Source organism: Phenylobacterium sp. Root700, from assembly GCF_001429025.1.
In the GTDB taxonomy this organism is placed as follows: Bacteria; Pseudomonadota; Alphaproteobacteria; order Caulobacterales; family Caulobacteraceae; genus Phenylobacterium.
Window position 1 is genome coordinate 1 of the sequence record NZ_LMHT01000031.1, and the last position, 42,641, is coordinate 42,641.

The 42,641-nt window shown below is 68.6% G+C and carries 50 protein-coding genes; 26 read left to right on the plus strand and 24 right to left on the minus strand.

The features are described 5' to 3' along the window. Positions 1–180 precede the first annotated feature (180 nt). Together ASE02_RS15595 and ASE02_RS15600 are read right to left on the minus strand one after the other, a co-directional pair. Positions 181–672: a hypothetical protein gene (locus tag ASE02_RS15595; protein ID WP_056735468.1), complete on the minus strand. Its 492-nt coding sequence runs from the start codon at positions 670–672 to the stop codon at positions 181–183. 45 nt (positions 673–717) lie between these two features. After that, entirely contained in the window at positions 718–1,617 is a 900-nt protein-coding gene (locus tag ASE02_RS15600) for a hydrogen peroxide-inducible genes activator (protein ID WP_056735469.1), read from the minus strand. Between the two features lie 121 nt (positions 1,618–1,738). On the opposite strand from ASE02_RS15600, the gene ASE02_RS15605 reads away from it, so the two are divergent. Next, entirely contained in the window at positions 1,739–2,293 is a 555-nt protein-coding gene (locus ASE02_RS15605; protein WP_056735470.1) for a peroxiredoxin, read from the plus strand. Positions 2,294–2,416: 123 nt separating this feature from the next. Then, the gene (locus ASE02_RS15610; protein WP_056735471.1) at positions 2,417–2,953 is read left to right on the plus strand and encodes a carboxymuconolactone decarboxylase family protein; all 537 of its coding nucleotides are present in this window, start codon (positions 2,417–2,419) and stop codon (positions 2,951–2,953) included. A gap of 9 nt (positions 2,954–2,962) precedes the next feature. Here the strand turns inward: ASE02_RS15610 and ASE02_RS15615 are convergent, their stop codons facing one another. Next, positions 2,963–4,414, minus strand: a complete 1,452-nt coding sequence (locus ASE02_RS15615; RefSeq protein ID WP_056735472.1) for a PLP-dependent aminotransferase family protein — start codon at positions 4,412–4,414, stop codon at positions 2,963–2,965. 98 nt (positions 4,415–4,512) lie between these two features. Here ASE02_RS15615 and ASE02_RS15620 point away from each other — a divergent pair, with 98 nt between their 5' ends. Beyond that, positions 4,513–5,208, plus strand: coding sequence for a pyridoxamine 5'-phosphate oxidase family protein (locus tag ASE02_RS15620; protein ID WP_056735473.1), 696 nt, complete (start codon positions 4,513–4,515; stop codon positions 5,206–5,208). A gap of 144 nt (positions 5,209–5,352) precedes the next feature. Here ASE02_RS15620 and ASE02_RS15625 read toward each other — a convergent pair whose 3' ends face one another. Together ASE02_RS15625 and ASE02_RS15630 are read right to left on the minus strand one after the other, a co-directional pair. After that, positions 5,353–5,874: a hypothetical protein gene (locus ASE02_RS15625; RefSeq protein ID WP_056735474.1), complete on the minus strand. Its 522-nt coding sequence runs from the start codon at positions 5,872–5,874 to the stop codon at positions 5,353–5,355. A gap of 12 nt (positions 5,875–5,886) precedes the next feature. Continuing rightward, complete coding sequence (locus ASE02_RS15630) at positions 5,887–6,738, minus strand: glutamate racemase (protein ID WP_056735475.1); 852 nt, start codon at positions 6,736–6,738, stop codon at positions 5,887–5,889. A 212-nt stretch (positions 6,739–6,950) separates the two neighbouring features. Here ASE02_RS15630 and ASE02_RS15635 point away from each other — a divergent pair, with 212 nt between their 5' ends. The 4 genes from ASE02_RS15635 (at position 6,951) to ASE02_RS15650 (ending at position 11,089) form a co-directional block, all read left to right on the plus strand. Beyond that, positions 6,951–7,214: a hypothetical protein gene (locus tag ASE02_RS15635; RefSeq protein WP_056735476.1), complete on the plus strand. Its 264-nt coding sequence runs from the start codon at positions 6,951–6,953 to the stop codon at positions 7,212–7,214. 14 nt (positions 7,215–7,228) lie between these two features. Continuing rightward, positions 7,229–7,894: a TetR/AcrR family transcriptional regulator gene (locus ASE02_RS15640; RefSeq protein WP_056735477.1), complete on the plus strand. Its 666-nt coding sequence runs from the start codon at positions 7,229–7,231 to the stop codon at positions 7,892–7,894. An 84-nt stretch (positions 7,895–7,978) separates the two neighbouring features. Then, positions 7,979–10,099: a M3 family metallopeptidase gene (locus tag ASE02_RS15645; protein ID WP_056735478.1), complete on the plus strand. Its 2,121-nt coding sequence runs from the start codon at positions 7,979–7,981 to the stop codon at positions 10,097–10,099. 186 nt (positions 10,100–10,285) lie between these two features. Then, positions 10,286–11,089, plus strand: a complete 804-nt coding sequence (locus ASE02_RS15650; protein WP_056735479.1) for an SH3 domain-containing protein — start codon at positions 10,286–10,288, stop codon at positions 11,087–11,089. Between the two features lie 6 nt (positions 11,090–11,095). Here the strand turns inward: ASE02_RS15650 and ASE02_RS15655 are convergent, their stop codons facing one another. From ASE02_RS15655 to ASE02_RS15665, 3 genes are read right to left on the minus strand one after another with little or no spacing between them, the layout of a single operon-like run. Beyond that, positions 11,096–11,563, minus strand: coding sequence for an SRPBCC family protein (locus ASE02_RS15655; protein WP_056735480.1), 468 nt, complete (start codon positions 11,561–11,563; stop codon positions 11,096–11,098). Between the two features lie 21 nt (positions 11,564–11,584). Then, entirely contained in the window at positions 11,585–12,040 is a 456-nt protein-coding gene (locus tag ASE02_RS15660; protein ID WP_056735481.1) for an SRPBCC family protein, read from the minus strand. Further along, the gene (locus tag ASE02_RS15665; protein WP_056735482.1) at positions 12,033–12,362 is read right to left on the minus strand and encodes a helix-turn-helix transcriptional regulator; all 330 of its coding nucleotides are present in this window, start codon (positions 12,360–12,362) and stop codon (positions 12,033–12,035) included. The genes ASE02_RS15660 and ASE02_RS15665 overlap by 8 nt, the downstream gene beginning before the upstream one ends. A 281-nt stretch (positions 12,363–12,643) precedes the next feature. Between ASE02_RS15665 and ffh the strand changes: the two genes are divergently transcribed. The 3 genes from ffh to rimM are packed head-to-tail and all read left to right on the plus strand — an operon-like array spanning position 12,644 to position 15,335. Further along, a complete protein-coding gene (gene ffh, locus ASE02_RS15670) occupies positions 12,644–14,170 on the plus strand; it encodes a signal recognition particle protein (protein WP_056735483.1) in 1,527 nt (508 codons plus the stop codon). Positions 14,171–14,190: 20 nt separating this feature from the next. Further along, complete coding sequence (gene rpsP, locus ASE02_RS15675; RefSeq protein WP_056735484.1) at positions 14,191–14,769, plus strand: 30S ribosomal protein S16; 579 nt, start codon at positions 14,191–14,193, stop codon at positions 14,767–14,769. 29 nt (positions 14,770–14,798) lie between these two features. Beyond that, positions 14,799–15,335 carry a ribosome maturation factor RimM gene (rimM, locus tag ASE02_RS15680; protein WP_056735485.1) on the plus strand — a complete coding sequence of 179 codons (537 nt, stop codon included), beginning with the start codon at positions 14,799–14,801 and terminating at the stop codon, positions 15,333–15,335. Positions 15,336–15,345: 10 nt separating this feature from the next. Here rimM and ASE02_RS15685 read toward each other — a convergent pair whose 3' ends face one another. Together ASE02_RS15685 and ASE02_RS15690 are read right to left on the minus strand one after the other, a co-directional pair. Further along, positions 15,346–15,540, minus strand: coding sequence for a hypothetical protein (locus tag ASE02_RS15685; RefSeq protein ID WP_056735486.1), 195 nt, complete (start codon positions 15,538–15,540; stop codon positions 15,346–15,348). A 60-nt stretch (positions 15,541–15,600) separates the two neighbouring features. Next, on the minus strand, positions 15,601–16,461 hold the full coding sequence (locus ASE02_RS15690) for an acyl-CoA thioesterase (protein WP_369818577.1): 861 nt from the start codon (positions 16,459–16,461) through the stop codon (positions 15,601–15,603). Between the two features lie 135 nt (positions 16,462–16,596). Here ASE02_RS15690 and trmD point away from each other — a divergent pair, with 135 nt between their 5' ends. The 5 genes from trmD to ASE02_RS15715 all read left to right on the plus strand — a co-directional run bounded on the left by trmD (position 16,597) and on the right by ASE02_RS15715 (position 19,635). Then, a complete protein-coding gene (trmD, locus tag ASE02_RS15695) occupies positions 16,597–17,289 on the plus strand; it encodes a tRNA (guanosine(37)-N1)-methyltransferase TrmD (RefSeq protein ID WP_056735488.1) in 693 nt (230 codons plus the stop codon). A gap of 45 nt (positions 17,290–17,334) precedes the next feature. Then, positions 17,335–17,724 carry a 50S ribosomal protein L19 gene (rplS, locus tag ASE02_RS15700; protein WP_056735489.1) on the plus strand — a complete coding sequence of 130 codons (390 nt, stop codon included), beginning with the start codon at positions 17,335–17,337 and terminating at the stop codon, positions 17,722–17,724. Positions 17,725–17,861: 137 nt separating this feature from the next. Further along, complete coding sequence (locus ASE02_RS15705) at positions 17,862–18,371, plus strand: helix-turn-helix domain-containing protein (RefSeq protein ID WP_056735490.1); 510 nt, start codon at positions 17,862–17,864, stop codon at positions 18,369–18,371. Beyond that, positions 18,368–18,940 (plus strand): 2-hydroxychromene-2-carboxylate isomerase, encoded by a 573-nt coding sequence (locus ASE02_RS15710; protein WP_056735491.1) that lies wholly within the window; start codon positions 18,368–18,370, stop codon positions 18,938–18,940. Before ASE02_RS15705 ends, ASE02_RS15710 begins: the two co-directional genes overlap by 4 nt. After that, positions 18,937–19,635: an SDR family NAD(P)-dependent oxidoreductase gene (locus ASE02_RS15715; RefSeq protein ID WP_056735492.1), complete on the plus strand. Its 699-nt coding sequence runs from the start codon at positions 18,937–18,939 to the stop codon at positions 19,633–19,635. The genes ASE02_RS15710 and ASE02_RS15715 overlap by 4 nt, the downstream gene beginning before the upstream one ends. Positions 19,636–19,660: 25 nt before the next feature. Here the strand turns inward: ASE02_RS15715 and ASE02_RS15720 are convergent, their stop codons facing one another. Beyond that, positions 19,661–20,059 (minus strand): GFA family protein, encoded by a 399-nt coding sequence (locus tag ASE02_RS15720; protein WP_056735493.1) that lies wholly within the window; start codon positions 20,057–20,059, stop codon positions 19,661–19,663. Positions 20,060–20,221: 162 nt separating this feature from the next. Here ASE02_RS15720 and ASE02_RS15725 point away from each other — a divergent pair, with 162 nt between their 5' ends. Next, complete coding sequence (locus ASE02_RS15725) at positions 20,222–21,043, plus strand: acyl-CoA thioesterase II (RefSeq protein ID WP_056735494.1); 822 nt, start codon at positions 20,222–20,224, stop codon at positions 21,041–21,043. Positions 21,044–21,068: 25 nt separating this feature from the next. Here ASE02_RS15725 and ASE02_RS15730 read toward each other — a convergent pair whose 3' ends face one another. Next, complete coding sequence (locus ASE02_RS15730) at positions 21,069–21,611, minus strand: AAA family ATPase (RefSeq protein ID WP_056735495.1); 543 nt, start codon at positions 21,609–21,611, stop codon at positions 21,069–21,071. A gap of 3 nt (positions 21,612–21,614) precedes the next feature. After that, positions 21,615–22,517: a LysR family transcriptional regulator gene (locus ASE02_RS15735; RefSeq protein WP_056735496.1), complete on the minus strand. Its 903-nt coding sequence runs from the start codon at positions 22,515–22,517 to the stop codon at positions 21,615–21,617. A gap of 84 nt (positions 22,518–22,601) precedes the next feature. On the opposite strand from ASE02_RS15735, the gene leuC reads away from it, so the two are divergent. From leuC to ASE02_RS15760, 5 genes are read left to right on the plus strand one after another with little or no spacing between them, the layout of a single operon-like run. Next, complete coding sequence (gene leuC / locus ASE02_RS15740; protein WP_056735497.1) at positions 22,602–24,026, plus strand: 3-isopropylmalate dehydratase large subunit; 1,425 nt, start codon at positions 22,602–22,604, stop codon at positions 24,024–24,026. Then, positions 24,026–24,721: a hypothetical protein gene (locus ASE02_RS22560; protein WP_056735498.1), complete on the plus strand. Its 696-nt coding sequence runs from the start codon at positions 24,026–24,028 to the stop codon at positions 24,719–24,721. The genes leuC and ASE02_RS22560 overlap by 1 nt, the downstream gene beginning before the upstream one ends. Continuing rightward, positions 24,718–25,575, plus strand: a complete 858-nt coding sequence (locus ASE02_RS15750) for a VOC family protein (RefSeq protein WP_056735499.1) — start codon at positions 24,718–24,720, stop codon at positions 25,573–25,575. Before ASE02_RS22560 ends, ASE02_RS15750 begins: the two co-directional genes overlap by 4 nt. A 56-nt stretch (positions 25,576–25,631) precedes the next feature. After that, on the plus strand, positions 25,632–26,243 hold the full coding sequence (gene leuD / locus ASE02_RS15755; protein WP_056735500.1) for a 3-isopropylmalate dehydratase small subunit: 612 nt from the start codon (positions 25,632–25,634) through the stop codon (positions 26,241–26,243). After that, entirely contained in the window at positions 26,240–26,542 is a 303-nt protein-coding gene (locus ASE02_RS15760) for a putative quinol monooxygenase (RefSeq protein WP_200957701.1), read from the plus strand. The genes leuD and ASE02_RS15760 overlap by 4 nt, the downstream gene beginning before the upstream one ends. A 3-nt stretch (positions 26,543–26,545) precedes the next feature. On the opposite strand, the gene mdoH is transcribed toward ASE02_RS15760, so the two are convergent. Both mdoH and ASE02_RS15770 read right to left on the minus strand, forming a co-directional pair. Further along, the gene (gene mdoH, locus ASE02_RS15765; protein WP_082602141.1) at positions 26,546–28,504 is read right to left on the minus strand and encodes a glucans biosynthesis glucosyltransferase MdoH; all 1,959 of its coding nucleotides are present in this window, start codon (positions 28,502–28,504) and stop codon (positions 26,546–26,548) included. Next, the gene (locus ASE02_RS15770) at positions 28,492–30,009 is read right to left on the minus strand and encodes a glucan biosynthesis protein (protein WP_200957702.1); all 1,518 of its coding nucleotides are present in this window, start codon (positions 30,007–30,009) and stop codon (positions 28,492–28,494) included. The genes mdoH and ASE02_RS15770 overlap by 13 nt, the downstream gene beginning before the upstream one ends. Before the next feature lie 260 nt (positions 30,010–30,269). Between ASE02_RS15770 and leuB the strand changes: the two genes are divergently transcribed. Together leuB and ASE02_RS15780 are read left to right on the plus strand one after the other, a co-directional pair. Then, entirely contained in the window at positions 30,270–31,322 is a 1,053-nt protein-coding gene (gene leuB / locus ASE02_RS15775; RefSeq protein WP_056735502.1) for a 3-isopropylmalate dehydrogenase, read from the plus strand. 140 nt (positions 31,323–31,462) lie between these two features. Beyond that, on the plus strand, positions 31,463–31,792 hold the full coding sequence (locus ASE02_RS15780; RefSeq protein WP_056735503.1) for a DUF6481 family protein: 330 nt from the start codon (positions 31,463–31,465) through the stop codon (positions 31,790–31,792). A gap of 7 nt (positions 31,793–31,799) precedes the next feature. Here ASE02_RS15780 and ASE02_RS15785 read toward each other — a convergent pair whose 3' ends face one another. From ASE02_RS15785 to ASE02_RS15795, 3 genes are all read right to left on the minus strand, one after another. Then, on the minus strand, positions 31,800–33,068 hold the full coding sequence (locus ASE02_RS15785; protein WP_056735504.1) for a sulfatase: 1,269 nt from the start codon (positions 33,066–33,068) through the stop codon (positions 31,800–31,802). A 77-nt stretch (positions 33,069–33,145) separates the two neighbouring features. Then, positions 33,146–34,066, minus strand: coding sequence for a bifunctional helix-turn-helix transcriptional regulator/GNAT family N-acetyltransferase (locus ASE02_RS15790; protein ID WP_056735505.1), 921 nt, complete (start codon positions 34,064–34,066; stop codon positions 33,146–33,148). A gap of 46 nt (positions 34,067–34,112) precedes the next feature. Continuing rightward, positions 34,113–34,565, minus strand: a complete 453-nt coding sequence (locus ASE02_RS15795; RefSeq protein WP_056735506.1) for a MarR family winged helix-turn-helix transcriptional regulator — start codon at positions 34,563–34,565, stop codon at positions 34,113–34,115. Positions 34,566–34,647: 82 nt separating this feature from the next. Between ASE02_RS15795 and ASE02_RS15800 the strand changes: the two genes are divergently transcribed. Further along, positions 34,648–35,634: a D-2-hydroxyacid dehydrogenase gene (locus tag ASE02_RS15800; RefSeq protein WP_056735507.1), complete on the plus strand. Its 987-nt coding sequence runs from the start codon at positions 34,648–34,650 to the stop codon at positions 35,632–35,634. Here the strand turns inward: ASE02_RS15800 and ASE02_RS15805 are convergent. The 3 genes from ASE02_RS15805 to ASE02_RS15815 all read right to left on the minus strand — a co-directional run bounded on the left by ASE02_RS15805 (position 35,631) and on the right by ASE02_RS15815 (position 37,413). Then, positions 35,631–36,236, minus strand: a complete 606-nt coding sequence (locus tag ASE02_RS15805) for a tetratricopeptide repeat protein (protein WP_056735508.1) — start codon at positions 36,234–36,236, stop codon at positions 35,631–35,633. The genes ASE02_RS15800 and ASE02_RS15805 overlap by 4 nt on opposite strands. A 110-nt stretch (positions 36,237–36,346) precedes the next feature. Further along, entirely contained in the window at positions 36,347–36,748 is a 402-nt protein-coding gene (locus tag ASE02_RS15810) for a PaaI family thioesterase (RefSeq protein ID WP_200957703.1), read from the minus strand. A gap of 20 nt (positions 36,749–36,768) precedes the next feature. Continuing rightward, positions 36,769–37,413: an EF-hand domain-containing protein gene (locus ASE02_RS15815; RefSeq protein ID WP_056735509.1), complete on the minus strand. Its 645-nt coding sequence runs from the start codon at positions 37,411–37,413 to the stop codon at positions 36,769–36,771. Between the two features lie 135 nt (positions 37,414–37,548). Here ASE02_RS15815 and ASE02_RS15820 point away from each other — a divergent pair, with 135 nt between their 5' ends. Next, on the plus strand, positions 37,549–38,580 hold the full coding sequence (locus ASE02_RS15820; protein WP_056735510.1) for an aspartate-semialdehyde dehydrogenase: 1,032 nt from the start codon (positions 37,549–37,551) through the stop codon (positions 38,578–38,580). Between the two features lie 32 nt (positions 38,581–38,612). Here ASE02_RS15820 and ASE02_RS15825 read toward each other — a convergent pair whose 3' ends face one another. Beyond that, positions 38,613–39,374, minus strand: coding sequence for a ZIP family metal transporter (locus ASE02_RS15825; protein ID WP_056735511.1), 762 nt, complete (start codon positions 39,372–39,374; stop codon positions 38,613–38,615). Between the two features lie 142 nt (positions 39,375–39,516). Between ASE02_RS15825 and rarD the strand changes: the two genes are divergently transcribed. Then, on the plus strand, positions 39,517–40,425 hold the full coding sequence (gene rarD, locus ASE02_RS15830; RefSeq protein ID WP_235536718.1) for an EamA family transporter RarD: 909 nt from the start codon (positions 39,517–39,519) through the stop codon (positions 40,423–40,425). A gap of 106 nt (positions 40,426–40,531) precedes the next feature. Here the strand turns inward: rarD and ASE02_RS15835 are convergent, their stop codons facing one another. Further along, positions 40,532–41,665: a serine hydrolase domain-containing protein gene (locus ASE02_RS15835; RefSeq protein WP_056735512.1), complete on the minus strand. Its 1,134-nt coding sequence runs from the start codon at positions 41,663–41,665 to the stop codon at positions 40,532–40,534. Then, complete coding sequence (locus ASE02_RS15840) at positions 41,662–42,519, minus strand: pyridoxal kinase (protein ID WP_056735513.1); 858 nt, start codon at positions 42,517–42,519, stop codon at positions 41,662–41,664. The genes ASE02_RS15835 and ASE02_RS15840 overlap by 4 nt, the downstream gene beginning before the upstream one ends. Positions 42,520–42,641: the final 122 nt, after the last annotated feature.

The window sequence follows — 42,641 nt, forward strand, 5'->3', positions numbered from 1 at the left end:
GATCATCCTCAACCTGTCACGGATGTCTCCGAACACCCGTCACCGATGTCTCCGGTCTGAACAAGAGGTCGGGTGAGGCGGCGGCGCGTAAGCGGCGCTCTGCTGAAGAACGATCAATGGCGCACAGAGGCCCGAGCCCCTCACCCAACCTCTCCCCGGCGGGAGAAGCGGTCGCGCTCCCTACTTCTTCGCGGGAAAGGCCTGCTGGCAGAGCTGGTCGCCGTAGGCGTCCGACAACTGCTCCTCGGCCTCGGCCATCACGAAGACCGCGACGCGGCTGCCGACGATGGTCTCGCCGACATTGTAGGTGGCGACCGCCTGGCCGGTGGCGATGTCGATCAGCCGCGCCTCGCCGCGCAGGACGTTGGCCCCGCCGATCACCGCGGTCATCACCACATTGGCCTTGTCGAGCCGCGAGACGCTGGCCTCCAGCCGCAGGGGACGAACGCCCGTGGCGCACGCGTCCAGCTTGGCTTTCACCCGAGCCTTGAAGGTCTCGTCGAACTGCGGGCTGACCTTGATGTCGCCCCGGGTGACCTGGATCTCGTCGATCCGGGCGTTGGAGGCCCAGTCGTCGGGCAGGGCCTGGACCGGCGAACTCCTCGACATGCTGACGCAACCGGAAAGGCAGGCTGCGCAGATGACGAGCGCGAAAAGGGCGAACCTGGTCATGGCGTAGCTCCCTGATGGGATTGGCTCTAACGCACTCTAAGGCACTCAGGCTCCGCGCAGGGTCGCCGCCAGCAGCTGGCCTTCCGCCGCACGGCTCGACCCCGCCCGCCAGGCGACCACGATCTCGCGGCTGGGATGGTCGGCCTTCAGCGGCATGACGGCCACATCGGCGCTGTCGGTCAAGCCCGCCGCCACCGCCATGGCCGGCAGGAAGGTCACGCCGAGCCCCGAGCCCACCATCTGCACCAAGGTCGGCAGGGAGGTGGCGGCGAAGGCCTCCTCCTCGCCCGTCGCCCGCGGCGGCCGCAGGCCGCAGGCGGCCAGGGCGTGGTCACGCAGGCAGTGGCCGTCCTCCAGCAGGATCAGGTCATCGCTCTCCAGGGCCGAGGGCGGGGCCTCGGTCTCGTGGGCCAGCGGATGGGTGCTGGGCAGGGCGGCCAGCAGTTCGTCGTTGGAGACATGCGCATGGGCCAGGCCCGCCATGTCGTAGGGCAGAGCGATCAGCGCGGCGTCCAGCTGGCCGGCCTTGAGCAGCGCGATCAGCCGGTGCGTCAGGTCCTCGCGCAGATAGAGTCGCAGCTTCGGGAACCGCGTGCGCAGCAGCGGCAGGGCCTTGGGCAACAGATAGGGCGCGACGGTCGGGATCACGCCCAGGCGGAAGCGTCCGGTCAGCGGCTGGCCGGCGTTGCGCGCCGACTGCACCATCTCCTCGGCCTCGTTGAGAATGGTGGTGGCCCGCGCCAGGGCGACCTCGCCGACGGCGGTCAGGATCACGCCGGAGCGGGCGCGGTCCACGACCGGACCGCCGAGGATCTTTTCCAGCTCCTGAACCCCGGCCGAAAGCGTCGGCTGGGTCACGTGCGCGGCCTCCGCCGCACGCCCGAAGGAGCCGTGCTCGGCGAGGAGCTTCAGATACTGGAGCTGGCGAAGGGTCGGCAGGCTCATGACGCCAATATAGGAAATTTCTATCCGAAATCCAGAAACAATCGATTGGCTATTTGGCGGCCGGGTCCCTATCTCAGCGTCACGGCTTCGGCCGATCAGTTCAAATCATACGGAGAGACACATGCTGGGCGTTGGCGAAAAGCTGCCGGAATTCAAGGTTGTCGGCGTGAAGCCGAAGTTCAACCGTCACGAGGAAAACGGCGAAAGCGCCTTCGAGACCCTCAACAACGAATCCTTCCCCGGCAAGTGGAAGGTCATCTTCTTCTACCCGAAGGATTTCACCTTCGTCTGCCCGACCGAGATCGCCGAATTCGCGCGCCTGAACAGCCAGTTCGCCGAGCGTGACGCGGTCGTCCTGGGTGGCTCGACCGACAACGAGCACTCCAAGCTCGGCTGGCGCCGGGAGCACCCGGACCTCAACAGCCTGGCCATCTGGAACTTCGCCGACAACTCCGGCAAGTTCGCCCGTGCGCTCGGCGTCCTGAACGAAGACGAGGGCGTAGCCCTGCGCGCCACCTTCGTGGTCGACCCGGACAACACCGTTCAGCACGTCTACGTGACCAACCTGAACGTGGGCCGTAACCCGGCCGACACCCTGCGGGTCCTCGACGCCCTGCAGACCGACGAACTGTGCCCGTGCAACCGTGCGGTTGGCGGCGAAACCCTGGCGGCGTAAGGGTCCTCCAGCCCCTTAGGGAGCAGCTCGCACGAGCTTGAGCTGCTCCTACGTCGCCTCGTCCGGGAGCGCGCGATCTCCCCGCGCCTCCCGGACCCCCATTTTACGAACTAGGAGTCCGCCATGTCGCTCGACGCCCTGCGTGAGTCGCTGCCCGCCTATGCCAAGGACCTGAGCCTCAACCTGTCGAGCCTGGCCTCGGAAACCCTCCTGACCGACCAGCAGAAGTGGGGCACGTTCGTCGCCTCGGCCTATGCGATCGGGACGCCCGCCGTGATCAAGGCGATCGACGCCGCCGCGCGAGACGCCGGCCTGTCCGAAGAGGCCGCCACTGCGGCCAAGGCCGCGGCCGCGATCATGGGCATGAACAACGTCTATTACCGCACGCTGCACCTGCTCTCGAACCCGGAATACAAGACCCTGCCGGCCAAGCTGCGGATGAACATCCTGGCCAATCCGGGCGTCGACAAGATCGACTTCGAACTGTGGTCCACGGCGGTCTCGGCCATCAACGGCTGCGGCATGTGCCTGGACGCTCACGAGTCCGAGCTGAAGAAGCACAGCGTCCCCAACACCTCGATCCAGGCCGCCCTGCGCATCGGCGCGGTGGTCAATGCGGTCAGCCGCGTCGTCGCGGCCGAAGCCGCCGCGGCCTCCTAGAGCTGCGCTTTACGCGAGCGCCTTTTCTAGCCGTGCGACCCCGCCCGCCATTGCGCGGGCGGGGAAGCCGGTAAAGCCCAGCATCAGGCCCGAACGCGGCGCGACCTGGCGATAGAGCCGGCTGATCGCCCGCACCGACACCCCCGCCGCCTCGGCTCGCGCCTCGACCTCCAGGTCCGATCGGCCGCCCTTCAGATAGGCGATCAGGTGCATGCCGCCGTCGGGAACATCGACCTCCATCACATCGCCCAGGCGCGCTGACAGCTCGGCGACGAGCACGTCGCGCTGCGCCTTGTAGGCCACCCGCCGCCGCCGGATATGGCCGGCGAACTGCCCCTCGCGCATGAAGTCTAGGACGATGGCCTGGGTCAGGGTTGGCGGCTGCCGGTCCATCAACTGGCGGGCGTTGGCGAAGGCCCCAGCCAGGGCGGTTGGAACCACGACATAGCCAAGTCGCAGGCCGGGGAAGAGCGCCTTGTTCAGCGTCCCCACATAGATCACCCGCTCGCCGCCATCGAGACCCTGGAGCGAGGCCAGCGGCGGGCCGTCGTAGCGAAACTCCGAGGCGTAATCGTCCTCGATGATCCAGGCGTCGGCCTCGCGCGCCCAGGCTAGCAGCTCCAGCCTGCGCCCCATCGAGAGCGTGACGCCCAGCGGATACTGGTGCGAGGCCGTGACATAGGCCACCCGCGCCGCCGGCGCGGCGGCGATCCCCTCGGCGACCACCATCCCTGACCTGTCGACCGGCACATAGGCGACCTCGGCGCCGGCCGAGACCAGGGCGTGGCGCGTGGCCAGGTAGCCGGGGTCCTCCATCCAGACCTGATCGCCCGGCTTCAGCAGCACCCGCACGGCGATGTCGACCGCGTGCTGGGCGCCGGCGGTGACGATCACCTGGTCGGCGCTGCAGGTCACGCCGCGCGCCGCGCGCAGATAGTCGGCGATGGCGGCCCGCAGCCCGACGTCGCCGCGCGGATCGGAATAGCCGAAATGCACCGGCCCCAGGGTGCGCAACGCGCGCCGCGTGGAGCGCGACCAGGCGTCGAAGGCGCGGGCGTCCAGCAGGGTGCGGCCGGTGGCGAACAGCTGCGCCTCGGACTGCGGCGCCGGCAGGGCCAGCTCGTCGAGATCGCGCACGCGGGCCGGGATGCTGGGCGGGGCGCTGCGCGGCTCCACCACCGCCGGGCGCAGTTCGGCGACGCCCGAAAGATCGCCGGAGACATAGGTGCCCGAGCCGCCGCGGGCGGCGGCGTAGCCCTCGGCCAGCAGCTGCTCATAGGCCGCCACCACCGAGGCCCGCGCCACGCCCAGCCTGGCCGCGAAATCCCGGCTGGAGGGCAGGCGGCCGCCGGGCTTCAGGGCGCCGCTCATGATCGCGCCGCGCACCTGGTCATAGACCTGGCGGATGACCGGCGCGCCGGCCTGCGGCGAGCGCCAGGGGTAGACCTCGGCCCAGCTCATCTGCGTCCTTCCTCGACAAGTGGTTCGATCCACCGACGCCAACTGGACCTATTGAGCAGACCGCATGCCGGTTAGGCAAGTGGCCGAAAGGAACCGCCATGACCGACGCCTTCGCTCCCACCGCCAGGTCGAAAGCCCGCCGCAAGCCAGGCCGCGCCACCTATGACGAGGCGCAGGTGTTCGCCATCCTGGACGCTGGCGTGCTGTGCCACGTCGGCTATGTGCTGGACGGCCAGCCCTTCGTGACCCCGACCACCTATTGGCGGGAGGGCCGCAAGCTCTACTGGCATGGCTCGGCCGCCAGCCGGATGATCAAGGCCCAGGCCAGCGGGCTGCCGGTCTGCCTGACCGTCAGCCACGTGGACGGACTGGTGCTGGCGCGCTCGGGCATCGCGCACTCGATGAACTATCGCTCGGTGATGGTGTTCGGCCGCGCGCGGCAGGTGGAGGGGCTGGAGGCCAAGCGCCTGGCGATGAACGCCTTCATCGACCGGCTCTATCCCGGCCGTTCGGCGGAGTTGCCGCCGGTCCGCGACAACGAGATCAAGCAGATCGGCCTGGTCGAGATGACCATCGAGGAGGCTTCGGCCAAGCGCCGCGACGGCGGCTCGAACCATGGTCCTGATCCGACGCAGGGCGCGCTGTGGAGCGGGGTGATCCCGATCACCACCCAGATCGGCCGCCGCATGGCCGACGCCGACATGAGCGCAGGCCTGCAACCCTCGGCGAGCATGGCCCCCTATGTCGAGGGCGCGCGGTTCGACGACGTGCTGGCCGCGCTGGCCAGCGTCTGACCGCCCCCCCAGATGCTCCCCACTGGGGGAGCTCCCGGCCTCTTCGGCCGGGTGAGGGGGACTTTAACTTCTGCGGCAGAGCCCCCTCCGTCGCGCTGCGCGCGCCACCTCCCCCAGCGGGGGAGGATCTGGGACGGCGGAGCCTTAGTCGGGCTTGCCGGTCTCGGCGTAGGTCTTCAGCCGCGCCACCTGGGCGCCCAGCACGAAGTCGACGGGCTTGGCCCAGGTTTCAGCCAGCCCGCCCTTGGCGTAGCCGCCGACGTCATAGGTGACCGTGAGGACAGTCTTGGCCGGGTCGGAACCCTTCGCGAGGTCGAAGCTCAGATGGCCCGCCGCGCCCGTGGTCTGGAGCGGCCCCAGCCCGCCGAACATCTTCAGCGCCCCGGCGTCCGAATAGACCACGCTCATGTGCCGCACGAAGCCGCCGGGCAGCTTCTCGCAGAAGCAGCCAGCCGCATCGATCGACAGGTTGGCGGCCTTGCCCGAATAGGTGTGGTCGTCGCTCCACCATCGGCCGACGTCCTGAACCGCGGCCCGCACCTTGGCCTGCGGCGCGGCGATAGTGACCACGTGGCGGATCTCGAAACCGGCGGCGGTCTGATCGACCACCTCGGCCTGCGCGGCGAGCGGCGTCATCGCCAGCGCCGCGACCAGTAGGACTCGCATGGTCCCGTCTCCCTAAGCCCTTTCGAAGCTTAGCGGAGCGCCCCAGAAAGTCTCCACCAAGGTGGACTGAGCGCCCGGCTTGCCGGTGGTCAGGAACCGGCGCGCGCCGCCCTCGCCCGCCCGATATTCCGGATGCTTGGCGAGATAGGCCTCCAGCGCGTCGGCGGTCGCGCCGGGCTGGTGGATCAGCGGGGTGCCGGGCTTCAGCGCCGCGCGGAAGATGTCGGCGACGATCTCATAGTGGGTGCAGCCCAGGATCGCCCGATCCGGCGCGCGGCCGATCCGGCTGCTGATCGCCGCCACATGGCCCTCGATGGCGGTGGCCAATTCGACGGCCCCGGCGTCGGTCTCGATCATCAGGGCCAGAGTCGGGCAGGGCTCGGCGAACACCGCCACGTCCTGCCGGCGCTTGTCGATCTCGATCTCATAGACCCGCGAGCGGGCGGTGGCCGGGGTGCAGAACACCGCCAGGATATCGAGCTTCTCGACCTTCTCGCCGCGCCGCTCGGCCTCGTGCTCCCACGGCACGCCGGTCGCCGCCTCGATGGTGGGGACAATGATGCCGAGGATGTTCACCGGCCGCCCGATTTGCTTGCGATAGCCCGGCAGCCAGGTCTGCTGCAGCCGCCGCAGCGCGATGCCCGAGGCGGTGTTGCAGGCCAGGACCACCAGGTCGCAGCCCTGGTCGAACAGGGTCTCGCAACCGCGCCGCGTCAGGTCGACGATCTCCTCGCCTTCGCGCCCGCCATAGGGGGCGTTGGCCTGGTCGGCCAGATAGACGAAGTCCGCGTTCGGCATCCGCTGAACGAGCGCACGGTGCACGGACAGGCCGCCCACGCCGGAATCGAAAACGCCAATAGCCATGTCAGCCGGTTTAGCCGCCACACGGTTCGGCGTCCATGCGGCCCCGCCCGCCCCGGTTCGCCGAACTCGGGAATTTCGGATTGACGATCATGTCAGTCTGACATATACGTCAGTTCGAGCTTAGCAGTGTGGTGCGTATCTCCAGCGGACGGCCTTCGACGCAGGCCCTTCGCGTTTCCTTGCGTCGCCCAACCCGGACCGAGACCCGACCCATGGCCCTCCCCGCCCGCGCCCTCGACAATCTCCGCCCTGAAGACCCCGCCTCCACCTGGGTGGTCGGCGTCGAGGTGGATCTGGCCACCGCCCTGGCCCTGGCGCGCGCCTCGACCAAGGCTCTGCTGGAGCTTTCGCCCCTGGCCCACCGCGAGATCACCGCGGCGCTGGAGCATGAGATCCAGGTCCTGGAACAACAGAGCGACCCGCTCTCCCTCGCCGCGGCCAATGCGGTGAAACAGTACCTGCCTGAGGCGGCCTGACCCCCCGACGTCCCATGCGGGTCAATCTTGAGGCCAGGGCCGCGGCTGCCGAGAACCGCAAGGCGCAGACCCGTGAGCGCTTGCTGGACGCCGCCGTCGCGGTGATCGGCGAGAAGGGCCCGGACGCGGCCTCGATCGAGGACTTCGTGGCCGCCGCCAACGTGTCGCGCGGCACCTTCTACAACTACTTCCCGACGACAGAGGACCTGCTGCGGGCTGTCCGGCGCAAGCTGATAGACGCCCTGACGATCGTCCTCGACGCCCATCTCCCGTCCTCCATTCCAGCCGCCGAGCGGCTCGCCACCCGCCTGCACAGCCACTACGCCCTGGTCAGCAGCGATCCGGCCTGGGGCTGGGTGGTCATGCGGCTGGAGGCGACACGGCTCGGCCGGACCAACGCAATGGAGGTGAGCCTCGACCGCATGTATCAGGAGGGCGTCGCCACCGGCGTGTTCCGCGACCTCGACCCCGTCGCCGTCCGCAGCGTGATCTTCGGAACCAGCCGAATGGTGCAGCGGGACATCCTGATGGGTCTGGCGCCCCCCGGACACCAGGAGCGCGTCGTCGCCATCCTGCTCACCACCTTCGGCCTGCCGCCGCAGGAGGCCGAGCGCATCAGCGCCGAGTCCGCGCGCCGCGCCGCCGAGATCCAGGCCAAGAGCCGCCAGCGCGCAGCCTGACGTCACATTACAAGCCCGTCATGTGACGCCGGGAAGACTTGCCCCTAAGGTCCGCCGACCTCGATCAAGCTTCCTGGAGATCCCATGCAACGGCGCACGTTCCTTGCCGCCTCCGGCGCCCTCGCCGCCGCCTCCGCGCTGCCCGTCGGCGCGCTCGCCCAGGCCGCGGCGCTGGCCATGACCGCGCAATGGACCGGCCCCTATGGCGGCGTCCCGGCCTTCGACAAGGTCCAGACCGCCGACTTCGTCCCGGCCCTCGACGCCGGCATGAAGGCCGAGCGCGGCGAGATCGACGCCATCGCGGGCGCCTCGGCCAAGCCGACCTTCGACAACACCATCGCCGCGCTTGAACGGTCGGCCGGGATGATCGACCGGGTCAGCACCTTCTACGGCGTCTGGAGCGGCACCCTGTCGACGCCCGAGATGCGCGCCGTCGAGAAGGAGATGTCGCCCAAGCTCTCGGCCCACAGCGACGAAACCCTGCAGAACGCCAAGCTCTTCAAGCGCATCGAGGCGGTCTACAATGACCGCGCCAAGCTGACGCCCGAGCAGCAGCGCCTGACCTGGGTCTACTGGAACCGCTTCGTGCGGGCCGGCGCCAAGCTGTCGACCGCCGACAAGGCGCGCGTCGCCCAGATCAACCAGGAGCTGGCCGGCCTCTTCACCAACTTCAGCCAGAACCTGCTGGCCGACGAGACCGACTACGTCCTCTACCTGCGCACCGAGAGCGAACTGGCCGGCCTGCCCGACGACGTCCGGGCTGCGGCGGCGACCGCCGCCGAGGAGCGCGGCCGCAAGGGCGAGCACGCCTTCCTGAACACCCGGTCCTCGATGGACCCGTTCCTGACCTATTCGGGCCGCCGCGACCTGCGCGAGAAGGTCTGGCGCACCTACTACAGCCGCGGCGACAACGGCGACGCCAAGGACAACAACGCCAACATCAAGAAGATCCTGAAGCTGCGCTACGAACGCGCCCGGCTGCTGGGCTTCCCGACCCACGCCCATTGGCGGCTCGACAACGCCATGGCCAAGACCCCGGACGCGGCCATGGAGCTGATGCTGCGGGTCTGGCCCTCGGCCGTCGCGCGGGTGAAGGAAGAGGTCGCCGAGATGCAGGCGATCGCTGACAAGGAGAAGTCGGGCGTCAAGATCGAGCCGTGGGACTACCGCTTCTACGCCGAGAAGGTGCGCAGCGCCCGCTACGACCTCGATATGAACCAGATCAAGCCGTACATGCAGATGGAGAAGCTGCGCGAGGGCATGTTCTGGGCCGCGGGCCAGGTCTACGGCTTCAGCTTCGCGCAGGTCTCGGGCCTGCCCGTCGCCCATCCCGACATCCGCGTCTGGGAGGTGAAGGGCCGCGAGGGCCAGCACATCGGCCTCTGGTACTTCGACCCCTATGCGCGGACCGGCAAGCGCTCCGGCGCCTGGATGAACGCCTATCGTAACCAGGAGAAGTTCGACCGGCCGATCACCACGATCGTCTCGAACAACTCCAACTTCGTGAAGGGCTCCCCCGGCGAGCCGGTGCTGATCTCCTGGGACGACGCCGAGACCATGTTCCACGAGTTCGGCCACGCCATTCACGGCCTGAACTCCAACGTGAACTACCCCACCGTTTCGGGCACCAACGTCGCCCGCGACTATGTGGAGTTCCCCAGCCAGATCAACGAGCACTGGCTGCCGACCCAGCAGGTGCTCTCGCAATTCGCCCTGCACCATAAGACCGGCGAACCGATCCCCCAGGCCCTGGTCGACAAGCTGGAAAAGGCCAAGGCCTTCCGCCAGGGCTTCGACGTCACCGAGTACCTGTCCTCGGCGCTGATCGACATGAAGCTGCACCTGGCCGGCGGCGCCGACATCGATCCCGACGCCTTCGAGCGGGACGAACTGACCAAGCTGGGCATGCCGGCCGAACTGGTCATGCGTCACCGCACGCCGCAGTTCGCCCACGTCTTCGCCTCCGACGGCTATTCGGCCGGCTACTACAGCTATCTGTGGTCGGAGACCCTGGCCCTGGACGTGGTCGACGCCTTCAAGGCTGCGCCGGGCGGCATGTACGACAAGGCCATGGCGGGAAAGCTGCACGACAACGTCATGAGCGTCGGCAACTCCATCGACCCGGCGATCGCCTATCGCAGCCTGATGGGCCGCGACGTCGACGTGAAGGCCTACCTCCGCGACAAGGGCTTCCCGACCGCCTGACCGCAAAGCGCCATCCCGGATACTGCTTTGCGCTTTCCGGGATGGCGGCGCCCTGGGACGATACACAAGGTGATCGGCGCAATCCTCGCGCCGCCCTGGAACGAAACAGCGCCCAGGCGCATTTTCCTGCAAAGCTTGTTGCGCCCCACTCCGGGGTGGCGACGTCATGCGTCAGGAATTTCGATCATGCGCCCCTCGCACATCACCGCGGCCCTCCTGGCCGTCACGCTCGCCCTCCCGGTCTCGGCCGGCGCCCAGCCGACCATGCGCCAGGGCAACCCGCTGTCCTCGATCTTCGGCTGTGACGCCGGCGGCAACAAACAGGCTGGCGGCGCGGCGATCGGCGGCGTGCTGGGCGGCGTGCTCGGCAACAACCTGGCCAAGAACGAGCGCGGCCTGGGCACCGTGCTTGGCGCGGCGGCCGGCGCGGCGGCGGGCTCCTACATCGGCTGCCGGATGCAGCGCAGCGACCAGCAGAAGGCCCAGTACGCGACCCAGAACGCGCTCGATCGCGGCGGCTACCAGACCTGGAACAACCCCGAGACCGGCGCCTCCGGCGACGTCCGGGTGGTCAATAACAACAGCTCCTATGGCGGCCCGGTCTCGATGAGCGGCATGCGCTTCGCCCCCGGCGTCGAACCGGCGGCCAGCTACGCCTCAGCGGGCGGCAGCTATCGGTCCAGCAGCACGGTCAATCTACGCGGCGGCCCGTCGACCTCCGCGCCGGTCGTCGGCAAGCTGCGCGCTGGCGAGAACATCGAGGCCCTGGCCCGCGTCACCGGCGGCAACTGGCTGCTGGCCGGCCGCAACGGCACTGCGATCGGCTATGTCGCCGAGAGCGTCGTGCGTCCGGTGGGCGGATCCTACGCCGGCGGCAATTCCAACTGCCGCACCTTCGACCAGACCATCCGCACCCAGGGCGGCTCCCCGGAAACCCAGCGCTACACGGCCTGCAAGGGCTCCAACGGCGAGTGGGTCGTCCAGAGCTAAGGCGCTCTACCGCTCCACCAGGGCGTCAGGGTGACGGTCGGGCACGAGGTTCAGTTGGACCCCGTGCTCCAGATACGCCTTGGCGCCCGCGAGCAGCAGGCTGAAGCCCTCCATCGCATCCAGCGCCTGGGCCACCTGCTCGTCGCCAGTTCCGGCGAAGCCGGAATTGGTGATCGTGACCATGGTCTGGTCCTCGCCTCGCGCCTCGAAGATCCACTCAATGGTGGTGGGCGGTTCGCCCCACTGAACGAGGATCCGGCGGCCGAGATCGACCGCCGTCACGCTCACCTGCGCCGAGGCGCCGTACATCTCCCAGTCCCAGCGGACCTTGGCGCCCGGCGTCAACCGGCTGCTGCCCTTCGAGAACCAGAATTTCGACGTGACGGCCGGGTCGGCGAAGGCTTCGAACACTTCGCCAGACGGCCTGCGGATCAACATGCCGGTCTTGGCCGCCGGCGCGATCTGAATATCCACGAACACCTCCTAGGCGGCCGCTCAGGCCCAGATATTACCTTCGAGCGGCCGGCCGGTCTCCAGCAGGGTCTTGAGATTGGACAGCACCCCCGGCCAGCCCCTGGCGATGCCGCTGGCCATCCCCGACCCGGCTTCCAGGTCGCTGTGGGTCACGGTCAGCCTAGCGTTGGGGCCCACGGGCTGGATATCGAAGGTCACCTTCGAGTGCCGGGACTCGTCCTGCGGGTCGGTCGGCGTGCCCCAGGTGATGACCATACGGCTCGGCGGATCGATCTCGACCACCGTGCCGATCAGATCGACCGTGCCGTCCTCGTCCAGACGCACATGCCGCCAGGGCGAGCCCTGCTTCCAGTCGGAGACATTGTAGTGTTCCCAATAGGCCTTGGTCAGGTCGCGCTCGATTAGGGCGTTCCAGACGGTGTCCGGGCTGGCGGCGATGTAGACGACATAGACAAAGTTCGGGGCGAGTTCAGGCACGACGCTTCTCCTGCGCAGCTTTTTCGATCTGGTCTTTGAAATCGGTGAGGGCGTCCAACCGGGCGTCCTCGAACTTGCCAACCCAGCGGCGGACGATCTCGCCGATCGGCACGGGGTTCAGATAGTGCAGCTTCTCGCGGCCGCGCCGCACGACGCTGACCAGGTTGGCCGCTTCCAGGATGCCCAGGTGCTTGGCCACCGCCTGCCGCGACATCGGCAGGCCCGCCGTCAACTCGGCCAGGGTCTGGCCGTTGCGGGCGAACAGCGCATCGAGCAAAGCGCGGCGGCTTTCATCGGCAAGGGCGCGGAAGACGTCATCCATGACGAGAACAATAGGCAACCATTTAGTTGCATGTCAATCACCCCATTCGTCATCCTCCGGGCTCGCGGAAGCGAGATCCGGGGGACCCAAGCTGAGGTGCCTGGAACGCTCGTCTTGACCTAAACCGTCCACAGGCGCATAAGCGCGCCCTTCTGGCGCATAGCATTCGCGCCCTCCACCGCCACGACCCCCACGACTGATGTGGGACGAGGGCGGAGAGGCCCCCCGTCGACGTGATCGTCCACGGGGGTCGATTGCGTTTGGGCCGATAGGAGTTCCGCGTGTTCGACGCACTTACAGATCGGCTTTCCGGGGTATTCGACCGCCTCTCGGGGCGTGGCGTACTTTCGGAAAAGGACATCGACGAAGCCCTGCGCGAGGTGCGTGTCGCCTTGCTCGAGGCCGACGTCGCCCTGCCGGTCGTTCGTGAGTTCATCGCCAAGGCCAAGGAACGGGCCACCGGCGAAGAGGTGATCCGCTCGATCCGCCCCGCCGACCAGGTGGTCAAGATCACCTATGACGGCCTGATCGAGATGCTGGGCGGCGAGGAGCCCGAGGGCCTGAACCTCGCGCTGAACCCGCCGACCGTGATCCTGATGGCCGGCCTGCAAGGCTCGGGTAAGACCACCACCGCCGGCAAGCTGGCGCTGAAGCTGGCCAAGGACCGCAAGAAGGTCCTGCTGGCTTCGCTTGACACCCGCCGGCCCGCCGCCATGGAGCAGCTCGCCCTGCTGGCGACCCAGGCCGGCGTCGAGAGCCTGCCGATCGTCGCCGGACAAGCGGCCACCGACATCGCCAAGCGCGCCATGTCGGCCGCGCGCCTGCAGGGCTACGACGTCCTGATCCTCGACACCGCCGGGCGCACGACGCTCGACGAGGCGATGATGAGCGAGGCGGCCGAGATCGCTCGGATTTCCAGCCCCGCCGAAACCCTGCTGGTCGCCGACAGCCTGACCGGCCAGGACGCGGTTCGCACCGCCAAGGCCTTCCACGAACGCCTGCCGCTGACCGGCCTGGTCCTGACCCGGGCCGACGGCGACGGCCGCGGCGGCGCGGCGCTGTCGATGCGCGCGGTCACCGGCCTGCCGATCAAGTTCCTCGGCGTCTCGGAAAAGATCGACGGCCTGGACGTGTTCGACGCCCGCCGGGTCGCGGGCCGGATCCTGGGTCAAGGCGACGTCGTCGCCCTGGTCGAGAAGGCCGCCCAGGACCTGGACGTGGCCAAGACCGAGGCCATGGCCAAGAAGCTGGCCAAGGGCCAGTTCGACCTCGACATGATGTCCGAGCAGTTCGCCCAGATGAAGAAGATGGGCGGCATGGAAGGCCTGATGGGCATGCTGCCTGGCGTCCAGAAGGCCAAGAAGCAGCTCGCCGAAGCCAACATCTCCGACAAGACCCTCGACCGCCAGCAGGCGATCATCTCCTCGATGACCAAGCTGGAGCGGAAGAAGCCCGACATCCTGCAGGCCTCGCGCAAGCGCCGCATCGCCAAGGGCGCGGGCGTCGACGTGGCCGAGGTCAACCGCCTGCTCAAGCAGCATCGCCAGATGGCCGACGCCTTCAAGATGATGAGCCGTGACGGCGGCAAGGGCTTCGCCCGTATGGCCGGCATGATGGGCGGCGGCGGCGGTATGGACCGTTTGAAAGCCTTGGGCGGCGGCAAGATGCCGGCGCCCGATACGAAACAACTGGAAGAACTCGGCAAGCTCGCCGGTCAGCCGGGCGGCCTGCCCGGTCTCGGCTCGGGCCTCCCGAAGCTTCCGGGCCTCGGCGGTCTGCCGGGCCTCAACCCCTTCAAGAAATCCTAGAGCTTACAAAGGACTAACCCATGCTCAAGATTCGTCTCGCCCGTGGCGGCGCCAAGAAGCGCCCCTACTACTCGATCGTCGTCGCCGACAGCCACTCGCCCCGCGACGGCCGTTTCATCGAGAAGGTCGGCGCCTACAACCCGATGCTGAAGAAGGAAGATCCGACGCGCGTCGTGCTGAAGATCGAACGCATCCAAGAGTGGATCGGCAAGGGCGCCCAGCCGACCGACCGCGTCGCTCGCTTCCTGGCCCAAGCTGGCCTGGTGAAGTGGGAACACGGCAACAACCCGAAGAAGGCCGAGCCGGGCCAAAAGGCCAAGGAACGTGCTGAAGAGCGCGCTCAACGCGAAGCCGACCGCGCCGCGGCCGCCGCCGAAGCCGCCGCTCAGCCGGCTCCGGAACCGGAACCCGTCGTCGAAGAAGCCCCGGCCGTCGAGGCGCCCGCCGCCGAAGCCCCGGTTGCTGAAGAAGCTCCCGCTGCTGAAGAAGCCCCCGCTGCTGAAGCTGCTCCGGCCGCTGAAGAAGCTCCGGCCGCTGAAGAAGCTCCGGCCGCTGCTGAAGAAGCCGCTCCGGCCGACGCCGAAAAGACCGAAGGCTAAGCCTTCATGCTGCGAGGAGAAGTTTACGCGTGAGCGAGTCGACGCTTCTCCTCGTGGCTCAGGTCGGGGGCGCCCATGGCGTCCGCGGCGAACTGAAGATCACCACCTTCACCGCCGATCCGATGGCGCTCGCGAGCTACCGCAACCTGCTGCGGCAGGACGGAACGCCCGCCGTCGTCATCGCCTCGGCTCGGCCGGTGAAGGGCGGTCTCGTTGCGCGCCTGAAGGGCGTCGACGACCGCAACGCCGCCGAAGCCATGCGCGGCCTGAAACTCTTTATCACCCGTGACGTGCTGCCCGAGCCCGAGGAAGACGAGTTCTATCTCGCCGACTTGATCGGCCTGACCGTGGAAACTGAGGCCGGCGAACTGCTGGGCAAGGTGAAGCTCGTCCAGGATTTCGGCGCGGGCGACCTGCTGGAAATTCAGCCGAAGGTCGGCGCCAGCTGGTGGCTGCCCTTCACCCGCGAGGCCGTGCCGCAGGTGCGGATCGCCGAGGGCAAGATCATCGCCGCCCCGCCGGTCGTCATCGAAGACGAGCCGGAAATGCCGGAAGACGCCGAGTAGCGATCAGGCTCTAGCCCGCCGCCAGGCGCGCCAGCAGCGCCGCGCCCGCCGCGGTGATGTTCCACCCTTCCCGACTACGCTCGGCCAGCCCCAGCTCGGTCAGGGCCCGCGCGTCGGCGATATTGACGAACGGCACCGGCTCGCCCGCGCGTTTGCGCGACAGATCCTGCAAGGCTTCGAGCTGGCGGTCGGTCAGATCATCCATGCCGGGACGCTACACCCTGCGGCCAGGTTCGCCCCCAGAGTTTCCGGGGGCGTGGCGCGCCTATTTGCGCAGCCGGATCAGGCCTTCCTGAGCCACGGAGGCCACCAGCTCGCCCTTGGCGTCATAGATCGAACCGCGCACGAAACCGCGGCCGCCCGTCGCCGAGGGGCTGTCCTGCGTATAGAGGTGCCAGTCATTGAAGTCCGACGGCTTGTGGAACCACATCGCGTGGTCGAGGCTGGCCGACTGGAAGCCCGGCGTCTGCCACTGCACGCCGTGCGGCCGCATGGCGGTCGACAGCATGTTCATGTCCGAGGCGTAGGCCATGATCACCTGATGCATGCGCGGGTCCGAGCCGATCGGCGCGCGCGCCCGGAACCAGACGTCCTGGGTCGCGGGCTTGGGGCCCTTGCCGCCGCCGAACAGATTGCCGTCCACCGCGCGCATCTCGATGGGCCGAGGGCGCGACATCATCTTGCGCATCTCCTCGGGCAGCTTCTCCAGGTTCTTCTTCTGCTGCTCGGCCTCGTCGGGCAGTTCGTCGACGCTCGGCACGGCCGGCATCGGCGTCTGGTGCTCGAAGCCTTCCTCGGCCACCTGGAACGAGGCGGCGAGGTTGAAGATCTGCTTGCCGTTCTGGATCGCCACCACCCGGCGGGTGGTGAAGCTGCCGCCGTCGCGCGAACGGTCGACGTCAAAGACGATCGGCACCCGCGGATCGCCCGGCCGGATGAAGTAGCAGTGCAGCGAGTGGCAGATCCGATCCTCGACCGTCTCATAGGCGGCGAGCAGGGACTGGGCGATCACCTGGCCCCCGAAGATGCGCGGCGGCCCGAATTCCGGGCTCACACCCCGGAACAGGTTCACTTCCAACCGTTCCAGCGACAGGGTTTCGGGCAGGCTCTCGGGGGTGTCCATAATCGGTCTCGAAATAATGCTGCGGTGCGAAAGACCTTGGCTTAAGCCCTAGCTTACCGAGGGGCAAGGCGCGGCATAGTCGCGTTCGGCCACGGCTTACGGTGGAAAACCTGCGTCACTTCGTCCAAAAGCCGACCCATGAGCTTCGACGCCACCGTCCTTACCATGTTTCCAGAGGCCTTTCCGGGCCCGCTCGGCGTGTCTTTGATCGGCACAGCCTGGCGCGAGCACGGGCTCTGGACCTTGGAAACAGTGGACATTCGGGGATTTTCCAAGGATAAGCGCGGCTTCCTCGACGACACCCCTGCAGGTGGCGGCCCGGGACAAGTGATGCGAGCGGACGTCATCGCGGCTGCGCTGGATAGCGTGGACCGTCGGGGCCGGCCGCTTTTGTACATGAGCGCACGGGGCCGACCCCTGACCCAGGCGCGCGTTAAAGAGTGGGCTGACGGGCCTGGACTGATCGTCCTGGCCGGCCGGTTCGAAGGGGTGGACCAGCGGGTGCTCGACAGCCGCGGGTTCGAGGAGATCGCCGTCGGCGATGCGGTGCTCGCCGGTGGCGAGGCTGCGGCCCTGGTGACGATTGAAGCGTGCGTAAGGCTCGTGCCCGGCGTCCTCGGCCAGGCTGCGAGCTTGAGTGAAGAGAGTTTCGAGGACGGGCTTCTGGAGCATCCGCAGTACACGCGACCGCGGGAGTTCGAGGGGCTTGAGATTCCCGAGGTGCTGCTCAGCGGCCACCATGCCCAAGTGCGGAAGTGGCGAGAAGCGCAGCGGGAAGTCACGACGCGGGAGCGACGGCCAGACCTCTGGGCGCAGCGATCCGCCAAATAACAGGCAAAGGGCGCGTAAAGCCCAGTGAACAAGGACTAGACGACCATGAACATCATTCAGCAGCTCGAAAAAGAAGAAGCCGATCGCCTGATCGCCACCCGCGCGATCCCTGACTTCCAGCCGGGCGACACGCTCCGCGTCAACGTGAAGATCAAGGAAGGCGAGCGCGAGCGCGTCCAGGCTTACGAAGGCGTCTGCATCGCCCGTCAAGGCGGCGGCATCAACGAGAGCTTCACCGTCCGCAAGATTTCGTTCGGCGAAGGCGTGGAACGCGTGTTCCCGATCCACTCCCCGAACATCGACTCCATCGAAGTGAAGCGTCGCGGCGTCGTCCGTCGCGCCAAGCTGTACTATCTGCGCGACCGTCGCGGGAAGTCGGCCCGGATCGCCGAGCGTCAGCAGACCCAGGGTTCCAAGACGACGACCGAAGCCTAAGGCTTCCAAGCAGACTGAAATTCAAGCGGCGGCCGTGGCGACACGGCCGCCGTTTTTCGTTTCCGGGGCTTGAACCCGGCTCGCCGCGCACTAACTCTAATCATAAGAGTTACTCGTGACGAGCTGGAGGTCGCCCCGTGCGCACCAAATCCTTTTCAGCAATGACCTGTTCGATCGCCGGCGCCCTGGAGGCGATCGGCGACCGTTGGGCGATCCTGCTGCTGCGCGACCTGGCCATGGGTCTCACGCGCTATGACGACCTGCAGGCCTCGACCGGCATGCCGACCACGACGCTGGCCGGGCGGCTGAAGCACCTGGAGGCCACCGGCCTCATCGAAAAGCGCCCCTATCAGGAGCGCCCGCCGCGTTTCGAATACGTCCTGACGCCCAAGGGCCGCGATCTGTGGAAGGTGACCACCGCCCTGCGCGAGTGGGGCGACCGCTGGGACGCCTCGGGCCTGGGCGCGCCGACCGTCGAACTGATCGACGGCGAGAGCGGGCGCCAGATCGAGCTGGCCCTGGTCGATGTCGAGACCGGCGCCGTCGTGCCACGATCACGCGCGCGCCTGCGGCCCGGCCCCGGCGCCGACGACCTGGTCCGCGCGCGCTTCGCCAAACACCTTAGCCAACAACGGAGCCCGGCATGAATCCCGTCGCCTTCTTCTTCGATTTCCGCAGCCCCTACAGCTATCTGGCCCAGAGCCAGCTCACCGATCTGCCAGCGTCATTCGACTACCGGCCGATGGACGTCCTGGCGCTGATGAAGGAGGTCGGCAACGTTCCGACCTCGGTGATCTGCCCGCCGAAGCAACGCTATGCGCGGACCGATCTGGGCCGCTGGGCGGCGCGCTACGGCCTAGCCTTCGCGCCCAATCCGGGCATGGCGCAGATCGACGGCCTGCGCCTGCTGCGCGCGGCCTTGGCCGGCGTCGCCCTCGGCCAGGGAGACGAGGCGAGCGCCCTGATCTTCAGCGCGATGTGGGCCGGCGACGCGCCCCTCAACACCGCCGAGGACCTGGCCCTGCTGCTCGCCCCGCTCGGCGTCACCGCCGCCATGATCGAAGACCCCGCCCGCACCACCGAGCTCGCGGCCAACACCGCCGAAGCCGCCCAACGCGGGGTGTTCGGCGCCCCCACCTTCATCGCCGGGGACGAGATGTTCTTCGGCAACGACCGCCTCGATTTCCTCCGTCAGAACCTGGAAGCCGCCATATGAAACCGCTCGCCATCATCACCGGGGTCGGCCCCGGCACTGGATCCTCCCTCGCCCGCCGCTTCGCCCAGGACGGCTACCGCGTCGCCATGCTGGCCCGCGACGCCGCGCGCCTGGCCGATCTCGAACGCGAGCTGGAGGACAGCCTGGCGGTTCCCTGCGACGTCGCCGACGCCGCGGCCCTGACCGCCGCGGTCGAGGACCTGATCGCCCGGTTCGGCGCGCCGAAAGCCGTGGTCCACAACGCCGTGGGCGGGGCCTTCGGCAGCTTCCAGGACATCCAGCCCGAGGTGCTGGAGCGGAACTTCCAGGTCAATGTCATGGCCCTGTTCCACCTGGCGCGGCTGACCACGCCCGGCATGATCGCCGCCGGCGGCGGGTCGCTGATCGTCACCGGCAACACCTCGGCCCTGCGCGGCCGGGCGAACTTCGCGGGCTTTGCGCCCACCAAGGCCGCCCAGCGCATCCTGGCGGAATCGCTGGCCCGCGATCTTGGTCCCAAGGGCGTGCACGTCGCCTATCTGGTCATCGACGCGGTGATCGACGTGCCGTGGACGCGCGAGCGCTATCCGACCGCCCCCGACGACTTCTTCATCCGCCCGGCCGACATCGCCGACGAGGTGTTTCGCCTGGCCCATCAGCCCCGGAGCGCCTGGTCGTTCCTGGCCGAGGTCCGGCCCTACGCCGAAACCTGGTGACCTAGCGACCTAGTTGGCCGCCGGCTCAGGTCGGCGGGCCTTCCTGATACTGCGGCAGGCCGTCGTCGAGCTTCAGCCAGGCCTGTTTGCTGGAGACCCAGATGTGGTCGGTCGGAGCGAAATCGTCAGGCTGGTCCAGGCTGCCAAAGGTCAGGCCCATGATCCCGAGCTTCTCGCGCATCGAAAAGATCGTCGTGCCGCACCGCGGGCAGAACCCTCGTTTCAGCCCCTCGGAGGAATGAGCGCTCGCCACCTCGCCCTCGATCGCCACCTTGGCGACGGCGTAGAGCGCGCGAACATTGAACGCCGCCCCGATCGCCCGCTGGCAGAGCCGACAATGGCAAACCCGCACATTGATCGCCGGGCCCTGCGCCACGTAACGAACCGCGCCGCACAGGCAGCCGCCGGAATGGGTCTCGATCATGGGCCTTCTCGCCTCCTGAACGCCGTTCACTGTGCGGCGAGCGCAACACCCGCCGTCAACAACGCCAGATAGTGCGTTCGCCGAACCACGTGTGCCCGCCGCGCCCTACCCGCGCCTGGCAAGCTTGGCCTATGGCAGGCGTCCGCCACAAGGGGAACACGCATGGGCCAGCTGCAGATCGACACCGCCATCCACCAGGACGGCGAGCGCCTCACCTGCGTCCTGCATAAGGACTGGAACATCTGGGGACCGAACGGCGGCTATGTCGCCTCGGTGGCCCTGCGCGCGGCCGGGGCGGTCGCGCCGAGCGACCACCGCCCGGCGACCATCTCGGTCCAGTACCTGTCGGTCGCCGAGTTCGACGAGGTCGAATGCCAGGTCACGCCGATGAAGAAGGGCCGTAACGCCTGGCTGCTGAACGTCGCCCTGGTGCAGAAGGGCCGCACCTTCCTGCAGGCCCAGGTCTGGACCACCAACAAGGCAGACGGCCCGCAAACCCGCGAAGCCGCCATGCCGCACGTGCCGCATCCAGACGGACTGAAGACCCTCGCCGAGCACCTTGGCCCAGGCGCCGACCAGATCAACGGGTTCTGGCGGAACATCGACTTCAAGCCGGTGGTGTTCGTGCCCTGGGACCAGCCGCGTCCGCCGGCCCCCGCGACCCTGCAGGAGTGGTACAGCTTCGTCGGCTACGCGCCGGGCGACGCCTTTCTGGATGCTTGCCGCCCGTTGATCCTGATCGACACCCTGCTCTGGCCCACCCACCATCGGGGCCTGGCCGAGCGGCCGACCTACATCGCCCCCAGCCTCGACGTGACACTCTGGTTCCATAACCCCGCGGGCGCGGCCGAGTGGTTGCTGGTCGATGCGCAATCGGACCAATCGGGGGATGGCCTGATCCATGGGCGGGCGCGGGTCTGGACGCCGGAAGGCGTCCTGGTCGCCAGCGGCGGCTCGAACATGCTGCACGTGGCGCGGAGCTGACCCCACGAGAACGCGAGCGCCGAGGTCAACCGGCGCTCGCCAGCACCCTTTCGACGCTCTCGTCCAGGCGGGGCGTCCCATCGATCTCCAGCACCGGGCAAGTCAGGTTCGCGAGCCAATCGCGATGCCGCTCAAGGCTGCGGCCCGGGAAGCCAGCCTGGTCGTAGCCGCGCGCCCATTGGATGAAGGCCAGATGGGCCTCATGCATGACGCCGCCCGGCTCGATGGCGGCGCCGTAACGCTCACGCTCGCGACGCATCAGTCGCTCCAGCCGAACCTCCGGCGGGACGTGCAGGAAGACCACCAGGTCAAAGCGCGGGATGAAGACGTCGCCCCAGGATATCAGCGACCCGGAGATCACCCACGACCTCCGCCCCGCCATCTGCGCCTCCATCAGGTCGATGCGTTCCTCGACCGGCCGCTTGGTCGTGAACGGCGGGTCGGTCGCCTCCCAGAAGAAGGTGTCGGTATCCAGATGGAGACAGGCCAGGCGCTCGGCCAGCGCCCCGCCCAAGGTGGTCGTGCCTGATGACGACGCGCCGACGACATGGATGCGAGCGTCCCTCACGCCCTACTCCCGCCGCCCCTCGGCGATGAAGGCCTGGAAGCCGGCCACCAGGTGGTCGAACATCAACCGCATGCGGCGATGGCCCTTCAGGTTCTCGTGCATGGCGATCCACAGATCGAGCTCGAAGTGGAAGGCGTTGGCCAGGACCGGGGTCAGGCCATAGCGGCGGGCCAGCTGGTGCTGGCAGGCGCCGACGCCCACCCCGGCGCGGATCGCCGCGATCTGGGCCAGATCGTTGTCGGACCGGAACGCGAAGCGCTCGCGGGTGACCTCCCACGGCAGATCCAGCTCGGCGAGGGCGGCCAGGGCCGGCGGCTCGCGATCGAAGCCGACCACCGTGTGATCGTCCATGTCCGCCAAGGACTGGGGCGCGCCGAAGCAGGCGATATAGTCCGGCGAGGCGTAGAACCCGACGCCGACGACGCCGACCTTGCGGGCCACCAGCGCCCCCTGGGTCGGGCGCATCATCCGCACGGCGATGTCGGCGTCGCGGCGCGACAGGTCCTCGGCCTTGTTGGACAGCACCAGCTCGATGTCGATCTCAGGATGCAGACGCCGGAAGGCGCCCAGGATGGGCGGCAGGACCTCGGTCCCCATGATCTGGCTGGCTGTGATGCGGATCGCGCCCTTCAGCGAGTCCGCCGCACCGGAGGCGTCGCGCAGGGCCGCGGCGGCGGCGGCGTACATCTCGGCCAGATGCGGCTCAAGTTGGTGAGCCAGGTCCGTCGGGGTCAGGCCGCGCGGCGAGCGCAGGAACAGCGGCCCGCCCAATTTCTGCTCAAGCGCCTCGATGTGGCGCCCCAAGGTGGGCTGGGTCAGGCCCCGCGACTTCGCGGCCGCCGACAGGCTTCCGGCCTGGAGCACGGCGTGCAGACTCTGGAACAGATCCCAATCGGCGTTCGCCATGCGCCTATGAATAACTGATCCAGCGTCATCGGCAATTACGCCTGATACTGGACTTTAGGGCCGCGCCGGAACTAGATGCCGCCCATGGTTGGCAAGACACTTTACGATAAGATCTGGGACGCCCACATCGTCGACGAAACCGACGGCGAGGCGATCCTCTACATTGACCTGCACCTCATCCATGAGGTCACCACGCCGCAGGCCTTCGCAGGCCTTCGCGCGGCGCATCGGCCCGTGCGCCGTCCGGACCGGACGCTCGCGGTCGCCGACCACAACATCCCCACCGAAGGCCAGGCGCTCGGCGTCGGCGCGGTGGCCGATGAAGAGGCGCGCCTGCAGCTCCAGACCCTGGAGCGCAACGTCAAGGACAACGGCATCGAGTTCTTCCCGATGGGCGACATCCGCAACGGGATCGTCCACGTGGTCGGCCCCGAGCAGGGCCGCACCCAGCCGGGCATGACCATCGTCTGCGGCGACAGCCACACCTCGACCCACGGCGCCTTCGGGGCGCTGGCCCAGGGCATCGGGACCTCCGAGGTCGAGCACGTCCTGGCGACCCAGACCCTTCGGCAGAAGAAGTCGAAGAACATGCGCGTCACCATCGACGGCGCGCCCGCGCCGGGCGTCGGCGCCAAGGACTTCGCGCTCGCCGTCATCGGCGAGATCGGCACCGCCGGCGGCACCGGCTACGTCATTGAATTCGCCGGCGAGGCCATCCGCGGACTGTCAATGGAAGGGCGGATGACGCTCTGCAACCTGACCATCGAGGGCGGCGCCCGCGCGGGTCTCGTCGCCCCCGACCAGACCACCTACGACTACATGATGGGCCGTCCCGCCGCGCCGAAGGCCGGCGCCTGGGAAGTCGCCCTGTCCTATTGGAAGACGCTCTATTCCGACGACGACGCGGTGTTCGACCGCGAGGTCCGGCTGGACGCCGCCAAGATCGCGCCGCTGGTCACCTGGGGCACCAGCCCCGAGGACGTCATCGCCATCAGCGACACCGTCCCGACCCCAGGCGCCTTCGCCAGCACCGACAAGCGCGCCTCGGTCGAGCGCGCGCTGGCCTATATGGGCCTGGAGGCCGGCCAGCCGATCACCGACGCCAAGATCGACGTGGTGTTCATCGGCTCCTGCACCAACAGCCGCATCGAGGATCTGCGCTCGGCGGCCCAGGTCGTCCAGCACGCTTTCCTGCACGGCAAGCTCGTCGCGCCGCACGTGCGGGCCATGGTCGTGCCGGGCTCGGGCCTGGTGAAGGCCCAGGCCGAAGACGAAGGCCTGGACGCCATCTTCAAGGCCGCCGGCTTCGATTGGCGCGAACCGGGCTGTTCGATGTGCCTAGGCATGAACCCCGACCGCCTGGCGCCGGGCGAGCGCTGCGCCTCGACCTCCAACCGCAACTTCGAAGGCCGTCAGGGCCGCGGAGGCCGCACCCACCTCATGAGTCCAGCCATGGCCGCCGCGGCCGCCATCGCCGGCCATATCGCCGATGTGAGAGACTTCATCTGATGATGAGCGCCCGCACCAGTTTCCTTGTCTGGTGGGGGCTTCCCATCCTGTGCGCCGGCTTTGGCGCACTGGTCGCGAACTATGTCGGCATGGACACCAACGTCGGTCCGGGCGGCTTGGGGCAAGGCCCCCTGCTGCTGATCGGCGGTTATTTCGCGGCGGTCGGCCTGCTGGCGGTGATCTTCCGCGCCCGGCAGAGCCAGGTGCTGTTCGACGACCGCGCCCGCTTCGACAAGCCGGTCGAGGCCGCGATGGTCGCCCTGTGCGCGCCGGTCCTGGTCGCCGGCCTATGGGTCTTCACGACCGGCTTCCTCGCCGACTTCGGCCCCAGCCAGACCGTTCGCGGGCGCCTGCAGGCGGTCGATGAGATCGGCGCCTTCGGGCGAAGCTACGCCATCGATCTCGACAACGCCGCCTATCCGCTGCTGCTGCAGTGCCGGCTGCAGCGCAATTGCGGCAGCCCCACCCCGCTGCTCCGCCTCAAGGCCGGATCGCCCGTCGAGGCCGAGGTTCTGAACAAGCGGATGCTCGGGCTCAAGGTCGCCGGCCAGGAACTGGTCAGCCCCGTCCGGCAGCGGACGATCAGGTTGGCGTTCGGCGGCGGCCTGCTGGCGGCGCTGCTGCTCTACACCGCCGCCTTCGTGCTGGTCTCGACGCGCCTGCTGCTTGGCCACGATGGCGAGGCCGACAGGTGATCACCGGCCTCGACCACGTCGCCCTGGCGGTGAGCGACCTGGGCGCCGCCGTGGCCGGCTACACCGCCCTGCTGGGCCGCGAGCCCAACTGGATCGGCGGCGACGGCGGAGCGCGGCACGCCTGGTTCCAACTGCCGAACATGGCGCTCGACGTGATCGCGCCGCACGGCGAGGGCGCCTTCGGCGACACCATCCGCAAACACCTGGCCGAGCACGGCGAAGGCATCTGGGCCTTGGCCTTCACGACCCCCGACATTGAGGCGGCCGCCAAGCTGCTCGGCCGGCGCGGGATCGGCGGCCGGACGCCCGGACCCGTCCGCTCCACCCATGACGACGGTCGCAAGCGCTACTGGACCAGCTCGGGCCTCGATCCCGCCGACACCGGCGGCCTCAACATCCTGCTGATCGCCCCGCCGCGCGACGGCGTGGCCTGGCCGCTCTCGCCGCCCTCGCAGGGCGAGGCCGCGGCGGTCACCCAGCTCGACCACGTGGTGATCCACACCAGCAATCCGGACCGCGCCCTGGCGATCTACGGGGCCAAGCTCGGCCTCGACCTGCGGCTCGACCGATCCAACGCCGACTGGGGCGTGCGCCAGCTGTTCTTCCGCTGCGGCGACGCCGTGGTGGAGATGGGCGCCAGCCTGAAGACCCCGGCCTCCGACGCCCCCGACCGCTTCGGCGGCCTGGCCTGGCGGGTCGCTGACCCGGACGCCGTGCAGGCCCGCATCGCCGCGGCCGGCTTCGACGTCTCCGACGTCCGCGTCGGCCGCAAGCCCGGCACCAAGGTCTTCACCGTCCGCTCCGGCGTGCCCGCCGCCCCGGCCCTGATGATCCAGCAAGACGCCGAAGCGTGATAAACTGACGCCTGCCTTAGGTCCCCACAGTCCCGAACCTCTGTTAAGACGAACCGATGCAAGCCTTCACCAAGCTCGACGCCAAGATCGCTCCCCTGCCCCTGGCCAATGTCGACACCGACCAGATCATCCCCAAGCAGTTCCTGAAGACCGTGGAACGTGAAGGGCTGTCCAAGGGGCTGTTCTACGACTTCCGCTTCGACGAGGAGGGGAAGGTGAAGCCCGACTTCATCCTCAACCGCCCCGAATATAAGGGCGTGGGCGTGCTGGTGGCCGGCGACAATTTCGGCTGCGGATCCTCGCGCGAGCATGCGCCCTGGGCGCTGATGGACTTCGGGATCAGCTGCGTGATCTCCACCAGTTTCGCGGACATCTTCTACAACAACTGCTTCCAGAACGGCCTGCTGCCCGTGGTGCTGGCGCCCGATCAGGTGCAGGCGCTGATGGAGGAGGCCAAGGGCGGCAACCACATGGTCACCGTCGACCTGGAGAGCCAGACCGTCGTCTCGCCGTCGGGCCAGAAGTTCGCCTTCCAGATCGACCCCCAACGCAAGGAAAAGATGCTGAAGGGCCTGGACGCCATCGGCGAGACCCTGCAGGCCGTCGCCGCGATCGACGTCTACGAAGGCAAGCGCGCCATCAGCCAGCCCTGGCTGGAACGGGCGTGACCCTGATCATCGCCGGCACGGTCCGCGTTCCGCGCGAGACCCTGGCGGCGTTCCGTCCGCACATGCTGGCGATGCTGGAGGCCAGCCGCGCCGAGGACGGCTGCATCACCTATTCCTACGCCGAGGACGTGGCCGAGCCTGGCCTGATCCGGGTGTTCGAGGCCTGGCGCGACCAGGCCGCGCTGGATGCGCATTTCCAGACGCCGCACATGGCGACCTGGCGCAGCCATTGGCCGGCCTTCGGCGTGTCCGACCGCCGGCTCAGCGCCTACGACATCGCCGCCGAGCGACCGCTCTAGTCGTCAGGCCGCCTGCAGGTAGACCGTGGAGCCCTGCACCTCAGGCCGATAGACCTGCGCGGGCGCACGGAACAGCCGGTCGATCTCGGCCCGGATCGGGGCCTCGGCGTCGTACTGGGCGCGCAGGCCGGCCGCACGCAGCATCACCGCCGGCGGCTCGGCTTCCTCCGGGGTGAGGAAGAGGCCGAGATTTCGGCTGCCGACGCCGGCGTCGGCCCTGGACGTCGCCATCGAGAGCGGGATGGCCAGGACGAGGCCGAGCGCCACCGGACTAGTCCAGACCAGCAGCACGGGATCCAGAGCAAAGGCGGCGCCCGCCCAGGCCAGACCGAGCGCGGTGTGGAGCCAGTGGCTCCGCCAGGCCTGCTTGAATTTCAGCCGGCCCTCGTCGCGCTGCTGGGCCGCCCAGCCTGAGTGGCGGCCGCGCAGGACCTCGACCACGGCGCGGCTGTGCATCAGCATGAAGACCGGCGCCATCAGGGCCGAGATCGCGATCTCGGCGAGCACGCTGAGCGCCAGGCTGATGGTCCCGCCGCAGGCCAGGCGCGAGGCGCGGCGACGCGCGACCAGCACAGCGCCCATGATCTTGGGGATGAGCAGCAGGGCCATGGTCGCGGCGAACAGGGCGCCGGCGGTGGCGGCGTCGACCGCCTGGCCGGCGTCACGCTGCTGGGCCCAGACCACGCCGCCGACGACCAGGAAGGCCAGCCAAAGCGGCGCGGTGAGATAGGCCAGCACGCCACGGGCCAGGTGCAGCCGGCTGACCCAGTGCAGGCCCTTGGCGCCCAGCACAGCGCTGTGCTGCAGGTTGCCCTGGCACCAGCGGCGGTCGCGCACGGCCATGTCCAGCAGGGACGGCGGGGCCTCTTCGAAACTGCCAGTCAGGTCCGGCGCCATTCGCACAGCCCAACCGCCGCGCCGCAACAGCGCGGCCTCGACGAAGTCATGGCTCATGATGTGGCCGCCGAACGGCTTGCCGCCCTTGATGTGGGGCAAGCCCGCGCAGTCGGCGAAGGCCCGGGTGCGGATGATGGCGTTGTGGCCCCAATAGTTGCCCTCGGCCCCCGACCACCAGGCTTGGCCCTGGGCGATCACCGGGCCGTAGATGCGCGCGGCGAACTGCTGCAGGCGGGCGAACAGGGTCGAGGCGCCGATGATCGACGGCAGGGTCTGGATCAGGCCGACCCGGCGGTCGCGCTCCATCGCGGCGGTCAGGCGCAGGATGGTGTCGCCGGTCATCAGGCTGTCGGCGTCGAGGATGATCATCGACTCATAGCCGGCCCCGGACCGCATGACCCAATCGGCGATGTTGCCGGCCTTACGGTCCAGGTTCAGCGCCCGGCGGCGATAGAAGATGCGATCGGGCGCGTCGAGCTTCAGGCGCAGCCGCAGCACGCCGGTCGCCTCGGCCTGGGCGATCGCCGCGTCGCGCGTGTCGGACAGGACGAAGATGTCGTAGAGCTCGGCCACGCCCAGGGCCTCGAGCTCCTCGTAGATGGCCTGCACCCCCGACAGGATCCGGCCCGGATCCTCGTTGTAGGTCGGCATCAGCAGGGCGGTGCGAGTGAAGATGATCGGTTGGGGCCGCCAGGGCTCCAGATCACGCGCCCGCCACATCAGGACGAACCCCGCCACCGCGCTGATGAAGGCGAAGGCGACCCAGGAAAACAGCAAGGCGAACAGGGCCAGCATCAGGCCATCAGCGATCGCGAAGCCCTTCGGCGCCAGCAGCCGCGCCATGACGCCCGTGGCGCCCAGCGTCGAAACCGCCGTAAGGCCGACGACCAGCGTGCGGCGCCAGGCGCGGCTGTCGGTGAAACCGAGGCAGGCCTGGCCCATGGTGTCCCGCTCCAGGTCCTGGACGGGCATGGCCAACGGCCGGCGCGGCGGCAGGCTGCGCAGGGCGGGGCCGGTCCTTGGTTTCCAAGGCCGAGCCGGCGAACGGGCGGTTACGCGATCCATCGGTACAGCCACACCTCCGAGCAGGGTTTTCCAGCCCGCAGCAATTGCGCGCGCAGGTCGGCGCCGCGCGCCTGGGCCGGGTCAAACTCGAAGCTCAACCGCACCCCGCGGGTCTCTGGGTTAGGTGACAAATGGGTGTCCAGCACCGCACCGGCCGATGTCGTGACTTGGGCCGTCACGCCGTCGGCGCTCGGCAGGTCGAAGTCGACCACGAAGCGCCGGCGCGGCTTGGCGGCCGCGGCGCCGGACCGGGTCTGCGCGACACGGGCGAGGCCGGCGGGGGGCCGCTCCGGCCCCCAATGCAGACGATAAGCGAAGCTCGCCGGGACGCCGGCGCGCAGCGGCGCGGCCGGGGTCCAGAAGGCGGCGATATTGTCCTCGTACTCGGTGCGGGTCGGCAGCTCGACCAACCGCACCTGGCCCGGCCCCCAAGCGCCCTTCGGCTCGACCCACAGACTGGGACGCAGGTCGTAGCGCGCCTCCAGGTCCTGGTAGGCGTCCAGCCGCCGCTCGCGCTGCATGAGGCCGTAGCCCTTCGGGTTCTTGTCCTGGAAGGCGCTGGTCTGCACGAGGCTGGGATTGACCAGCGGCCGCCACAGCCGCTCGCCCTGGCCGTTGACCACCGACAGGCCGTCGGAGTCGTGCACACGGGGCCGGAAATCATCGAACCGCCGGGCCGCGTCGCCGGAGAACAGGAACATGCTGGTCAGCGGCGCGATCCCGACATTGGCGATCGGCCGACGCGGAAAGATCCTGGCGCTCACGTCGAAGATCGTCGCGTCCCCCGGCGTCACCACGAACCGGAAAGCCCCGGCGCAGCTGACGCTGTCCAGCAGGGCCAGGATCGTCAGGCTGCGCGCGCCGGGCGAGGGCCGCTCGATCCAGAACGAGCGGAAGATCGGGAACTCCTCCGGGCCGCCCGTGCCGATGGCCAGGCCCCTGGCCGAGAGGCCGTAGAGCATGCCCTTGGCCACGGCGCGGAAGTAGGACGCGCCCAGGAAAACGGCGACCTCGTCATAGTAGGAGGCCTTGTTGATCGGCGCATGGATGCGGAAGCCGGCGAACCCCAGTTGCGGCGACAGGCCGGTGGGCGCGCCGCGCTTGAAATTGAACAGGTCGGTGGAATAGGCGATCGGGGTCGGACGACCGTCATGCAGCTCGAAGAGATCGACCTGCTCGCGGAACAGTCCCCCGCGATGGAAGAACTGCAACTGGAACGGCAGGCGTTCGGCCTTCCAGAGGGCATGGTCCGGGTTGAAACGGATGTCGCGATAGGCGTCGTAGTCCAACGTGGACAAGGCCTGCGGCAGCGCCTTGGACGGCGCGCTGTAGGGGCGCCGCGACAGATCGCGGGCCAGGGCCTGGACGTCGGCCTCGCCAAAGCCGCGCGACGTTGCGGCGTGCGCGGCCTGCCCCACGCCCAGCGCGGCCAGCGGCGCGGCGGCGATCACGTGACGACGGGTCGGGCGGCTAGGCCGGGCTTGTCCTGGCGATCGTTCGAGCACGCGTCTTCCAGCAGGGGGTGAGTTTTTCGCGATCGGACCGTCTCGGGACTCGATGGGGCGAAACCAAGGCGGGGTCAGGTTTTTCGCCGGAACACCCATTGGAAAGCCGTCATTCGCCTCGATTTGTCGCAGCGATGGTCGCCCCACGCCCACGAAACCAAGGTGGCGCTTCGCCTTGGGGGTTTTCCATCGGTCCGTCTTCGCCTACGAGATCGCCTCCAAACGCCGGCTCTAGGCGTGACCAGAACGGGGGCTCCCACATGACCGACCTGCTTCTTCTGCCCGGCGACGGCATCGGCCCGGAAGTCACCGCCCAGGTCCGCCGCGTCGCCGAGGCCCTGACGCCCGATCTCGCCATCGAAGAGCGTCTGTTCGGCGGCTGCAGCTACGATGCGCACGGCGTGCCGCTGACCGACGAAGCCCTGGCGACCGCCAAGGCCTCCAAGGCGGTGCTGATGGGCGCGGTGGGCGGCCCCCAATGGGCCGGCGCGCCGCGCGACAAGCGCCCCGAGGCTGGCCTGCTGAACCTGCGCGCCGGCATGGAGGTGTTCGCCAACCTGCGCCCGGCCCTGTGCTTCAACGCCCTGGCCGACGCCTCGTCGCTGAAGCGTGAGCTGGTCGAGGGCCTGGACATGATGATCGTCCGCGAACTGACCGGCGGCATCTATTTCGGCTCGCCCCGCTTCATCGAGGAGCTGCCGGAAGGCGGCAAGCGCGCCGTCGACACCCAGGTCTACACGACCATGGAGATCGAGCGCGTCGCCCGCGTGGCCTTCGAACTGGCCCGCGGCCGCCGCAACAAGGTCCACTCCGCCGAGAAGTCCAACGTGATGGACTCCGGCCTGTTGTGGCGCGAAGTGGTCACCGACCTGCACAAGCGCGAGTTCGCCGATGTCGAGCTGGAGCACATCCTGGCCGACAACGCCGCCATGCAGATCGTCAAGAACCCCAAGCAGTTCGACGTCATGGTCACCGACAACCTGTTCGGCGACATCCTGTCCGACGCCGCGGCCCAGCTGACCGGCTCGCTCGGCATGCTGCCCTCGGCGGCCCTCGGCCTGCCGGGCAAGCCGGGCCTCTATGAGCCGATCCACGGTTCGGCCCCGGACATCGCCGGTCAGAACCTCGCCAACCCGTTGGCGGCGATCCTATCCTTCGAAATGGCCCTGCGCTGGTCGCTGGGCCGCACGCAAGCCGCCGACCAACTCTACGGCGCGGTCATCAAGGCCCTGGAAGGCGGCGCCCGCACCCGCGACCTCGGCGGGTCGCTCTCCACCACCCAGATGGGCGACGCGGTGCTGGCGGCCCTCTAGAGCCGCTGCGGGCCGCCTGCGAGGGCGGCCCGCGGGCTCAGAACTGACGTGCACGGGTGCCACAGAGACGGGTGCGCGGCGAACCGGCGCACCGAGATTCTGTTGCTTTTTTCCGGCGGATGCGACATGGGGACGCCGGCATGAGAGACCTCAAGAAAAATAGCTTCAACGACCGCGCGGCGACCTCGCTGGAGGCCAAGAAGGCCCTCCTGGCGAAGATGAAAGTCAAGCCGACCGTCACCGCCCCTGTCGCTCCCGACCGCGCCGCCATCAAGGCCGCCGAGCTCGCTGAGCTTCGCGCTACGCGCGAGGCTGAGCGTATCGAGAAGCGCCGCATCGCCGCCGAAGCCGACGCGCTTCGCGCCGAGGTGGAGGCGTTCGACAACGAGACCCGCGAGCTGGAGACGCGCGCCGCCCAAAAGGCCGCCCGCGACGCCCGCTACGCGGCCCGTAAACAGCGCCGCAAATAACCTCGCCCTAGTCCGGGTGGTCGGCCGCCGAGGCCGGCGCCACGTGCGGCGGGAATGCGTCGGCCAGGGGTTCGTACCTGGCCCGCGCCCGCTCGAGTCGCGCCCGCATGTCCACTGCGGCCTCGGGGAAATTGCGCGCGACGCTGTAGTTCTCGCCTGGATCGATATCCATGTCGAACAGCAGCGGATAGCCGTCCAGCGCGATGTCGTAGGTCCGGTAATAGGACCGCGCCACGTACTTCCAGCGCGCCGTGCGGACCGCCGCGACCTTGGCGTTGTCGAACAGCACGATCTCCTCGTGCGGCGACGCCGCCCCTTCCTTCAGAACGCCCGAGATATCGCGCCCGTCCAGTTCGCGGTCGGCGACCTGCGGCTTGCCGGCCATGGCCAACAGGGTCGGCAGCAGGTCGAGATTGCTGGCCAGGCCTGAGCTGACCTGCCCGGCCGGCAGGGTCCCCGGCTGGCGGGCGATGAACGGCACGCGGAAGCCGCCGTCCCAGGCCGAGCCGCCCTTGCGGTCGCGGAACGGACCCGATGATCCCTCGAACCACGGCCCGTTGTCGGAGGTGAAGGCCACCAGGGTGTCCTCGTCGAGGCCCAGCGCCTTCAGCTGCGCCAGCAGCCGGCCGACATTGCGGTCGATCTCCTCGACCACCTCGCCATAGGCGCCGCCCGGCGAGCCGGTCAGGTCGTCGGGATTGGGCTTCAGCGGAATGTGCGGGGCGGTCAGGGTCAGCAGCACGAAGAACGGCCGCTCGCGGTTCTCCTCGACGAAGGCGGCGGTGCGCTCGAAGAACTGCTGGGTCAGCTTGGAGAAGTCGGCCTTGCTCTCGCTCATCGGCGTCTGGCCGCTGTCGTAGAGCGCCAACGGTTTCATGTCGTGGCTGTAGGGCAGGCCGTAGAAGTGGTCGAAGCCATGGACCATCGGCGGCCAGTGCGGCGCCACATGGCCCAGGTGCCACTTGCCGATCAGGGCGCTCGTATAGTCCTCGCCCAGCGCCTTGGGGATGGTCAGGGCGTCCACCGGCAGGCCGGTGGTGTCGGACGGCTGGATCACCTCGTGGGCCAGGCCGTTGCGGATCGCATACTGGCCGGTCAGCATCCCGGCCCGCGACGGCGTGCAGACATTGGCCGAGGCATAGAAGTCGGTCAGCCGCACGCCCTCTTGCGCCATGCGGTCAAGGTTCGGCGTGCGGATCACCTTGCCGCCGTCACAGCCTAGGTCGCCATAGCCCAGGTCGTCGGCGACGATGATGATGAAGTTGGGCTGGCGCATGGGAACTCTTCGGAACGGGCGAATCTGCGCGCAACATCCACACCGCGCCCGCCGGTGTCATCCCCAAAGCGAGGCGCCTAGAGCTTCAGCAACCAGGTCTCGCTGATCAGGCCCGGGGCGATGGCGCCGTCCGGGTGACTTTCGACCAGCTCGAAACCGGCCCCGGCATAGACCGCCCGCGCCGCGGTCAGGATGCTCTGGGTCCAGAGGGTGATCTCGGCGTAGCCGGCGGCCCGCGCGAAGGCGACGCACTCGGCGACCAGCCGCTTGCCCAGCCCCAGGCCCCGGGCCGCGGGCTCGATCAGCAGCAGCCGCAGCTTGGCCTGACCGGGGACGTCGCTCCTGACCAGGAAGATCGTGCCGAGGATCTCGCCGCCGCGCTCGGCGATCCAACAGCGCTCACGCAGGGGGTCGAGGTTGTCGATGAAGTCGGCGGCGATCCGCGCCACCAGGGCCTCGAACCGCTCGTCCCATCCGTATTCGCGGGCGTAGAGCGCGCCGTGCCGATGAACCACCCAGCCCATGTCGCCGGGGCGGTGGGGCCGGAGTATGACCTCGCCGGCCGCCGGCGCCTTGAGCAGGGTTTCGATCTGCGCCATCGCCCCAGTCAACCGCGTCCGCTCCACCGTGGTGAGCGGGGCGATCAGGCCCTCCACGGCGCCCTCGGCCACCTGCCGCATGCCGTTATAGGCGTGGATGCCCTCGGAGCTCAGCCACACCATGACGCTGCGTCCGTCATGGCGTGAGGGCTCGCGGACCATCAGCCCCTCGGCCTCGAACCGTTTCAGGATGCGGCTGAGGTAGCCATTATCGAGCCCGGTGTTGGCGGCCAGCGCCTTGGGGCTGACGCCGTCCGGCGTCTGGGCGACCTCGTAGAGCACCCGCATTTCGGCCAGGCCGTAGGGCGATCCGAGATGCGCCTCGTCCAAGGCGCCGATCCTGCGGGTGTAGAACCGGTTGAACCGGCGAACAGCGGCGATGGCGTCCTTGGGCTGCATGAGTTTCCTCCCAGGCCATCATTTTACCGATAGTTGACGCAGTCAACTATGTTGTTTTAGGCGGCTTTTGCGCTGCGCGACGCGCCGTCAGGGTCAGCAGCTCGGACGCCATGTCGAGCCAGGTCGGGGTCAAGCCCTCGGCCAGGCTTTCGAGCCACACCCCCTTGCGCCGCAAGGCTTCGGCGTGGGCCGCGCAGCCCTGATCGGTCATCGACAACAGGTGCGCGCGGGCATGTTCGGGGTTGCGGGCGTAGGCCGCCAGCCCCCGATCGACCAGATCGTCGGCCAGTCGCTGCACGGCCTGGCGGCTCAGGCCCAGCACCCGGGCGATTTGCGAGACCGTGCGCGGTTGCGAGCGCTCCAGGACGTCCAGAATCTGCCCGCGCGCGCTGCTTAGGCCAAGATCGGCGACAAGGTTGTCGAAGGCGCCGGTCATCACCGCGCCAGCCTTGGTCGAGGCTTGGAAGAGCCGCAGCAGGGCGTCGGCGTTTGAATTCATGTCAATGAATTGTCATTTCGACAATAGATTGTCAATTTTCCCGCGCCATTGTCGAGGGCGGCCGCGCGGCTAAAGTCGGGGCATGCAAGCTTTCATGTTCCGTACGCCCTACGACCGCATCGCCGGACGCATCGCCGCCATGGCGCCCGATCTGGACGTCGTCGTGCTGGAACCGGACGGCGGCCTGACGCTGAACGGTCAGACTTTCGACGCCGCGGGGCTGAAGCCCGACATCTGGTGGCTGACGCTCGAGGCCTTCGGCGCCCAGACCAAGGACTACTTCGGTCGACTGAAGGCCTCGGCGGACGCGCGGTGGGTGCAGACGGTGTTCGCCGGGGTCGAGAACCCGGTGTTCAAGCCCCTGGCTCGCGAGGGCCTGCTGGTGACCAACTCCAGCGCCCAGGCTCCGGCCATCGCCGAGTACGTGAGCGTCCACGCGCTCAGCCTGCTGCACCCGATCGCCGAGCAGCAGGCCCACCAGGACGCCCGCACCTGGAAGCCGGTGAACTTCCGCGAGGTCGGTCAGACCCGCTGGCTGATCGTCGGCTTCGGCAATATCGGCCGCGAGATCGCCGTCCGCGCCAAGGCGTTCGGGGCGCAGGTCGAGGCGGTGCGACGCGCCGCCTCCGCCGAGGGCCTGGCCGACGCCGTCTCCACCCTCGCCGACCTGCCGGAACGGCTGCCCGACGCCGACGTGGTCGTCCTGGCCTGCGCGCTCAACGACGAGACCCGCGACCTGGCGAACGCCGAATTCTTCGCGGCGATGAAGCCCGGCTCGATCCTGATCAATATCGGCCGCGGCGGCCTGGTCGACGAGGACGCCCTGCGCACGGCCCTGGACGCCGACAAACCCGCCCACGCGGTGCTCGACGTCTTCAAGACCGAGCCCCTGCCCGCCGACAGCTGGTTCTGGGACCATCCGAAGGTCCGGGTGACACCCCACGCCTCCAATCGGGGCGCGCTGACCGGGGAGCGCGGCGACGCCCTGTTCCTGGGGAACCTGGGCCTCTACCTGCGCGGCGAGCCGCTGCGCAACCGCGTCAACCCGGCCGATATCGGGGTGGGCTAGGCCCCGATCTTGGGATCAAGGCGCCGGGCCTGGGCCTTGTCGGCCTGCGCCCCCTTGGCGTCGCCGAGCTCGGCTTTCGACAGCCCCCGCGCCCACCAGACGGACGCCACGTTCGGGTCGCCCTTGAGGGCGGCGTCCAGGACCTCGACCGCCTGCAGATGGTCGCCCATCCGCCGATAGATCTCCGCCTTCCACGCCAGATACACGGGCTGGTCGGGAAACAGGGCCAGCGCCTGGTTGATATCCTTCAGGGCGCGGTCGTAGCGCTCCAGCTCCCGATAGGCGATCGAGCGACTGGCGTAGACCGAGCCGTGCTCGGGGTCGGCGGCCTGCGCCGCGTCAAAATCCTTGACCGCCTCGGCGTACCTTTCCGCGCCGAGTTCCAATCGCCCGCGGCTGTGCAAGGCGTAGACCGACTTCGGCTCGATCTTCAGCGCGGCCTCGACGTCGGCCCTCGCCCCGGCGTTGTCCCCGATGAAGGCGCGCGTCATCCCACGATCGACCAGCAGTTCGGCGTTGACCGGATCGATCTGAACAGCGCGGTCATAGGCCTCAAGCGCCGGCTTCGCCTTGTCGCCGCGACGACGGACGGGCCAAGGCACAAGACCAGGCAAATGCTGGCGGCTGTCGCCGCTCTAAACGAAAACACGCAATCCCCCCGACCGCTCAACCCTAGGGTATAGGGCGGCAGGAAGAATGAAAAGTGAACAAATCAGGCTTCGACGGTCATCTGGGTCTGCAGCACCAGGGCCAGGAGCTTGCCGTCGGCGTTGGTGATCCGGGTCTGCCAGACGCTGGAACGACGGCCGATGTGGAGGGGAACGGCCTCTCCCTCGACCGTCGTGCCGACCTTGGCCGAGCCCAGGAAGTTGGTCTTGGATTCCAAGGTCGTGGTCCGCGCCCCGTCCGGCAGGTTGAGGAAGCCGCCGACCGCGCCCAAGGCGTCGGCGAAGGCCATGAACGCCCCGCCGTGCAGGATACCGCCCGCCGTACAGAGATCCTCGCGCACCACCAGGCGGCCGGTGACCCGCGCCTTGGTCCGCTCCACGATCTCAACGCCCATGAGGTTGGAAAACGGCATGCCGGTTTCGGGGGTCGCGGTGTCCGTCCTCATGAGCGTGCTCCGTCGCTGGCCTAGACGCCAGAAAGCGGCTCGGTCGGCGCGGGGTCAATAACCTCGTTGGTAGCGAGTTCCGGCGTGGCCGGCGGCGTCTCGACCGGCTCTTCGCCGCGGACCGGACGCTTTAACGCCGCCGTCAGTTCGTCGATGGAGACCTTGCCGTCCTTGTTGGCGTCGAGTCTGTCGAAAGCTCGCTCCGCCTGAGCGCCGCGTCCTTCGGCGTAGCCCGACTTGCCCGGCAGCGCGTCCTTGAGCTCAGTCAGGGTGAAGGCGTCGTCGTCGTCCTGGTCGATGGCCGCCACCAGATGCTCAGCCAGGCCGCCGCCGGCGGCCGCCTGTTGCGCGATCAGGGCGTCGAGGGTCTTGGGGCCAAACCGCCCGCCGGCGGGAGGCTCCGGCAAGATCGGCTTTCCAGCGGCTGGGGCCTCCAGGGCGGCAAAAAGCGCCTGGGCGGGCCGGCCATTCTTGCCCTGTCCCTGCTTCTCGATCGCCGACAGCTCGGCCACGGTCAGCTTCCCGTCGCCATCAGCGTCCAACCTGGCCGCAATCCGTTGCTGGGCCACGGTTGTGGGATCATCGGCCTTGCCTGGCCGACGGCTCTGGGATGCGAAATCCGGCGCCGCGGGGCGCATGTTTTGCGAGGGTCCGTTGATGGACATCGGTCGTCCTCCGTTATCTTTGGACGACCCCACGCAACGCTCGTGCCAGCAGGGCCGCGAGAAGCGCTCGCGTTGCGCCCGCGCGCAGGGCGGCGTAAGGGAACGCTCCGCTTTGAAGACTAGAAGGAGACCGCCATGGGCTATCGTGTGGCCGTGGTCGGCGCCACGGGTAATGTGGGCCGCGAAATGCTGAACATCCTCGAGGAAGTGAACTTCCCCGTCGACAAGATGCACGCGATCGCCAGCCGCAAATCCATCGGCGTGGAAGTGTCCTTCGGCGACAAGATCATCAAGTGCGAGGACGTCGAGCAATTCGACTTCTCCACCGTCGACGTCGTGCTGATGAGCGTGTCCGGCTCGTTCTCCAAGGAATGGGCGCCCAAGATCGGCGCCGCCGGCCCCATCGTCATCGACAATTCGTCGGCCTGGCGCATGGACCCCGACGTGCCGCTGATCGTTCCGGAAGTGAACCCGGACGACGTCAGCTATGCCGGCAAGAAGAACATCATCGCCAACCCGAACTGCTCCACCGCTCAGCTGGTGGTGGCGCTTAAGCCGCTGCACGACCGCGCGCGCATCAAGCGGGTGGTGGTCGCGACCTACCAGTCGGTCTCCGGCGCCGGCAAGGAAGGCATGGACGAGCTCTGGGATCAGACCAAAGGCGTCTTCGTCCTGGGCGCTCCTGAGCCCAAGAAGTTCCCCAAGCAGATCGCCTTCAACGTCATCCCCTTCATCGGCGCCTTCAACGAGGACGGCTACACCGACGAAGAGGCCAAGATGTGGAACGAGGTCCACAAGATGATCGACCCGTCGATCGCGCTCACCGTGACCTGCGTCCGCGTGCCGGTCATGGTCGGCCACTCCGAGGCGGTGAACATCGAGTTCCACGATCCGATCGACGAGGACGAGGCCCGCGACCTGCTGCGCGAGAGCCCCGGCCTGCTGGTCATCGATCAGCGTAACGACAAGGGCTACATGACGCCCAAGGAAGCTCAAGGCGAGTTCCCGGTCTTCGTCAGCCGCATCCGCAAGGACACCACCGTCGAGAACGGCCTGAACATGTGGGTCGTCGCCGACAACCTGCGCAAGGGCGCGGCGCTGAACGCGGTGCAGATCGCCGAACTGCTGCACGAGCGCGGCCTACTGAAGACCAAGACCGTCGCCTAGGATATCGACAGGCGGGTAGGACGGCTTGCCTCCTACCCGCCCAGTTTCGACAGGGCGAAGGCGGCGAGGAATCCCGCCACGGTGATCAGGCCCGCATATTCGCGGGTCACGGCGAAGGCCTCCGGGATCATGGTGTCGACCAGCATGGCCAGGATCGCGCCGGCCGCCACAGCCGTCACCGCGGCGATGATCAGCGGGTCGGCGCCGACCAGCAGGGTCGCCCCGGCATAGGCCGCGACGCCCGAGGCCAGGGCGATCACACCCCACACCCCAAAGATGTAGCCCGCCCCACGCCCGGCCTTGCGCATGCCCGCGGCGCTGGAAAGTCCCTCGGGCAGGTTCGAGAGGAACACCGCCGCCACCGTCGCGGCGCTGACGCCCACCCCGCCCAGCAGGCTGGCGCCGATCACCACGCTCTCGGGGATGCCGTCCAGCAGCGCCCCGGCGGCGATGGCCAGGCCCGAGCCTTCGGAGCTGTGCTGCTGGCGTTCGGTCGGGTGATGACCCGAGCGTTTGCGATGTCCGCCGCCCGCCTTGGTGATGGCGATGTTGACGCCGGTGAAGATGGCCGCGCCGGTCAGGAAGCCCGCCGCCGTGGCCGGGAACCCGCCCATGGCGAACGCCTCGTCCATCAACTCGAAAGCCACGGCCGAGATCAGCACCCCCGACCCCATGGCCATGACGGCCGCCACCAATCGCGGCGGGATCGAGATGAAATAGGCGACGCCGGCGCCCAACAGCAGGGCCGAGCCGGCGACCAGCCCCCAGAACCCGGCCTCGATGGGCGGCGACATGCAAGGCTCCTCAAAGCCGCGTCCGAAGGCCGCTACAGTTTCACGGAAAGGGCCTTGCCGGAAAGGTCATACGGCATAGGTATGGGGGCTCCTGGCCGCCCTGCGCCGTCCCCCTCGAACATCCTGACCGAAAGACCGCGCCGTGGCCAAGGACGCCTCCGCCCAGACCAACAACGCCGCGCTTTGGGCGGGCATGCTCTGCTACGTGATCTGGGGCATCGTCCCGCTGGCCTTCCAGGTCATGGGCCGCCTCGATATCGGCGCCTGGGAGATCCTGGCCCACCGCACCCTGTGGGCCGTGCCGACCGCCTTCCTGTTCGTGATCCTGGCCCGCCAGACGCCGCAATTGCTCCAGGTGCTGCGCCAACCGCGGGTGATGGCCTGGCTGACGCTGTCGGCCGCCATCATCGCGGTCAATTGGCTGGTCTTCATCTGGGCGGTGAACAACGGCCGGGTGCTGGAGACCAGCCTGGGCTATTTCATCAATCCGCTGATGGCGATGGCCGCCGGCGCGCTGATCTTCCGCGAGAGGATCGACGCGGTCGGCAAGGGCGCGATCGGCCTGGCGGCGGTCGGCGTGACCATCCAGGCCATTGCGCTCGGCCACCTGCCGATCGTCTCCCTGACCCTGGCCGTCACCTTCTGCGCCTATGGCGTGATCCGCAAACGGGTGGCCGCCGAGGCCCAGACCGGCCTGTTCATCGAGTGCCTGATCCTCGCCGTTCCGGGACTGGTCCTGATCGCCTGGCTGGAACGCACCGGCGCGGGGCACTTCACCACCAGCCAGGCCTCGGCCCTTTGGCTGCTGGCCTGCGGGCCGATGACCGCCATCCCGCTGATGCTGTTCTCCTGGGCCGCCCGCCGCATCCCGTTCTCGGCCATGGGCTTCCTGCAGTTCATCGCCCCCAGCATGACCTTCGTCATGGGCGTGATGCAGGGCGAGCGCTTCACCGCCCTGCGCGGCGTCTCGTTCGGCTTCATCTGGTGCGGCGCGGCGGTCTTCGCCTACGGCGCCTGGCGTCGCAGCCGTTTGCTGCGGGCGGCGACGTAGCCCCCTCAGTCGGCTTCGCCGCCAGCTCCCCCAGAGGGGGAGCATCTGAAAAATAAGATCCTCCCCCGCTGGGGGAGGTGGATCGGCGAAGCCGAGACGGAGGGGGCTACAGCCCCGCGTAGGCCGCCTCGATCAGCCGCTTGGCGCGGGCGTCGCCGATCAGGTCGGTGGACTGCTTGTTCATCACATAAGCCCCGGCCAGCTTGGTCTGCGGATCGGCGAAGGCGCAGGAGCCGCCCCAGCCCGAATGGCCGAAGGTCTGTTCGCCCGGCCCCCAGACCTTCACCGCGCTATTGCGCATGAAGCCCGCGCCCCAGCTCATCACGAAGGGCAGCACCAGGTCCTGGCCGTGGATGCGTTCGCGCGAGGCCTCGGCGATCAGCGACGGCGAGAGGATCTCCTCGCCGTCCAGCCAGCCGTCATTGGCCAGCGCCCCGATCAACCGCGCCAGGGCCGGCGCGGTGGCGTGACCATTGGCCGAGGGGATCTCCATCCGCCGCCATTCGGCCTGACCACGTCCGGCCGGCGAGGACCAGGGCGTCAGGAAGGCGGCCTTGGTCGCGGCGTTGATCTCGCCGAAATTCGGCAGGCCGTTCGGCCGCTGCAGATCAGCGGCGCGGTCGTGCTCGGCGTCGGGCAGACCGATCCAGAGGTCGAGGTCGAACGGGACCGCCAGGTCCTGGCGCAGGGCCGTGCCCATGGTCCGGCCGTCGACCCGGCGGAAGATCTCGCCGGCCAGATAGCCAAAGGTGATCGGGTGATAGCCGCTGGCGGTTCCCGGCGGCCACAGCGGGGCCATGGCCGCCAGCTTGGCGCAGATGGCGTCCCAGTCGAACCACAGGGCCGGCTCCATCTCGTCGGGAAAGCCCGACAGGCCCTCCTGGTGACTCATCACCTGCTCGACGGTGATCGCTGCCTTGCCGGCCTGCGCGAACTCGGGCCAGACCTGCGCGACCGGCTGGTCGTAGGCGAGCTTTCCCTGGTCGACCAGCCGGGCGATCAACAGGGCGGCGAGCGCCTTGGTGGTCGAGAACACCGGGGTCAGGGTCTTGTCGTCGAACGGCTTGGTCCGGGCCCGGTCGGCGAACCCGGCCCAGAGGTCGACCACCAGCTCGCCGGCCTCCACCAGGGCGAAGCGCGCGCCCAGCTCCTGGCCGGCGGCGAAGTTGCCTTCGAAGGCGGCGCGGACGGCCGCGAAGCGGTCGGGGCAAACCCCGTGGATCTCGACTTCGGTGCTCATGCCAATCGCTCCAAACGCACGCTGGGGGAGGTCGCCTTCAGCCTTTGGGCCATGCCGACGATGGGTAGCTCGGCGGCCGAGGCGGCCTGCGCCGCGGCCACGGTGTCGGCCACGCCGCCGACCGCCCGGCCAAGCGCGTAGGACCCGGTCAGGCCGTCCAGCAGCGCCGCGCCGAACAGGGCCGACAGCAGGTCGCCTGTGCCCTTGGGGGCCGAGGGCAGCTTGGGATGGGCGGCCATCCAGGCCTCGGCGCCGTCGAGATAGATCACCCCGATCTCCTTGCCGTGGCTGACCGAGGAGACCAGCACCGGCTTGCCGATCAAGCGGGCGGCGGCCAGCGCCTCCTCCGGCGTGCGGGTGTCGGCGCCGGTCAGGTGGGCCAACTCCCAGACGTTGGGGGCCAGGATGTCGGCGCGCGGGACCAGTTCCTCGATCACCGCCTTGGCCACCTCGGCGGGAACGTAGAGCCCCTTGCCGGCGTCGCCGAGCGTGGGGTCGACGATGACGAGCGGATGGCGGGCGGCCTCGCCGCCGTAGCCCTTGCGCTTGGCGCCGCGCACCGCGTCGATGGCGTGGGCGGCGGCGATCACCTGCTGCGCCGAGGCGAAATAGCCGGTCAGCACCAGGTCGGTCTGGCCAAACAGCTTGTTGGCCTCGATCCCGGCCAGCATGCCCTCGACCGTCTCGTGCGGCACGCGCGCGCCGCCGGGGGCGCCCCAGCCGGGATGACGGCCGAAGAGCACGGTCGGCACGACCATGCTGTCGATCTTGAGAATGGAAAGGGCGCTCGCCTGGGCCGTTCCGCCCACGTGACTGGCGGCGACATGGCTGGAGATTATGAGCGCGAGCGGCATGCCAGCTCTGATTAGCCGAGCGGCCTCATAGGCCACAATAGAGATGCGTCGGCGGAGATGCTCCCCCGCTGGGGGAGCTGTCAGCCGAAAGGCTGACTGAGGGGGCTGCGACTGGAGCAGCA

Bases quoted from the DNA above. Each gene is read 5' to 3' on its own strand.
- ASE02_RS15595 (WP_056735468.1), bottom strand. From the start codon at position 672: ATGACCAGGTTCGCCCTTTTCGCGCTCGTCATCTGCGCAGCCTGCCTT.
- ASE02_RS15600 (WP_056735469.1), bottom strand. From the start codon at position 1,617: ATGAGCCTGCCGACCCTTCGCCAGCTCCAGTATCTGAAGCTCCTCGCC.
- ASE02_RS15605 (WP_056735470.1), top strand. From the start codon at position 1,739: ATGCTGGGCGTTGGCGAAAAGCTGCCGGAATTCAAGGTTGTCGGCGTG.
- ASE02_RS15610 (WP_056735471.1), top strand. From the start codon at position 2,417: ATGTCGCTCGACGCCCTGCGTGAGTCGCTGCCCGCCTATGCCAAGGAC.
- ASE02_RS15615 (WP_056735472.1), bottom strand. From the start codon at position 4,414: ATGAGCTGGGCCGAGGTCTACCCCTGGCGCTCGCCGCAGGCCGGCGCG.
- ASE02_RS15620 (WP_056735473.1), top strand. From the start codon at position 4,513: ATGACCGACGCCTTCGCTCCCACCGCCAGGTCGAAAGCCCGCCGCAAG.
- ASE02_RS15625 (WP_056735474.1), bottom strand. From the start codon at position 5,874: ATGCGAGTCCTACTGGTCGCGGCGCTGGCGATGACGCCGCTCGCCGCG.
- ASE02_RS15630 (WP_056735475.1), bottom strand. From the start codon at position 6,738: ATGGCTATTGGCGTTTTCGATTCCGGCGTGGGCGGCCTGTCCGTGCAC.
- ASE02_RS15635 (WP_056735476.1), top strand. From the start codon at position 6,951: ATGGCCCTCCCCGCCCGCGCCCTCGACAATCTCCGCCCTGAAGACCCC.
- ASE02_RS15640 (WP_056735477.1), top strand. From the start codon at position 7,229: ATGCGGGTCAATCTTGAGGCCAGGGCCGCGGCTGCCGAGAACCGCAAG.
- ASE02_RS15645 (WP_056735478.1), top strand. From the start codon at position 7,979: ATGCAACGGCGCACGTTCCTTGCCGCCTCCGGCGCCCTCGCCGCCGCC.
- ASE02_RS15650 (WP_056735479.1), top strand. From the start codon at position 10,286: ATGCGCCCCTCGCACATCACCGCGGCCCTCCTGGCCGTCACGCTCGCC.
- ASE02_RS15665 (WP_056735482.1), bottom strand. From the start codon at position 12,362: ATGGATGACGTCTTCCGCGCCCTTGCCGATGAAAGCCGCCGCGCTTTG.
- rpsP (WP_056735484.1), top strand. From the start codon at position 14,191: ATGCTCAAGATTCGTCTCGCCCGTGGCGGCGCCAAGAAGCGCCCCTAC.
- ASE02_RS15685 (WP_056735486.1), bottom strand. From the start codon at position 15,540: ATGGATGATCTGACCGACCGCCAGCTCGAAGCCTTGCAGGATCTGTCG.
- trmD (WP_056735488.1), top strand. From the start codon at position 16,597: ATGAGCTTCGACGCCACCGTCCTTACCATGTTTCCAGAGGCCTTTCCG.
- rplS (WP_056735489.1), top strand. From the start codon at position 17,335: ATGAACATCATTCAGCAGCTCGAAAAAGAAGAAGCCGATCGCCTGATC.
- ASE02_RS15710 (WP_056735491.1), top strand. From the start codon at position 18,368: ATGAATCCCGTCGCCTTCTTCTTCGATTTCCGCAGCCCCTACAGCTAT.
- ASE02_RS15715 (WP_056735492.1), top strand. From the start codon at position 18,937: ATGAAACCGCTCGCCATCATCACCGGGGTCGGCCCCGGCACTGGATCC.
- ASE02_RS15720 (WP_056735493.1), bottom strand. From the start codon at position 20,059: ATGATCGAGACCCATTCCGGCGGCTGCCTGTGCGGCGCGGTTCGTTAC.
- ASE02_RS15725 (WP_056735494.1), top strand. From the start codon at position 20,222: ATGGGCCAGCTGCAGATCGACACCGCCATCCACCAGGACGGCGAGCGC.
- ASE02_RS15735 (WP_056735496.1), bottom strand. From the start codon at position 22,517: ATGGCGAACGCCGATTGGGATCTGTTCCAGAGTCTGCACGCCGTGCTC.
- leuC (WP_056735497.1), top strand. From the start codon at position 22,602: ATGGTTGGCAAGACACTTTACGATAAGATCTGGGACGCCCACATCGTC.
- ASE02_RS22560 (WP_056735498.1), top strand. From the start codon at position 24,026: ATGATGAGCGCCCGCACCAGTTTCCTTGTCTGGTGGGGGCTTCCCATC.
- leuD (WP_056735500.1), top strand. From the start codon at position 25,632: ATGCAAGCCTTCACCAAGCTCGACGCCAAGATCGCTCCCCTGCCCCTG.
- mdoH (WP_082602141.1), bottom strand. From the start codon at position 28,504: ATGGATCGCGTAACCGCCCGTTCGCCGGCTCGGCCTTGGAAACCAAGG.
- leuB (WP_056735502.1), top strand. From the start codon at position 30,270: ATGACCGACCTGCTTCTTCTGCCCGGCGACGGCATCGGCCCGGAAGTC.
- ASE02_RS15780 (WP_056735503.1), top strand. From the start codon at position 31,463: ATGAGAGACCTCAAGAAAAATAGCTTCAACGACCGCGCGGCGACCTCG.
- ASE02_RS15785 (WP_056735504.1), bottom strand. From the start codon at position 33,068: ATGCGCCAGCCCAACTTCATCATCATCGTCGCCGACGACCTGGGCTAT.
- ASE02_RS15790 (WP_056735505.1), bottom strand. From the start codon at position 34,066: ATGCAGCCCAAGGACGCCATCGCCGCTGTTCGCCGGTTCAACCGGTTC.
- ASE02_RS15795 (WP_056735506.1), bottom strand. From the start codon at position 34,565: ATGAATTCAAACGCCGACGCCCTGCTGCGGCTCTTCCAAGCCTCGACC.
- ASE02_RS15800 (WP_056735507.1), top strand. From the start codon at position 34,648: ATGCAAGCTTTCATGTTCCGTACGCCCTACGACCGCATCGCCGGACGC.
- ASE02_RS15810 (WP_200957703.1), bottom strand. From the start codon at position 36,748: ATGAGGACGGACACCGCGACCCCCGAAACCGGCATGCCGTTTTCCAAC.
- ASE02_RS15815 (WP_056735509.1), bottom strand. From the start codon at position 37,413: ATGTCCATCAACGGACCCTCGCAAAACATGCGCCCCGCGGCGCCGGAT.
- ASE02_RS15820 (WP_056735510.1), top strand. From the start codon at position 37,549: ATGGGCTATCGTGTGGCCGTGGTCGGCGCCACGGGTAATGTGGGCCGC.
- ASE02_RS15825 (WP_056735511.1), bottom strand. From the start codon at position 39,374: ATGTCGCCGCCCATCGAGGCCGGGTTCTGGGGGCTGGTCGCCGGCTCG.
- ASE02_RS15835 (WP_056735512.1), bottom strand. From the start codon at position 41,665: ATGAGCACCGAAGTCGAGATCCACGGGGTTTGCCCCGACCGCTTCGCG.
- ASE02_RS15840 (WP_056735513.1), bottom strand. From the start codon at position 42,519: ATGCCGCTCGCGCTCATAATCTCCAGCCATGTCGCCGCCAGTCACGTG.